Consider the following 57,671-nt stretch of genomic DNA (forward strand, 5'->3'; position numbering starts at 1 on the left):
AAAAAGCTAATAGACAAATTATGTAAATCATCATGTGGCTTAGAACGTGCCTTGGTATTGGTAAGAGATTTCCGAAATCTTATGGAAAACAAGTTGGGAAATCAACTCCAGGGCTGGATAGAGAATGTACTGCACTCAGGGATTAGCGAGATGGCAACTTTTGCGAATGGTCTGTTAAGGGATTATCAGTCCATCGAAAATGCGATCAGATTGCCTTGGAGCAATGGCCCGGTAGAAGGCAATGTAAATAAGCTAAAGACTATCAAACGGCAAATGTATGGCAGGGCCAGCTTTGATTTGCTCAGAAAAAGATTAGTGCTGAAACCCACATAACCACCAAAAGTGGGGAAGAACCACTTTTGGCGAAATATACAGCCATCACCGCTACAGCTAGAAAGATTGCTATAATCATCTGGAACATGATTATTAAGAACGAGCCATATTCATCTTATAAGCTTCTCATGGATAATGAAAATTATAAAAAAAAGAGATTACGAAATATTCAGCGAAATATATACAGCCTCAACCTGAGCCAAGCGGAGATTCGTAATCTATTTGAACGAAATTTGTCTTTGATATAGGGTGTGTTGTACAGAATTTACTTGTCGTTGAACAATGATAAATCTCAATTCTTACACTTTTTTATTTAAACATTCAATTATAAAACCTTGAGTTCTTCTATATTTACTGCATAGTTTTTATCCTTTAAATATGTAATCCATTTTGCCAGTGTTATAAACGCTGGCGATCCTGCTTTCAATGTCGCCCTTATCAATTTTTTAAAACGCGGGTCTTCTTTACTATTAACGGATTTTGATATCTTTTTTAATCTATCCATATCTATTGGCAGACCATAATCTTCCAAAGAGATATTGACCTCATCTGCTCCAGAAATTAAAAACCTTTCTAATGCCGGATTTATTTGAATAATGTAATGATGCCTATCTTTATGTTTGTGAAGAAATAAGTTTTCAAATTGATGAACCAGGTTAAACTCATTTAGATAATCAACTTGTTTTTTGTCCTTATCAATAATGCCTACCGCAAAGCTGTCGCTAAATTTACCTTTCATTACAGAGGTCACAGTACCACATCCTTTCTGATGATTGTACCCACCTTTGCTGGGCGGAACAAGTGTTTCTACTAAATTAGTATCCACATAGCATTCAGGTATAATAGAAAGATCCATAGTTCCTATAAGAAAGTTTCATTATTGGTAAATAAATCAACGCCATTCTGATAGATCTCATGAAGAGTTTTATCTGTAAGAAGTTTAATTTTTGTTTCATGCTTCTTATAATCAACGATGTAAACAGAAAGTTCTTCTCTGCAATTTTCTAGGAGATCATTTAATATAAATGGACTATGAGTTGCTATGAAAAATTGATTATCCTTTTTGTAGATCATTTCTTGGGTTAAATGCGTAATATAAGGAGGAAAAGAATGTGCTTCAGGTTCTTCAAATAATAACACAGAATCATTATTACTCGCGATAGCGGTTTTAAAGAATATTATCCTTTGAAGAGTATCTGCAATCGAATTATATGGCACAAGAAAAATCTCATTGCGCTCTGGTTGCATTATCTTTAAGGATTGACTTGCCTTATCAAATACTAATGTAAGGTTATACTCCCTAAACATTTGGGAAACCTCATCTTTTAATTGCGGATGGCGTTCAATCACGTTTAAAAGATTAAATCCATAGGGCGGTATCAAATATCTTGAATGAGCTCTTTTAAAAGTAGTTTGCGATGAAAAAGTATATTTTTTTATAAAAGGTATATACTCATCATTTCTTTTTGAACGAAGATTTAATTTTTCGTCGATTGCGTAATAACCGCCACCATTGCTGGTACTAATATTAACTAGAAGTCCCTCGTTTTTGTCGTAATGTATTCTGGAGCTGCCTAAATTTGTTTCAATGCTTATTCCATTCTCATGATTACCATTGTAGAACAATTCAGTTTCATTTTCAACACGTATCAGATTGGCTAAACTTTTAGATTTATTTTCTCTTAGAAACGGAACAGAAAAAATAGATAATGCCTCTAGAATATTGGATTTACCAACATTTGGCCGTCCAATAAATAAATTGATCCTTTTACAGCCATCTATCCTTGCAGACTTGATCGATTTGAAATTGCTTATATTAATGTTTTTTATGAAGTCTGGCATTTCCAATTAATTTTGGCTAGATAAAAAATGAGAAACATCTTTTGGCTTTACATTTTTAGTAGCTTGGTTTAAAACTACCTTTATGATTAGATTAATATCTACATCAAAAATTTGCGACATTTTTACTAAATCCTCAATTACAAATTTTTGAGGTGCAGCGCATTTATTTATGAACCCATCATACCCCATGCCCAAGACAGTGATCAATCCTGTGATATACATATCAGTTAGGTCATTCATGCTCATGATTGTGCCTGTTTCAAATCTGGCCTTGAGCGAAGCAATGGTGCTTTTAAGTCTTTCGGAATTTATTTTTGTTGCCATAGAATTGTATAAAAATCCGCAACAATTGGTCAATTTCAATGGTATAATACTGTTACAGTAATATTAAATACTGAATTAATATTAATTATTATTGATTTGATAATATTTTAAGTATATTTGGTATACTTTAATTTTAAAATGGTATAAAAAAATTTTGCTTTGATATTAATTTGTGACACTGCAGAATTAGTATTGAGCATAATAAAGCGTGTTATTTGATTAATTTTATAAATTTGCCGTATTCTTAAATTGAAAAGATATGGCTTACGAGCCTCACACTGTAAATCTGGTAAATTCTCATGTGAGCGTAAGTAGAGTGCCTGTACCCTATAAAGCTATAGGGCTGGTACTCGCTTATGTTTATGTATGAGAACCTCTCGGAAACGAGAGGCAGGCTTACCAGAGCCTACAGTGCATTAGACTTCGCGAGATACCAGCCCTATAGTTTTTAATAATGGTAGCTTCAAGTCTAAAAGGGTCGTTATTAGAAATAATAATGAGCAATGTCTGGTTATCATGCCCTTTCAGATTTTGAGCTAATCACTCTTTTAAAAGAGGGAGATCACGTAGCATATACTGAAATTTACAAACGTTATTACTATTTGATGTTTGTTTTTGCTTATAAGAAACTTAGGGATGAAGATCTTGCAAAAGACGTTGTACAAGAATTATTTTTTCAGGTTTGGCAAAAGAAAGAAACAATATCAACAGGAACTAAGTTTGCAGCTTTTATGTACGTTTCATTGCGGCATAAAATATTTAATTATTTCATCCACCAAAAAGTAGAGGCAAGATATATATATTTTCTAAAGGATTTTAGCAATACAATTAGCAGTGAAAAAGCTGACTATCTAGTAAGAAGTAAGGAACTCCGCGTGTATATTGAAAAACAAATAAAGGCCTTACCCTCTAAAATGAGAATTATTTTTGAGTTAAGCAGAAACGAAAACTTCTCTCATAAGGAGATTGCCGAAAAATTAGAAACCTCTGAATATAATGTGTCAAAACAAATCACAAATGCTCTTAAAATATTAAGAACAAAATTAGGCGTTATAATTTTCAATATCCTTTTTATCAATTTTCTCATTTAGAAACAGGCTAATTATTATTTGGTAAACAAATAAGAAAATGGGACTCCTTAAAACATTTCTTTTTAAAATCTTCCTGTTAGCCTAGGCTATTCTTGTATAAGCTTCAAATCAATTAACCCTAATAGGATAATGAATACTGAAGAAGCTAAAGACCTACTTAAAAGGTATAATACAGGTGAATGTACCGAAGCTGAAAAAACTTTGGTTGAAAGTTCATTTTTGCAGTATAATGAAGATGAGATTGATATTTCAGAAAAAAGGATAAAAAAAATTGGTGAGGAAATCTATGGGAACCTGCCTATTCCTAAAAACGTATCTCTCAAAATTAATCTATGGCGGGCAATTGGTGCAATAGCCGCAATTTCTCTGCTTACCGTAGGTGCTTGGAATTTTTTCGAAAGATTTACTATGCTACCCGTAACCACTATGGCCAATGATGTTTCTCCAGGAGGCAATAAAGCGACGGTCACGCTCTCTAATGGCAGGACTATCGGATTAAGTGACACCAAAAATGGTATAACAGTAAAGGGGAATAATTTAGCCTATTTTGATGGTACTACAATTGATAATGACAACGGTAACATCGGTGTTCAAATACTCACTGTTCCAAAAGGCGGACAATATCAAATCCAGCTATCTGACGGAACAAAGGTTTGGATGAACGCCTGCTCATCATTAAAATATCCAACTTCTTTTGCCAGTAATAAGGAACGTAACGTAGAGTTGCAGGGAGAGGCATATTTTGAGGTCACGCCCGACAAAGCAAAGCCGTTTATCATAAAAAGCCATTCTCAAACGGTTAGAGTACTCGGTACACATTTCAACATCAACGACTATCAAGACGAAGAAACCTCCATCACAACTCTAGTTGAAGGTTCTGTTAAGGTGGCAAACCAATCACTGCAACCGATAATCCTTAAGCCCCGCCAACAATCAGTTGTAGTTGGCAATAGCATAAAGGTACAGGATGCAGATCTTGAAACTACCTTAGCTTGGAAAAACGGCAGGTTGGAGTTTAAAGAAGCAGATATAAAAGCCATTTTAAAACAGGTTGCCAGATGGTATGATATTGACGTTGTATACAGAGGGAAAATATCGAATAGGACTTATAACGGAAGTATTTCGAGAAGCTCTAACCTATCTGTCCTCTTAAATATTCTGGCTTATAGCGACATCCACTTCACCATAGAAAAACGTGATAATTCAACCAGCAAACTAATAGTTACACCTTAAAACACTAAGCCAATGAATTAAAACAAGAAAATTTAGTATTAGTTAATGAACCCATAAAAATGCCGGGTGTGCTTCGAACACATCCGGCGAAATTTGGGGAATTAACCACACTGCATAAGCAGTAATCCGTGAAGATAATTTGATCAACTAACCCCAAACCTTACAAAAGTATGATTTTTTTTAAACATCGCTTCCCCTTGAGCGGAAGGAAGTGGCTTGCGTTAACCGTTTACAGGCCCACATTCAAATTCAAAATACCCAAAACCTTCAAAATATCATTAATGATGTTGTTTTTAACCTGCTTTAAGGTTACTGCATTGGTGAACGCACAACAGATAAACATCACTTTAAAGGAAGTGACCTTAGAAACCGTATTCAATGAAATAAAAAAACAGACTGGCTACGGCTTTTGGTATGACAAACAAGACCTTGAAACAGCAGGTAAAGTATCTGTATCCATCAAGAACGGCAACATCAGGAAGGCCCTTGACCAATGCTTAAAAGATTTGCCATTCACCTACGAGATATTTGATAAAACAATTGCCATAAAACGTAAAGCAAAAACAAATAGTGGCCAAGAAAAAAACAAAAGTGTAAGCTTCACTGTAATAGGCAGAGTAACTGATGAGCAAGGCTCACCAATAGCTGGCGTAACGGTAAGGTTGAAAAATACTGATAGGATTACCTTAACAAATGCTAATGGAGAGTTCTCAATTGAAGCTCCAGATGATGGCAATTCCGAATTGCAATTTAGTTACTTAGGCTACAGTCCAGTTGAAAAGGCCGTAATTAGGGACAGACTTTTGAATGTCACTTTAGTAGAGGAAACCAATACCCTAAGAGGAGTAGAAATAAATGCAGGTTATTATACTATTCGGGACAAAGAGAGAACTGGCTCTATTTCAAAAATAACGGCAGAAACTATTGAGAAACAACCAATAAATAATCCTCTGCAAGCCTTGCAGGGACGAATTGCTGGAGTTCAAATAACACAGACAACTGGGGTGCCAGGAGGAGCTTTCTCTGTTCAGATTAGAGGACGAAATAGCCTCAATCCACAGGTTGCTAATGATCCCTTATATATCATTGACGGGGTGATTTATCCTTCAATGAAAATTTCATCAAGTACTTCAAATTTGGTTACAGGTGGTGGAGTTAACCCCCTAAGCATAATAAATCCGAATGATATTTTAAGTATGGAGGTATTGAAAGATGCAGATGCTACAGCTATATATGGCTCGAGGGGAGCAAATGGGGTAATTCTGATTAGCACAAAGAAAGGTAACAGTGGTGATATTAAGGTCACTTCTACTTTTTATCAGGGTTTTAGCCAAGTTGCCCATAAAATGGATTTGATGAATACAGAACAGTATCTACAAATGCGTAACGAGGCTTTTAAGAATGATGGTCTTAGTCCAACTAATTTAGATTATGATGTAAATGGTGTTTGGGATCAATCCAGTTATACAGATTGGCAAGATGAATTGATCGGTGGCAAAGCAGGTTTAACCAATGCAAATGTCAACATTTCGGGAGGTACCAGTTTTAGCAATTTTTTTATTGGAGGTAACTACTACCATGAAGGAACAGTTTTTCCAGGAAATTTTGGACTAAAAAGAGGTGGCCTACATTCGAGTTTAACATTAGGCGCAGAAAAAAGTCGCCTTAAAACAACATTTACGCTGAATTACACAAATACTAAAAGTAATCTTTTGACATCTGACCTAACCAATTTTATAATACTAGCCCCCAATTATCCAAGCTTATACAATCAAGAAGGCAATTTGAATTGGACGTACAAAAACACTCCAATGACAATAAATCCTATGGCAACATTGCTCAACACTATTGATTCGAGCACTGACAATTTAATAGGGAATGTAGATGTTTCCTATAGGTTATGGGAGAATCTATTTTTTAAAACATCATTGGGTTATACTAATATCAAGAGGGAAGAATTAACAAAAAGACCGCTGAGGGCATTATCTCCAGCAAATAATCCAACGAATTTAAATCGACAAAGTTACTTTGGAAATAACACAAACACTTCATGGATTGCCGAGCCGCAAATTAATTACGCTACTGCTTTGGGAAATGGAAAACTCGAAGCTTTGATAGGGTTAACTTTTCAGGGAAATGAAGCCAAGTTTCAAAATATCCTGGCCAATGGTTTTAACAGTGACGATCTAATGGATAATATCGGCAATGCTTCAACTTTAACCAAATACGAAAATACCGATTTGCAGTATAGGTATAATGCCATTTTTGTTAGAGCGAATTACAATCTGGCAGATAAATATATTTTTAATCTTACAGGAAGAAGGGATGGCTCAAGCAGGTTTGGCCCAGGCAAGCAATTAGCCAATTTTGGCGCGATAGGTAGTGCATGGATTTTCTCTGAAGAAGTCTTTATTAAAAAAGCACTGCCATTTTTAAGCTTTGGTAAAATCAGGGCCAGCTATGGTGTAACAGGTAATGATCAGATACCTGATTACGGATATTTGCAACTCTGGACAAATAGCGGAGCAGGAACATATCAGGGAACCTCAGCCCTGACAATTAATAGACTATCCAACTCAAATTACGGCTGGGAGATTACAAAGAAATTTGAAGGTGCCCTTCAACTAGGTTTTTTAAAAGATAAAATAAATCTTGAAATATCATATTATCAGAACCGATCATCTAACCAACTGTTATTGAACCCAACACCACCAAGCGTTGGTTCGACAGGCATCTTGGTCAATCTACCAGCAACCGTCCAAAATAATGGTTTTGAATTGGAAGCCTCTGTAAACTTAATTCAAAAAGTAAATCTAAGCTGGTCAACAAACTTCAATTTAACAATTCCAAAGAATAAGCTTGTATCATATCCGAATTTGGCAATCTCGACTAATCGAACAACATATATAATTGGCAAGCCATTGTCGACAAAACAGATATATAACGTTTCGGTAGACCCAATAACAGGCTATTATGTCTTTGAAGATAAGGATAGAAGCGGAACGCAAAATGACAGTGACCGTTATCTATCTAAATTTCTAGGTCAAAAATTTTACGGTGGTATTCAAAATTCAATTCGGTACAAACGAATTAGTTTAGATTTCCTTATATCATTTTCGAAACAAACTGGCAACAATTATATGTCAAGCCTCACATATAATCCAGGTTATTTTGCTTCAACGGGAGGAGTAACCAATCAACCCACGGAAGTAATGAAGAGGTGGCAAAAAAACCAAGATCAAAGTTCCATACAAAAATTCACTACTACGACAACGGGGTTTATTAATTATCTAACCGCAAAAACAGATGGAGGGCTGTCAATTACAGATGCTTCATTCATCAGATTGAAAAATGTATCACTAATCTATCAACTACCTCATAATTGGCTTTCAAAAATCAAGATCAGCGATGCGAAGCTAAGTTTGCAAGGCCAAAATATTTATACATGGACGAATTACGTTGGCCTTGATCCAGAAAGCCAAAGTGTTGTTAACCTTCCACCTCTGCGTGCCCTGACAGTAGGACTAAATCTCACATTTTAATCTTGATAACATGAAAACTATAAAGCTTATATCATTATATATTGTACTATGTGCAACATTGCTCCAATCTTCCTGCAAAAAAATTCTTGAAATAGACCCGCCCAGTAATAGTCTCGTTCCTGCTACAGTGTTTAAAAGCAATGAAGTCGCAACATCTGCTATTTTGGGTATTTACAGTGTTATGGCGTTGTCGGGTTTTGCCTCGGGCGATAGCGGGAGTATTTCCTCATTATGCGGATTGACGGCCGATGAATTTATTGGTTACAATCCTAACTTATTGCCATTCTACAATAATCAGATACCAGCAGATAATAGTGCGCTTACCGCACTTTGGCTATCTATTTATCAAAGGATATATACAGCAAATTCTATCTTGGAAGGATTAAAAGATGCTGATAATATCTCTCTGGCGACTAAAAATGAACTTCAGGGAGAAGCGCTTTTTATTCGCGCCTTTTGCTATTTCTATCTCGTTAATTTATTTGGGGATGTACCGTTGCATCTTTCAACAAATTTACAGATCAACTCTCAGACCAGTCGTATGCAATCGGCAGAAGTTTACAAACAAATCGTAGCTGATTTAAAATCGGCAGAGGATTTACTTAGCGAAAACTACATTACCGTAGAACGTATCAGACCAAATAAAGCTACAGCAAACGCTCTATTGGCCAGAGTATATCTGTATTTACAAGATTGGACAAATGCCGAATTTTATTCGACAAAAGTAATTGACAGAACTTCATTGTATAGCTTGGTAGCTTTGAATGATATTTTTCTAAAGAATAGTTCAGAAGCAATTTGGCAATTAATGCCTACAGCAAATTCCAATACTAATGATGGAAATCTACTCATCTTGACGACTACACCCTCACTAGTTTCGCTAAATGGCAATCTTGCAACTAGTGTTTTTGAAGTAAGTGATAAAAGAAAAGATAGCTGGATAAGAAGCATTACAAATGCTACAGGTACATTCTATTACCCTTATAAGTATAAAGTCAAATCATCTGCTACAGTTACAGAATACTCGATGGTTATCAGATTGGCTGAGCTATATCTCATTCGTGCTGAAGCAAGGGCAAACCTTAATAAACTGGCAATTTCGATTGGCGACCTTGATAAAATAAGAAGCAGAGCAGGTTTACCATTAATCGCAGATACTGACCCAACTATAAATCAAACAGAGCTTTTAAAGGCTATTGTTAAGGAACGTCGAATTGAGCTTTTTTCTGAATGGGGACACCGTTGGTTAGATTTAAACAGAACGAGAAATGCAGACCTAATCCTAAGACCAATTAAATCAAATTGGCAATCAACTGACACCCTTTTCCCAATTTCAAAGGATGAAATCACCCGCAATTTGAACATTATCCAAAATGATGGATACTAAATATTATACTCATGAAATCTATTAGAACACTTTATACATGTCTATTATTGGCGTTTATATCAAACTCTCTTTATGGAATTGGGACCTTGAAAAAACAACCCATATTCAAAGGGAACATTAAAACCTTAAAAGAGGCTAGACCAATCGACAGCCTATTAATCCAGTTTTATCGACCAAATTCTATTTTAACCGATCCTGAAGTATTCTGGATTAAGCCAGGAAAAAACGGCCATTTTAGTTTTAAACTTCCTTATTATAGTAAGCCAGCTATAATGTCAATTCAAACTGTACAACAAAAAAAACTGTTTACAAGATTGGGAAAGTACTTTGTTGAGCAGGATGATGATGTTAATGTAACCATCACAAACAAGCCTCATCAGATTTCAGTTGAATTTAGCGGTAGAGGAGCATCCAAATATTCGATTGTCGATAAATTGAAACAAATTGATAAGGACTTAGAAAGCGTTTACTCAGATTTGAAGCTTTATGAACCAGATGATTTTAACTCCAAATTTGATAAAGTAAACATCATTATCAAACGTGCTCTTGAAAAAAAATCAAATATCCTAAATGCGTATAATTTGGGAAATGAGATGTATAAAATGGTCAATTATGAATATGCGAACATCTATTCCAAGTGGGACTATTGGTTATACAGTATTTCTATAAAACCAACTTTTCATGAACAGGCTAATCGCTTATTATTGAAACAGTATTTTAATAAATATAAGAATATCTTTAGCTATGAATCTGACGAGCTGATGAGTTTTTGCCCTGAACTCATTATAAGTCTATCCTGTAGAATAAGGTTTGATATTATATTCAACAGTAACTCAGATAATGCAGACATAAAAGATTATTATAAAATTGTTAAAGAAGAATATCCTCAATCAATAAGAAACCAATTAATTGCTTGGCTATTTTCATCTAAACTTGCTTTAAGCTATCTTAATTCCAATGATACTGTTTTAGATTCGCTAATGGAAGTAGGCCAAGATGACGTGTCCATTCCCTTTTTACGGCAAAGTATTTCTGATGTACAAAAACTTAGCAAAGGGAAAAACCTCTTTAATGCCACATTTACTGATTTTGCAGGAAACAAAGTAAGTACTGGTTCATTAAAAGGAAAAGTTATATTAATTGACATGTGGGGAGTAGGCTGTACTAATTGTGCAATTTTCCATAAAATGTTTGAACGTGAAATTCATCCCAAATTGGAAGGTAGAGATGATTTTGTGGTTCTAAGTATCAGTATGGACCGCACCAAGGAAAAATGGGACGAGGGAATGAAAAGCGGATTTTACACCTCACCACATAATCTAAATGTATATACGGATGGTCTAATGTTTAATCACCCATTTGCTAAATATTACAATATTGGCTACTCACCTTTTTTATTGTTGATTGATAAACAAGGTAAGATCTACTCCAGTTTAAAAAGTACTGTGACCGCAAATGACATTCTTAATAAGATAAACGAAGCATTAAAGAGTGATTAGACTTAAACTCAACAAAAGAGGAGAATAATTTCCCCTCTTTTGTTATACACAAAATGATAATGAAATTTATTCTGTTTAAACTCGTAATGTCAATCCAGCATCTATTTCTTAAGTGTATATATCACCAAAACTTTATCGTACAAACCTAGGATTTTAACACCTGTTATTCTAATATCCCTTAGCTTATAACCTTTATACTTAGGTAGATAAAAGCTGTAAATATATTTTCCTGTAGATAATTTATAAACGTCAATAATTTGGTTATTTCTAAAACCATAGTAGTCTTCATTATCTGATTTCAATCCAGACATAATGAAAATAAAGCCTTTAGAAATTGTATAGTTACGATTTACAATCTTGGGCGGGTTGGCTTGAGTTACCTTCGTATTGACCTTTTGACCTTCTTCTTTAATGGTTCGCGCCAACTTCATTTTTGCAGTCCGAATAGTATCAATAGTTTTGCCTCTATAGATAATTTGTAGATTGGTGTCCAAACACAAAAATTCACCTTTGTAAAAATGAGTATAAATAAGTTTTGAACTGCTTTTGTCATACTTCAATAAACCATCATTACTAAAATATTCATCCGCTTTCTCGTCAAGCTCAAAGATTGTCGATAGGTGCGGTTTAGATATTTCAATTTTTGTAATTCGTCTTTTTGGAGCGTTGTTTTGTATTACTACTTCTCTAGCTACTAAAGTTCTTGGGCTAAGCGGGTTTAGTTGATCTAACCATTTATTAGTTAGCCTTGTATGTTTATTTCTTGCGGTTCCTAGGTAATAAATGTCTAATACATTGTTTAGCCCATCAGTAACATAGATAGATGTGTCGATAAACGCAATATTACCTCCATTCTTGATATTAAGCAATGGCAGTTTCAGGTTGACGCTTCTAAGTTTTGAAAGATTGTTATCAATTGAGAACAAAAAAACAGGATTTGAATAATCCTGTAAATAATAGCTGTCACCAAAATTTTGGCTAAAGAGTAAGGATTTAGATGGTAAATCTATGGTCTTGATAACAGAAAAATCTAATGCCTTAATGTTTCGTTCAAATCCATTCTTTGCATTATTCTCGTCAGAAAACAGGAATACTAATATGATGACTATTGAAATCACCAATACCAAAGAAATGTAAATTATGGGCTTTCTCATTCAATGGAAGATATTGTCTATCCTGCATCAGCAGGATAGACAACAATTTTTAAGGAATGTATTGCTCTGATTGTAGAGTTTGGAGAGGAACCAATTGACGACTTGCATCGCTGGCAGGTTTATCCCAGGCCGAGCCGAAGAAAACTGCACATGATGTTGTTCCGCCACTACAATCAATATCAGGATTTTCAGCATTAACAGTATAATGGTTTGGTGCAAATCTTGCACTTGAAGCAAAAGCTCCGCCAACAGCAACTACTGCAACCAGAGCAGAAAAAAATAACTTTTTCATTTTATTATAGTTTTATTTAAGTACCTACTCTTTTACAGGTTTTCGGTTTGTCCTGATCCAAATTGGCCAATAGGAATATCATAGTGATGGCTTTAAACCATCTTTTTTTCATTTATTTTTGTTTGTAATAAAATTGCAGTTACTGCTAAGGCAATAAAAAATACGTTAAAAACTAGGTGCTGATCCCAACTCATTTTTTCCAAAACACCCCCACAACTGCACGGAATATTGTCGGTAAAGTATAAAATAGCGACAATGTAGGCTGTAAATAATGACATTATCCCTAAAGAAGCATAGAATGCAAGCAACAAGGTTCGATGTATTAATAGCATAACTGCAATAATAATTTCAATAGCAGGAACCAGCCAAACCAAAATAAATGCGAAGTCGGTAATAATTGGTGACTTGGACATTTGAAGCTCTGATTTCTCGTAATCAAACAGCTTACTTGACGCAGCATATAAGAACAGTATAAAAAAGGCATAACAGATAATTTCTACTATCAGCTTTTTATCGAATGCCCGTATTTTAAGAGCAAGTTGATTTTCCATTGCTACCATTTATAAAGTTCCTAGTCTGGTTAAATTTTACTTAGGCATTCGCCTTAACAGTATCAAATTTCAGACGAATAATATTGAAAAAAATATCCCGTCGGACTTTTTATTATCGAATATTTTTCGTAATTAAAATTTCAAAAGATTAGGTGTTTCTATTATTGCGGTTGTAAACGGCCTTTTCTGCACAATAGCGGGAAGGTGTCATTTGCAAAAAAGATGCACCTATATGATTAGGCAAAAGATTGATCGGATAACGTTGGGCAAAATGTTGTACTTTCTGTTCATCTTTCAGTGTCATAATCCACACTCTCCATGCTTCAATTTCCTGTTCCATAAGCATAACGAATTGCACCAGGTCGAACGTTTCTGGAAATGGTTTTAAGGAATTAAAGTCTTCTTTTTTAATATAAAGCAGGTCTTCTCCCTTAATGACTACTAACTTCAGCTTTGTTGGCTTATTCTGAAAAAAGCTGGTAAGATCAGTGAAGATGTCGTTTGGCATATAAATTCTTACCACGTTTAAATTACCACTTTCATTATAGGCATAACCCGCTATAAAGCAGTTGGCACTAAACCAGGCCCGGATTGCATAGTCAGGAGGATCTAAAAAAACTGCTTTCGGATTTTCCTGTTGAATGAATAAGAGCTCTTTTAGGGCAACCCTAAAGGATACGGAAAAAGGTACCCAATTATAAAGCACATCAAGCAACCTATTTATATATATCGTTCGTCTATCATCTTCCATAACTATCAAATCAGATGAATAAAACCCAATCTCTGCTGAAGTGCAGTTTTTCTGTTTACTTCTGTTTTCACAAAAATGTGCTGTACATGATTATTTACAGTACTTTCAGAAATGAACAGTGCATCGGCAATTTCTCTGTAGCTAAACCCCCTGCACAGTAAAAGGGCAATTTCCCTTTCTCTTCGGCTAAGGTTGAATAGCGCACAATAGTGCTCAAAAAGTTCAGCCCTGCCATTTTGCCTAGCCTGTTTCGTTGCCACTTCCAAACGGGTTGCCTTAATGTTTCGGGCAATAAACAACATGCTGATGATTACAAAGCCAAGATTGGTTACCAAAACTTCCAGCCATTGCGTAATATTAAAGTATGAAAAAGCCGTCATGCAGATCCAGGGACTTACCGCTGCATAAACCGACGCCATTTCCAGCCAGTTATATGGATATGGCGAGCATTGCCTTTCTTTTATTTTTAGCCTGATGGCATTTACCAGATCATAGAGAACCAATACAGAATATATCGCAGGAACCAAAAGACCATAACTTGTTGCGTAGCCCAAATCTCCTTTTACCGGATAAAGAATGACAAAATAGACGATATAGGGAACCAGCAGAAACAGGGCCACTCCATATATTGCGTGAAATTTTAGGGTGCTTAAATTGAAAGCTTTATAAAAGTAAAAAGGAAAATAAGAAGCCATCAAAAAACCACTTCCATAGGCAATAATGTTCTGTAATTGGATGGAGAGTTGAATTTTGGGGTCTGGAAAAAGCCCTCCGGTTATATTATAATTGAGAAGCAACAACAACAAAATCAAATACCAGAACCTGCGTCTATCCTGCGGGTGGGATAGCCAGTAAATAAGTTGGTAGAAGCACATCCCAAATTCGAGGATGCAGAAAATAAAAGTAAGAATGTGTAATTCTGAATTGAACAGTACCATATCTTCGTTTATTTAAACACTGTTTATTCATTCGCAGGCGTATTGTTCTTTAATAGGAAAAACCTATACCCAAAATCCATTTCTGCGTAGATAGTAAAGCCAAACCGTTTATACCATGGCAGGTTTTCCAGAGTAGATGTCTCAAGATAAACGGGCCTGCCCATTTGTTTTGCATCGGCAAGTACGGTTTGAAGCATAGAGCTTCCTTTGCCCATTCCTTGCCGATACGGATGCACACCTATAAACCACAAATAATAAAATGGCATAACCGGATGATATTTTTTTATCTCTTTTTCCCGCTTTAATATTTTGCTGATATTATCCAGCCCGATTACCTGAAAGGCAAGTTTAATATCCCAAAACAACGATTTGAAAGTCGAATTCCTTTTATCAGGGAAAAGAACCAAGGCGCAGGCATTTTCATCCTCTGAAAGAAAAATCTTGCCGTACCTATTACATACCTTATAGGCGTATTCCATTAACAGGCGGATACGGGTATAGCGGAGAGCGTCATCACAGCATATATAATTAACGCTTTTATTCTGCTCAAATGCCAATAAAAGAATTTCTACAACCTTTCTTTTATGTTCTGTTTTAGATGCCATAGGAATACCATGCTAGGGACTACAAGGAAGCCATTGACTTTTAGCACACTTGCTGATAAGTACAATTACCAATGGAAAATTGGTCATTTTATTGCAGAAGTAGATCTAAAACGTTCGTTATGAATGCTGATTGGTAGTTTTAAGATGGTGAACTGTACATTGATCTATAATCAGGAAAGTTTAAACATTTCAAAACGTTGTTTAAATCCATCAAACCTGTGTCTGCTTACCAATAATGAAACATCAATATCCAGATGGTCTTTTAGGATTATGTTGGCCTGTTTATTTTTAACCTTTTCATATCCCTCAATAGCCGCAAAGGAAATCATTACAGAGCGGTTGATCTGATAGAAAGATGAACTGTCCAATAACTTGGACAATTCATTTAACTTTAAATCCATATTGAATTTACGTCCATCCAAAAGATATAAATATCCAATATTCTCTTCCCGTTCGAAGCATACCACTTCATTAAGTTCAACCTGGATAATTTTCTTTCCCAACTTGGCCTCTATCTTTTGAGCAAAAAAACGTTCCTGCTCTTTCTGATCATTTAGAAAAGTGATATAGTTTTTCAATCCATCGTTCATTTTTGTGCTATTCCGATAGTTTACAGCAAAAAACCACGCTATATATAATGAGTTCATAAAAAGAACCATCCATCTAACAATAGGAAATTCTATTTCCATATAACCACTTTTACCAAAGTCGTTGTTAAACGCATCAAAATAGGATTTAACAACAGCTACATCAAGTGCAAGCACCATTACTACTCCAAAAACAAACTGCATCACTATCCGCATCCACCATTTGGTTGTCCACGGGACGTATATGTCTAATTTCTTTGTAGCATAATGTATCCATAACATTAGCAAAAACGTAAAAGGCCAGCTAAAAGCCATTGCCACCTGATAATTAAACTGATGGACTAGTATTAAAACGGGCTTTTTTTGGCTTTCGGTTACGATAAGATGGGCGATAATCAGCGATATGAGCAGGATAATCGACCAATGGAGATATTTTACTTTATAGTTGTTGTTAATAACGAGAAATTTAGAATACATATTTAGGTCAATAGGGAAATGAATCGCAAAATTAAGCACTTTTTTTATATCGCTTTTTTGAACACAAAATTGTGACATCTACCATTCGCTAATCAAAAACTACCATTCACCCTTTAGGCTGACAACCTACAGTTCTATTGTTGCTGTTTATAATAGTTTTGGGCCATCAATCATGCCCTGCAGATTACCCTAAGCGCATTATACAACTACTAAATATATAATAACATGAGTAAATTCCCTTTAACCACCGCTGGGGTGCAAGACCTAATGAATGAACTGTATGCTCTGCCCCAATCTGAATTGCAACTAGAAGCTGATGCCATTGGTGCTGATTTTCGATTATGGGTCAAGAACCATTTTGAGCTAAACGAAACCCAAATAGTATATCTAGATGGGATTGATGAAAGATGGGTTAATGACGCTGCCGAAGCAACTAAACATTTTCTTGAAAATCGATTACCCATCGAATTTTTCAAAGAACAGGGTAAAAAATCAGAAGATGGAGACAGGGGCAAGCTTTTAGACCTTGATAAAAGGAGTATAAGTAGCTTTTCCGAAGAAGAAGGTTATTTGTTGAGTGAAAAATTGACATATACAATCAGTTATCCAATTCTGTAGCCTAAATCACACAAAATATATTAGCTCCTAAGAGCATATAATTTAGCGGAGGTATTCGAAGGAATATGCTCCGCTTTTCTTTTTTATGGCGTCTTAATTCTTCAACCTGATGTGCATAATTAAAGCTTTTCCAATACAATGATATTTTCAAAACTTCCAATCGGCATCAACAATATCCTTAACTATTGAAGTAGGGCGAAACCACTATTTACAAATTTTGGTTGTTTTGCCCTATTTTTTTCAGGTTGGAGAGTTTACAATTTTGACTTGCAAGACAAGGCCATGTCATTTTGCCACTGAAATTATACATCTTAAAAATCCCTATCATGAACGTATCTTTTAAAATCTTTCATTGGGCTGATGAAATTATTCATCCCAAAGCATTAATAAACGAGCAGATCACTAATGATGAACTTTTAAAATTGGAGAATGGCTTTTTAAACCAGTTAAAAAAGGATTCAGAGCTTATCTTTACTGAAGCCAACTTTTCGAAAAAGCGTATTTTATTCCAGATTAGACAATTGATCAACCTTAGCAATACAATCTATGGCTATTTGTTTCGGTTGTCGCCCGCTTGGAAAAGAAAAATTCATTCCTCTCAATTAAGACAAATCTATTTACGTCTTTTGGATGCTCTGGAAAAAGTAATCGTAAATGTTCAACAAATCATGCCTGAAACATACTTTGAAATTCCTGTCACGTATTATGGAATGTCACTGTTAAAAATGCAAATTAAGAAGGCTGTAGGTAATTTTTCAATCGTTCTACAGCAGTTGCAAATTGACAAAAAATTGTATGATCTACTAATGCGGGACTTTTATATATTTCTAAACAAAAAAGAAATTACAAGGTACGAGATTGATTATATCATAAACCTTATAAAGGAAGTCGAGTACACAAATGTTTTCGATACTTTAGAACTGATAAAGATTTTGTTTTTGCATGGATTTAATCCCAGGGACTTTTTTTATTACTATACAAGCGACCTAAATAACAGGCTTAAGTCTGTTCCAGATCTTCACGACCAGCTACAAGTAATAATATCCGAGCAAGATCGATTTTATGGGCTGCCTGAAAGTAAATTAAAGATGTTCTCGTCCTTATCTTCGATCGAGGGCCAATTCAAAGCATTTCTTTCCCAAAAGAAACGTAGCTTAAAAGAAGTCATTAATTTACGCAGGGTTATTATTGAAGATGAACAAGGTGCAAAAACAAAAGGCAGACTAAAGGTATTTTTATCGGTACCGCAGCTTAGCTTGTTTATTCGTGTTCTTATTGAAAAAGGTCTATTGCCGAAAGAAAACATTGGCGAATTATTCAATTTCTTTGCAACACATTTTTCAACCCCGCAAACATCTTTTATATCGGCAGAAAGTTTACGTAAAAAATCTACAGACGTAGAATTTTCAACCGCACAAAAGCTAAAAGGCCACCTTATTGGAATGCTTAATTGGCTGAACGAAAATTACAACCTTTCAAATTACAAAAACTCGTAATTTTTTTACTTTTTAAATAGAACATTTAGGCAGGGGGTGACCATTATTTGGTCATCCCCTGTCACTGTTTTAGCCCCTCTCTAATTTTTTGCTTTGTTCCGGAAATGATAGTTAAACCAACATTTTAAGGAACTCTTATGAAGCTGAAAGACCTGTTTTATCTGTTGAAAAATGCTACCGAACAAGGAGTTAACAATGCCCTGTTAGAGTGTGGACAGCTACAGGAACATCTTAGCAAGGCAGAAGCCTATAGGCTTTTTGGTCGTGGCAATGTAGACCGTTGGATCAGTGAAGGTCTGATAAGTCCAATCCAAAGCAAAGAAAGAGGTTCCAGAAAATCCCTTGACCGGAATAAGTTAGAAGCAATTGCAGCTGCTAGCAACCGGATTACCTATTTGCCTGTGGCAGATAGGCAAGCTACTTCATTTCCAAATGGTCTTTGACGTATAGGGATGAAGCATTAACCCGCCTAAGAGCCGGGAAATTTTGCGAAAGTGAGGTTAGGTATCTATTCTACTTTTCAGGCTAATGCTGCCTGTTACTGGAATGGATCAAGCACCAATAGCTGAAAACGCATTGGCAGGCCGAGGAGACTATCGTGTATAGTTCCCAAGTGGCCCGTATCGTAGGATACGACGCTGGTAGTCCCGAATTAATAAACCGGCAAAGCGGATTATAGCGGGCTCGTTACCCGTTGTCGGTTCTCCAGGGGATATTCTATTCCCGATCCCATTTCTCTTAAGCTAAATCTTTATGAATATTTTATTAACCGATCACCAGCTTGGAATATTATTGCGCGATGCTGCCGAAGTGGGTGCCAAGTTAGTGCTTTCCAGGACCGGAAAGATCAAGCCCTATCTGAACAAGTCAGAAGCATTCCGTCGCTACGGCCGCAAGAACATTGAAAGATGGATCGATCAGGGTTTAATTACCCCACGTAAAGATGGCAACCAATCTGCTGCCTGGCGCATTGATCGTATCGAAGTAGAAGCAATCCGAAAATCGCTTGATGCAATGCTATATATCTGAACAATTTTCCATTAAACTTAAATAAGACCATGAAAACTACATTCTTAAATGCGGGTTCCATTAGGGAACAGGTACCCCTATGTGCATTGTTAAATCACTTGGGGCACAAACCAGCCAAAATCAACGGCGATGAACATCTTTATTTTAACGTATTAAAAAGCGCAGAAAGCAAATCAATCTTTCTGGTAAATGACCAGTTAAATATCTGGTATGATCGTTTGACAAAGAAAAGTGGCAATGTAATAGATTTCGGCATTGCCTATTGGCCTGACCTTAATCCGGACCAGGTGACAGAAAAAATCAGCAAAATTCTTCAAATATCAAAACAACCCGCTGAAATTCAGACAGCAAATAACGGTAAGAGAAAAAGGCTTCCCGTGAAAATTCCTTTCTATCATATTGAGGAAATAAAACCTGTAGGGTGTAATATCGAAATTACGACTTACCTGCAATCGCAAGGATTATGGGAAATTTCAATAGGCCATTTAAAGGAAGTCTACTATTATGTGGTAGATGAAAAACGCAGGCGTAAAGAATTTTTCGCAGCCGGGTGGCAGAATGAAAACGGCGGTTGGGAAGTTAGGGGCAAAAATTTTTCGGGATGTCTAGGGCATAAAGGGATGACTTTTATTCCTGGTAGCGAAAACATCCTGATCTTGTTTGAAGATTACCTTGGCTATCTAAGCTGGAAGTATGCCAATAAACTGCGTGGCCCCAGCATATTGATTTTAAATTACCCTGAATTTTTAGAAGCCGCAAAAAAGAGGATTGCCAAATTTCATGAAGTCGCTGTTTTCTTTGGAAAACAACATCTGAATGCAGAGCTCTTATCTGCAATTGAAGGGATAAATCCACGTAAAATTATTGTTTTGCAATGACAGGGTTTTTAGATATGTCAACATTGGAAAATATTTCCATTGTCGATTTTTTATCCCGTTTGGGCCATCAGCCTGTAAGGAAGATTGGCAGGGAACACTTTTATCATAGTATGCTCCGGGAAACCAAAAAAGATACCCCATCTTTTACTGTTTGGGATGCTGGCGGTAAGTGGATTGATCGCGGCGGTCCTGGGCAAACAAATATTAAAGGTGGTGGTATTGTGCAGTTAGGTTTGGCTTATTGGCCCCAATTAACCTTTGTTGAAGTCCTGCACAAGATTAAAGAAGTCAGTAACTTGGATACCTCATTGATCCCTGAATATATACCACCTATAAAGTACGCCCATGAAAAGGAAGAAGAAGGCTATAAATTTGAATTGGTAAATACCAGGCCAATAGGCTCAAACTATGTACTGACACAATATCTTAAATCAAGGGGTATCCTCGACGTAGCAAAAGGTTATCTAAGCGAGGTTTATTACCGACATAAAAGCGGAGCGGGAGATCGGCGGACATTTTACGCCATTGGCTGGCAAAATGAACATGGCAATTGGGAATTTTCCAATGCAAAGGGTTTCAAAAGCAGTGTTGGTGCCAAAGGGATTTCTGTAATTAATGGAAACCCGGATCACATGGTACTGTTTGAGGGAAGGTTTGATTTTTTGAGTTGGCTAAAAGAAAAACAGCCTCATATTATGCCTACAGTCATCATTTTAAACACGATAGTTTTTTTGGATAAAATCATTGATCGTATTAGTAATATTCCAGTGGTTGACGTTTATTTTGACCATGATGGACCGGGAAGAAGGTGTACTGCTCAATTATTGAAGGAGATACCCCATGCGGTTGACCGCTCTTATGAATATCAAGGCTATAAAGATTATAACGAAAAAATAAAAAAGGAAATGGAGCCGCCCGATTATGCCCAGAAGTCCGCAGATCAGGAAACAAGGAATTTTGGAACAAGCCCAAAACGTTAGCATTACTCTATCTATCAGACTATTTGCATAGGCAGATATTTAAATATTCAGCCTAATGTATCGTCATCTAACTATTTATTTAATAATCTAAATATATAACTATATGGATATTTACACATCCTTTAAAGCATTGCTTTGCATGCCCATCTATCCATATATATGGATAGATGGGAATACAGCCAAACAACTATACTCATATCTGCCAATATGGATTTATTGCTATCCCTTTATTCCCATACCTGTTTATCCGTTAATATGGATAACTGTTTATATTATTAATAGCTATCTAATAATATAAACAGTTATCTAAACAGATGTTGGGTCTTAGTTTAAAACCTATTCTCATATATGGCTAACGAAATATTAGTCTCAGATACACCAAAAAGTGCCTTTCGGGTATAAACGGTATAATGGCATCTTTTTGTTTTGTTTTGGGCAAGTTGTGTTTTTGTCCGTACAGCCCGCCTTCGGCTGGTCTGTGGACAAAAATGAACTTGCCTTAAGCTGCCTAACCCGTTGGGGAAAGGCAGTTAAGGAAGAAAAAAGGTCGCAACTCCCTTTTTTCCGGCAAAGCGTTCATACCACCGCACTAAGACAATCGCCCAAATCCAATTTCTAACCCTAAATATTTAGCCTATGCTGTTAAGCAATTCTATCATGACGAAGGTCGTCAGGGCTTCACCGTGCCCACTTCTCCCAACGCTTAGCCACAAATTTAAAGAAGCCGCTTATGTTTAGACATGGCAGCCTTTTTAGTGGAATCGGCGGTTTTGATATCGCCGCTACATGGCTTGGATGGCAGAATGTTTTTTCCTGCGAAAGGAATCCTTTTTGCCAGACCATTTTAAAACATTACTGGCCAAACACCCATCATTATGACGACATCTTTCAATTCAGCGCAGCTCAGTATAGAGGACACATTGACATCATCTCCGGGGGATTTCCCTGCCAGCCATTCAGTCAGGCCGGAAAGCGAAAGGGCAAAGCGGATGACCGCTATCTCTTCCCAGAGGCTTGCAGAATTATTAAAGAATCACGACCCAAGTGGATTGTTCTTGAAAACGTTGCTGGCCTCTTCAGCATTCTCGAACCAGACAGTCTTTCTGAAATGGAAATTAAAGCGGTTGAGCTTTTTTGTCAGGACAGTAACCAGCAAGCGGACAGTACCATTGTCAGACTCCAGCGAAGAGTTATCGGAAGCATTATTTCAGAAATCAGCGCAGCAGGATATGTATTACCGCAGCTTAAAGATGGCACACCAATCGTTTGTTGTATTCCGGCTGCTGCCCTTAACGCCCCGCACCAGAGAGACCGGGTCTGGTTTGTTGCCCACGCCAACAGCGACAGAGATCAGCAATATGGGAGTTACACTGGGGCAGGTAAAAGAAGGCAGACAATTGGCGAACCGCAAAAACGAAAAGGGAAACGGAGGTCAGGTGTCTTTGACAGATTTTCTAGTCTACTACACACTTCAAACCCAATCGAAACGGTACAAACGGATACCGGGAGATTTGCCACCCTCGATATTGGATCGCCTGATCCGAATTTTACCCACCGCAGCACAGATTGGCAACACCAAATTCCCAGCTGGGAGGCATGGCCAGTTGAACCCCCGTTTTGTGGCGGCGATGATGGGCTTCCCAGCGAATTGGACGGAATTACCTTTTCAGCATGGCGAGCCGAAAGTGTAAAAGCTTACGGTAATGCAATTGTACCACAAGTCGCACTAGAAATATTCCGTGCTATCCAGTCCATTGAGCAAAAGCCTTAATTTTTAATTATGGGGAACAGCAAGAAACCTACTGACAAGGGGTTTATACTTAAAACCCGCCGTTTTGAATTAAGATTAAGCGAGCAGGAATTGCAGCAACTCATAGAGTTAGAAAAATCACTAGGTATCAGTCGTGCCGATATAGTTCGCATTCGGGTACTACAAAATGCAACCAAAATGCTTGTGAACAGTAAAGAACTGATGAAACAACTGGATGACATCGGAACAGAACTTGGCCGATCAGGTAATAATATAAATCAATTAGCGAGGCACGCTAATATACTTCACAAACAGGGCATGCTAAGTCAAAGTATTTCTACTGAATTTAATAGTCTTTTAGGCAAATACATCCACGTACAGCAGGAGCTCGAAAAAAGTATTCGCCAAGTTATCCGCTTAATGAAAGGTTAACCATGATTGTAAAAATCCTTCTGCCCTCTGCTACGTTTAGAGGCGTAAGTTACAACACAACCAAAATAGAAAACGATAAAGGAGAATTGATGAAGGTGGAAAATTTCGGTGCCTTGCAAGCCTTGGAACATCTCAAACCAAAAGATTATATTAATTACCTCGAAGCTCGATCGAAAACAAGCGCAAGGATTAAATTTCCGCAGTTCCACGCGGTCATTTCCTGTAAAGGAAAATCACATAGCAAGGAACAACTCACTGAAATCGCTACTACTTGGTTAAAAGGGATGGGTTATGAAAACCAGCCTTACTTATTGGTCTTTCATAAAGACACGGACAATAATCATATTCATATTGTCTCTACCCGCGTAGATGAAAATGGAAAAAAGATAAATGACAGCTACGAAAAAATCCGCGCTTACCAGGTTTTAAATCAAGTAATGGGACTCGATGAAAAAGAGACAGTAAACAAAGACCTGGAAAAGGCAATGAGTTACAATTTTTCAACCCGTCCCCAGTTTATGATGCTATTGGAATGCCAAGGTTACTCCCTGAAATTGACGGGAGGGCAATATCAGCTTTTTAAGTATGGTAAGTTGCAGGGAAACATTGATGTTTCTGAAGTTGATGCTAAGATTAGTCTTTACAATCAAAACATCGATCGCTTAGCACAGCTAAGAGCAATAACTGAAAAATACCGAATAAGTCATAGTCCAGTTGCTGTTCCATTAACAACACCACTCCTCGGAGGCAATACAGCCAAACCTACAGGATATACTTCAGAGCTCGCAGAAGTACTTTCTTCAAAGTTTGGTTTACAGATCCTTTATCATGGAAAGCCGGGATTGCCTCCTTACGGTTACACTGTAATAGACCATTCAAGAACGACCGTTTACAAAGGTGGCGAACTGATGCCAATTGCCGAATTTATTAAGCCATCAAGCGATCTTCAACAAGACAATGAGTCACCTGTCGAAAATGAAACTGTCAAACAGGATAATTCTGATTCCAATGTCATCCCAGATCAGTCAGCAGAGGATTCAAATTATACTGATATAACTTTAACTTTTGAAAGTGAAACGGTCAAACTGGGAGATTCCGATTTTTATGTTGCACCAGATCGGTCAGCCAGGGATTTTATTAATAATGATATAATCCCAACCCTACAAAGCGAAACGGTCAAACAAGATGATACCGATTCTTCTATTCCCCCAGACAAGTCTTCAGAGGGTTCAGGATTTACAGAAGAACCAACTCCTACAACCTCGTTCCCAGAAATCAATTTGGATATTGCCGATGACATCGACGATGAAGCTATACTTGGTCGTAACAGGCAGCGTAAGCGCAAAGCCAGAACCAATACCCGATAACTTAAAGCAACCTGGTTCTTTAACCTTTCTCAAATAACACCTCCTAAAAGAACTTAAAAAACTATTATTATGCTAATACTATTAGGCAATCAAAAAGGTGGTGCGGGCAAAAGTACGCTTACGCTACTTTTGGCCAATTACCTTACTCAAATCAAAAAGCGTAACGTCACTGTCTTGGATATGGATTATCAACAGTCGTTGGCCACAAAAGCTCAAAAGGCAAAAATTTTGGAAAATGAGCCACTTTATGAAATTGTTCCAGCTGATCTTAAACATTTTCCATCCCTACACAATGCACTGAGCAACCGATCTGGCGAAATCATATTGATCGACCTCCCCGGAAAAATGGATGATGACGGACTGCTGCCTTTGTTTGCTGCATGTGACCTTATCCTTTGTCCTTTCGCGTATGATGAATTTTCTGTGGATTCGACCTTACTGTTTGCAATGGTGCTACGGAAGATCAATGATAAGGCCCCATTCATATTTATTCCTAACCGTGTTAAAAATACAGTGAAATATGAAACAAAGACTGAAATTGAAAATGTACTGCGGCGTTTTGGGGTGGTTGCTCCAAGCCTTGCTGACCGCGTGGATTTTCAGCGGATCAGCACTTTCCAAACACCACTGATTTTATACCCGGTCGTATTGCCATTGCTTGATCTTATCTATAACCAGTATCTAGATTGGGAGGACCATACATGAGCCAGATAAAATCATTAGCCGACGAGCTAAGAGAAACGATTAAAAAAGATGGACATCCCGACAAGGAAATAGAGGACGGCGAGATATCTTTTAAACTGAAACCTATAAATAAATTAACTAAAAAGCCTCCTGACATAAAGCTCGACACCCTGTTTGAAAGTATCCTGACTTTTGAACTGATAGGGACGGAAAAACTGCTGATCCGCCTGGATGACCGCACAGTATTTCTATTGAAGCAACTGAAAATTGCCAAGGCAATTGATATGAACAAACTAATCGCATTCAGCTTGCAACATTTTCTTCTTACCCACCCTGAACTTATAGAATACGTCAAAGAAAACATTAAAACCATCAAATTATGAATTGGACACAATTTCTACTCAGCATTGCCGCTGTCTATTCCCTTTATTACCTGTTTAACATCCTCTTTGACATGATAAAGTCACGAGGCCAACCGATCACAGGCACGAGCCAGGACGAACTCGTATTCTCTGAAGAAACACAACCCAAACAGGTCGGCTCTGATGAAGTAGCACCCGAACCCAAAAGCCGGCAGGTTATATCTTCTGGCCCACTTATTAGCACTGGAGGAGTAAGACTTCAACAACTTTTCGCTCTGGCCCAGTCCGAGGTCATCGAGTACACCAAAGCCATACCTTATTAAGGCAACGATGAAATTCAAGTATCCACTTTTAAAGACAACTCCGGTTGTCTTTTTTTTTGCCCTGCCTTTTTTGGCAACGGCCCAGTCACCGCCAGGTATCAGTGAATTTTATGAGGTCAGTGGAGAAATGCATCGTTGGTATTTCAGCCTTTCTGACTTAGTACTTGTCCTCGGTGCCATCAGTGGCATACTGGGCGGTCTTCGGGTATATGCCAATTGGCAATCCGGCAAACATCATATAGACGCCCAAGTGATGGGTTGGTTCTTTTCCTGCCTCTTCCTTTCTATCATCGGGGCAGCCCTCAAAGCCCTGTTCGGGGTGCATTAAACAGCCTTTTCAATTTTTCATTCACCATTTAATTTCTCAATTCATGACAGTAAACAACAAAAAACTGTTTGCAATCGCTGCATTTTCAATGCTTGCAGCTCAATCTTCGTTTGCCCAAGGCGGAGGTTCCATCGGTATAAACGCCGCCACTTCTTCGCTGACGAGTTACGTAGATCCAGTATCTACGCTGATTTTGGCTATCGGTGCGGTAGTTGGATTGATCGGTGGGGTTCGCGTGTACATCAAATGGAACGCGGGGGACCAGGACATCAACAAGGAACTTATGTCTTGGGGCGGTTCCTGTTTATTCCTGGTACTCGTATCGGTGGTAATCAAAGCATTTTTCGGCGTATAATGATCGCCAAGTATGCAATCTATAAGGGGCTTCAAAAGCCCCTTATTTACCGGGGGTTCAAAGGAAAATTCATTTATTGGGGATTAGGTTCCTTAGTTGGAGGTCTGATAATCGGAGGCCTTATTGGAGCCCTCACCAGTATGTACTTAGGTGGTTTTTTGACCATTGCCCTGATCTCAGCTGGGCTCACCTATACCTTTTTTCGACAGAAAGACGGCCTCCACTCCAAAACCCGAAACACAGGGATTTTTATCCATCCAGTCCACTTAAAACTAAACTATGCAGCGAGAAAGAAAAACAGGATTTAAAATTCCTTTTGCTGGGATCGATACCTATAATGGCTTACAGCTATTGTACGGCGAGAATGGTGATTTCTCCATGATCCTGCACATTAGTAACCCGGTGCCGCAATACGGCGCCGACCCTGATGCTTACAATGCTTATCAAAGTGTATTGCTAAACATCATTAAGATTCTAGGCGAAGGACACATAATACAAAAGCAGGATGTTTTCATCCGCAGGAAATATAAGGGTGTAAATCAGAGCGAATTTTTACAACAGAAGTATCACGCACATTTTGAAGGACGAGAATATACAGACATTAAATCCTACCTGATTATTACCAAGCAGGTTAAACGCGGTGCTTTCTATACTTATGATAAAAAAGTATTGTCAGATTTCTTTCAGAACGTGATTAAAATTTCAGATTTGCTAGCCAATGCCGGATTCAACCCAAGCTTTTTGAATGAGGTTGAAATCAACCGATACATAAGTAAGGTGCTTAGCATGGAGTTTGCCTCGCCCCATACCACTCTTAATAATATGCGTTGTGGGGATGAACAATTGAATTTGGGTAATCTGGCCATCCGTTGTATCAGCATGGTCAATACCGATTCGGTGGATCTACCGGAAAAGTTAGGCCCCTACACCGAAAAGCAGGATAACAAAGGAATGCGGGATTTTCCGGTAGATAACCTTTCTTTTTTACATCAGGTTCCTGGATATCGTGTTATCATTTATAACCAATTGTTAGAGATACCACCACAACAGCTAACACTCAATAAACTAGAGCTGAAACGTAAACGCCATTCAGGCGTTCCCGATCCGGCCAACCTCATCTGCGTTGAGGATATAGATATGTTGCTGGTTGATGTAGCAAGAGAAAATCAAATGCTCGTCAATGCCCATTATTCCATGATCGTATGTGCAGAGGAAGAACAAATCAGGAAGGCTGTTAATTATATTGATGCAGCACTTTTTCAGCAGGGAATTATCCCATCACGAAACGCCTATAATCAGTTAGAACTTTTCCGCTGCGCATTGCCTGGCAATGGTGTAGAACTAAAAAAATACGACTGGTTTTTGACAACCGCCGATGCTGCCCTCTGCTTCTTTTTTAAGGAATCTCTGTTAAAAGATGAACCCTCGGACTTCCTGGTTCGCTTTACCGACCGCCAAGGTATTCCCGTGGGGATAGACCCCGCAGACCTGCCCATGCGCACCAACCGGATCAATAACCGAAATAAATTTGTGCTCGGCCCATCAGGCAGCGGGAAGAGTTTTTTTATGAACGCCTTGATTGAGCAGTATATGCTCTATAACATGGATGTGGTGATCGTGGATACCGGGCATTCCTATTCCGGGATGTGCGATTATTTCCGGGGCAAGTACATTACCTGGTCGGACAGCAAGCCGATTACGATGAACCCCTTTGCCATTGCTGAAAGTGAATACAATATAGAAAAAAAGGATTTTCTGATTACCCTGGTCAGCCTGTTGTGGAAGGGTGCCGAAGGGACCATAAGCTCGGTTGAGCGTGATGTCATTTCCAATGTAATCTCCGCCTACTATAGCCGATATTTCAATCCGGGGTATCCCGGCCTATCCCATAAACAGCTTTTCAGCATACGCAAACGTGTCTTTGAAAGCATGAAGGAGAACCCTCTTTTTGATATGGACTTCGATGTGATCGATGATAATCTGCTTAACCTGGAAATCAGTGATTTAGATGAAGTCCTGCTGGCAGAAGATCCTGATACGACTCCGTTTAAGGCTGCTTTCAATCAAAAATATTTTTCCGCAGTAAACGAGGAAAAGAAACTGGGCAGTATCAGGCATGAACGGACGGGAATTACCGCTCTTGATTTTAATAGTTTTTATGAGTTCGCACTCGGGAAAATACCGGAGATCAAAATCGAGGAAAGGATTGCGTTCGACCTGGACGAGTTCAGGTACGTGTTAAAGAAATTTTACCGTGGCGGAGAGTTTGAAAGTATCCTCAACGAGCCTGCCGACGCATCCCTTTTTTCCGAGCGGTTCATTGTCTTTGAAATTGATGCCATTAAGGAGAACCGTATTCTGTTTCCCATAGTGACACTGATCATTATGGATGTGTTCATCCAGAAGATGAGACATCGTAAGGATCAGCGAAAGGCCCTCATAATTGAAGAGGCGTGGAAGGCAATCGCCTCACCTTTAATGGCAGGGTACATTTTGTACCTCTATAAGACTGTCCGTAAATTTTGGGGCGAGGCCATCGTGGTCACCCAGGAATTGGGGGATATTATCGGCAATGCAGTGGTCAAGGATAGTATACTGAACAATTCGGATACCATTTGCCTGCTAGACCAGAGCAAGTTCAAAGAGAATTACAAGGAGATCGGCAAACTCCTGGCCATTACTGAAATCGAGCAAAAGAAGATATTTACCATTAATAAACTGGGCAACACCGATAACAGGGGGCGCTTTAAAGAGGTATATATCCGAAGGGGTGCTTCGGGGGAAGTGTACGGCGTGGAGGTCTCTATTTTTCAGTATTTGGCCTATACTACCGAAAAACCGGAAAAAAGTGCGGTGGAAATCTATACCCGCACCTACGGGACCTATCAAAGCGGATTGGAAGCTTTTGTCTCCGATATGGAAAAAAGCGGATTGCCTTTGGATGCCTTTATCCGCCAGATTAATAAGGATGGTATACCCATCCCAAGTTCAACTGAATATTTTAAACCCGATTTTGTATGAAACGATCACTTCTAATTGCAGGACTTTTTATTACAGCCTGTCCTGTTTTTGCCCAGATTTATGTGGACCCAACCACGGCGGGTGCTATGGCTGCACACTCAGGAATTATCAACGGGCAGCTCAATAGAACGAATGATAACCTTACATTGATCCAACGTGGTCAATTGGCAGTAACTGGCCAGCTGGTCATCGTAAATGATTTGCAGCAACAAATCTACCGAGGGTTAAGTGAGGTATCTGCCGCCGTACGATCCTTGTTGGCCATTCAGGATATTGCCGACATCAGCATGGATATTGTTTCCGATGTAAACAAGGCTATTTCAATTGCTCAAAGTAACCCGGTTCTGCTGCTCTTTGCTGAAGGTGGTGCTCGCGAGTTCAAACGAAGGGGAACGGCATTGGCTGCGGAAGTCAGCTCCTTTGTATTGCAGGGTGGCATAAACAACCTGATGGATTCTGGCGAAAGAGCAAAATTATTAAACCGCATCAGGACCGAACTGATGATCTTACGGGGTGTTGCTTATGGAATGCATCGAACGATGTTTTGGGCGAAACAGCGCGGTATTCTTAATTCTCTTAATCCTTATTCCGGTTATATAAATATTGATGTAAGGATTGCTAATGAGATCATCAGAAACGCTAAATACCTAAAAAAATGAAAGGAATGATTATCCTAATCTTCCTGCTTTTCGGGATACTACAACATGCTTTTTGCCAGCTCAATGTAGAACTAATTCACCAGTTGGTAGCCGAAAGTAAAAGCGAAAATAGCAGACAGGAAGAAGCTAAAAATAAACAGGCAGTTACTTCTGCAAACGAAGAGGTAAATAAAACACAAATGAGCAAACTTAAGACGAAGTACAGGGAATTACAAAGCCGTTTTCATACTGTGGGACTGGCTATTGATGCCGCACAGATCGGACTGGAAGCCAGCCCAGTTGTTTCAGAGATCATCCGACAGCAAAATATAATCTACCAGCTGGCTAGTGATAATCCTATTCTGATTTCACTAGCGTTCCAGACTGAACAAGACCTTGCAGACAGAGCGAGAATGTTGGTGAATTATATTATTGGTCTGGCCCTAAGTATCGGCGACATCAACCAGATGAAAGCAAGCGACCGCAAAATTCTTTTTTCACATGCATTAACTGAACTCCGCTTGATAGAAGGGGCTAGTAAAGGTTTGGCCACGGCCATGTTCCATGCTAACCGAAAACGCTCGTTGAACCCCTTTGCCAATTTTATTGAGCAAGATAAACAGCTTGTTGATAATATATTACGTAATGCCTCTATTCTTAAAGCAACAACGCCATGAGGTGCCAACTATTTATCGCAGGTTTTTTGCTGCTCGTTTGTACAGAAAGTTCAAATGCGCAAAAATTAGTTTTCGACCGCGGTCATTTTGCGATTGTTAATGAGAACGGCAGCGTGCGTTTGGCAGCAGAAAATACCCATAACAATTATCTAAGCACCATTAACAATCGTTTGGATGACATAAATCTGAATATCTCTTCAGTGGTGATGGTGCAGAACTTGATTTATAATTCACTTACCCAGGTCAATCAAGCATTGAGAAGCGGTATAGCCGCCACACAGATTGCTCGAATCAGTACAGAGATTATTAAGGAAAGCAATACCATGATCTCTATTGCAGGCAGCGAGCCCTATTTATTGCTGTTTGCCGAGGATGTTGCAAGGCAACTGAAATCCCGTGGAATTACCCTGGTTAGCGAAGTATCTGATTTTATTTTAAAAGAAGGCGGCAATGTGTTGATGGACTACGACAAACGAGATGCTTTACTACGTAAGGTCATCCTGGAATTAAAAGTCATGAGGGCACTATGTTATAGTATGGGTAGATCTATGTATTGGGCAAAAATGAACGGGGTGTTAAAAACGGCTAATCCTTATAGAGATTTTATAAATCAAGATACTCGGATGGCCAATGATATCATCCGTAATTATCAAATTTTAAAACAATAAACGATGAAACATTATATTCTAGCCATACTTATTTTGGGGATGGCCGCTTCTGCAGGAGCCCAGCGTATCATTCGAGACCAGTCTATTGTTAACCAGCAAGAACGTATGGTTTTCAAACAATGGGACAGGAAGAAATTTACCCCAACTAGCGGCTTTTTAGGACTTAATCCAAACTACTGGCTTACCTGGGCGTGGCACCCGAACTACCCTAAAAAAGACCTCCGTCCATTGGGACCTGTCGGACCACAAACTCAGCGTCTGGCTTTTGCCGCGGCCATGCAAAATACCGAAAACGCCTATAAACTGCATGCTGATACTTTAAGAAATACTGCAATAACCGAAGCGGTAAACTATTCAGCTGTTTTTTCTACTGCCGATCCATTGTGGATGCTATACTACCGTCATGAATTTGAACCTCTTTTAAACGAACAAGATGCAAATTTGATGTCTGGAATTCCCGCAAAAGAAATTGACTACCTGGTTCGCAACGGCGTTTACGAGTGGTATCGCGAAGAGTCCTCAGGAATTAAGGAACGCCTGGACGGTGCAATGACTACAACACTTGACCGTGGTTCAAGGCTACTGACCTACCACAGGCTGCTTTTGGAATATCGTCGGTTAAATACTTCCTGGGAGGCAAAAAAACAGTACGCCAGAAAATTCCTAGCTCTTAGTGAATCTACAAACAAAATGAAGTCCAGGGACCAGCCCATTGTAGAAAGGCAAGGTTTCAGAACCGATCAGCAAATCGCTGACGAAATTTTAAGGAAATCCAAACTCTAACATGATGAACATAACCAATTTACTGACCGGCACTGCCGGTTTTTTTATGCAATCAGGTTCCGGAAATGTGCCAGACTCATTTAAAAAAACTTTCAATTTTTTGCAAGGCAACGGGGTCTACGAAGAAGGTATGATGCATTTTTTAAAGGAAATGAAAAATACACTGTGGACGCACTATGATGCATTTATTGCAGATGCACAGGCACTATCGGCCATTTTCATGCTCATTTTTTTTGCCGTTAAGTCATATGAAATGATGTCGGGTGATAAAAAAATGGAAATTATGCCACTGCTTCGTCCATTCGGCCTGGTCATGGTAATTCTTTGGTGGTCTCCTTTTACCAGAGTGGTCTCCTTTCCCACAGATATAATTGCAAATAAGACTGAGATTATGTTTAATAGCAGCCAAACAGAAGTCAATAACTTACGACTGGAAAGAGCCCAGCTGATGGTACAGGTAGCAGATAATCTGCTCACTGTGCAGGCCCAAACAGAAACAGCCAAACAGGAGGCAGACACCTGGTACCAGAATGCCTGGGAATCGGTGAAGTCTACGGTTAAGGAAGGTTTTGCTGAGGTATGGAACCCAATAGTAGAGTTACGTAACCGTATGCAAGTCGGTCTGCAACTCCTTGCCACTTCCATTCTGGAAACATTGGCTTTATGGGTACTTCGGATCTGTGTATATCTCATCTTCATTATCCAGATTATCTTTTCTACGATACTGATTATACTGGGGCCATTCTCAGTCGCAATCAGCATCCTTCCTGCATTCAGGGACAGTTTTACTACATGGGTTGCAAGGTTCATTTCGGTTAATCTTTATACAGGTATCGGTTTTCTGGTTCTGTACGTCGCTTCTTTATTCCAGCATTATGCTATGGAAGCGGAGATAAGCCGCTACAAAGAGCTTGTCGGCACCTCTGCCGACCGCTTGGAAAAACTTGGGTGGCTTGCCGGAAATGGCCTGCTCTCTTTCGGGATGGTAATCGTAACCTTTTTGATTGGAGGTCTTACCATGTTAGCAGTTCCCAGCATTAGTACATGGATCGTGTCTACATCCGGTATAAGCTCTGCTGCTTCCACGATGGGTCGAGGTGCTTCAAATATGTCCAGAATCTTAAGCAAAATGATGAAATAATGATTGTAAAAAATATCGAAGCCAAAGTACGCCTTGCCACATTTTTGTCCGCAGGAAGTTTTATCCTGGCCGTTGTCATCGTCCTGATCGTTTCCCTGTTTGCTTACAAACAGGTTGCAGACGCTCGAAAAAGCGTCTACGTGCTAGATGCAAACAGCGTACCGCTGCTAGCCAGGCAAACTGATCTTCAAATGAACCGCGCTGCGGAATATCGTTCGCACGTCAACCTTTTCCACAGTCTTTTCTTTTCGCTTACGCCTGATGATAAGTATATCGAATATCAGATGAAAAGAGCGATGTACCTGGTCGATGAAAGTGGTGCACTTCAGTATAACAACCTTAAAGAAAAAGGATTTTTCAATTCAATTCTCTCCTCCAGTGCTGTGTTGACACTTCAGACCGATTCAATTTTTATTGATGAGGGTCTTAAGTATTTCCGTTACTACGGTCGCCAGAAAATAGACCGTCGCAGCTCCACGATTATTCGTTCGCTCGTCACTGAAGGTTATCTAAAAGACCTGAAAATCCGCTCTGATAACAATCCCCATGCGGTACTTATTACCCGTTGGAAAACATTGGAAAATAAAGACATTGAAAATGTACAGAAAAACTCATTTTAAACCCCGCCCAAATCTTTTATACGAGCTCAGAAAAGAGTTCGGAGGGTACTTTCTCCGCTTGTCGGCTCTTTGGAAACTCGTCAGCTCCAGATACCCAACGCAAATATTTGCCCTCATGCTGGCGTCTATACTGTTTTCAGGCGTATTCGCCTTTACGGTTATGAGGGTAAAAGAACCCAAGTCATTGCCATCGCTTTCCAGCTCAGGCACCAATGTAGCCCAGGGGTTCGGACAGATCATAGGTGCCGGGCAGGCATTTCAGAAAGTGCTTGATCTGCAAAATCAGATCAACACAGTACTGCACAAAGAAAAGCTGACTGCTGCCGATAGCCTTTTTGTCAAAGATGCAATTCAGCAGTTGGAAATCATCCATAATGAGCTAAATATTAAACCAACACCCTAATTATGAAGATCAATTTCAAGCAACCGCGATATGTGCTACCACTGATCCTACTTCCTTTCCTATGCTTATTTTTTTACGCATGGAAAAGCAGCTTTGGAAAAGATGCACCCGTACAACAAAATGGAAATACGCTACAGGAAACATTGGTGGATGTTTCCGAAGAGGTTAAAAACAAAGGTATTGAAGATAAGTTGGACGCTTACCGTAAGCAATACAAGGATGCCGATGGTTACACAGCAGTCGGTGGGATCGCAGACGAACAAACCAACAGGCAAAAAGTTCCAGACCTGTACAATCAAATGGAAAAAAGGATGTTGGATTCCATCGACCGGGAAATGAAAAGGAAATATGGTAACACAGCCGCCGAACCACGCACATCACATTCAACCTTTCCCAACGCAGTCCCTAAAACACAGCCACCAAAAACTTACGATACAGACCGAGACTTGGCAACTGCACTTTCCAAATTAAAGCAGCAACAATCGGCACCTACCACATCAGAGGTGCCTGGTAATAAGGGACAAACGGACCCCATGAAAATTTTTCGGGAACAAATGTCACTGATCGACAGCATGGGCAAAGCAAACGACCCCGATTACAAATCAGAACAAGCCAGAGAAAAAGAGATGGCCCTTGCTGAACGGGAGCTTAAAAATCAAAAAAAACTCAGCGTTTCTAAAACTTCGGCGTCCACGGCACTTTTCAATACCATTTCAGCTAATGGAGAAGATAGTTTTATCCGTGCCATAGTAGATCAGGACATCACTGGCTATGCAGGTTCTCGTCTACGTATCCGTCTGTTAGATGACATGACCGCAGGTCGGTTTTTAGTTAAAAAAGGTACATACCTATATGCCCAGATAACAGGCTTTAGCGGTCAACGGGTAAACCTATCAATTAGCTCCATTTTTCAAAATAACAATATACTACCTGTCCGACTTGACATCTACGATAATGACGGCCTGCCTGGGCTTTATGTCCCCGCATCTGCATTCCGTGAATTTTCAAAAGTACTTGGTAGCGATGCCAGCCAGGGTATGACGATTCAACAGCAAGCTGAAAACAATAACCAGCTAGTCATGAGCATGCTGCAAAAAATGTTTCAATCTACTACAACGGCGGTTAGCAAACTGATCCGTAGCAATAAAGCCAAACTGAAATATAACACCCAGGTCTATCTTATTGACCCGCAAGAACTCAAAAACACTCAGAACAAGTATTAACCCATATTTTTTATGAAAAAATTAATCTTTTTTTTAGTGGCCATCTTATGGGTGGCCCAGGGGCTTTATGCACAAATCCCAGCAGGAGTATACCGCAAAGATCTACCAGATATTCTGATCAGTCGGGATATTTCATTGCACTTTATTTCTCCCGAACCCATTCAATATGTTGACATATCCACCCACGCAGTTGCGGGCGATCTGCCTTTAAAGAATGTATTGCGCTTAAAGATAATTCCAGATGTCAAGATGCCCTTAGATGAGCCTGGTGTAGTAACCATTGTTGGCGAAAGTTTTATTGCTCAATATAACCTGCGCTATGTGGATGACCAATCACTTATCGTCCCCACACAAGTGAATATATTACCGGAACATACCCAGCCGCTGGACGTCCCTGGAATTTCACTAACAACCAGGCAGATGCAGGATTTTGCCATTCAGATTCTACAGAAACCATCTGGTAAGTCTGTGCGAAAGGCAAAGGCTTTCGGTTTAAAGGCCAAACTGAACCATGTGTATGCCGCAGGTGATCACATATTTCTTGATATCACATATTTTAACAATAGCAACTTGCCTTACGATGTGGACGAACAGCGCTTCAAAATCGAAGATAAAAAGATTACAAAAGCAACAAACGTACAATCTGTAGAAATTAAGCCCGTATGGCAACTGTATCCAAACAGCATATTTAAGAAGCAATACCGAAATATCTATGTCCTGAAAAAGGTAACCTTTCCGGGTAATAAGTTGCTAAATATTGAACTGACTGAAAAACAGATTTCCGGGAGGGTGCTTACCCTAGAAATGAAATACAGTGATATTCTGAAAGCAGACAGTTTATAAAATGTCCAAATAATGGGAGTCTCCATTGAGCTCCCTTTATCCATTAAAAGCAAAACTTGATATATGGAAGAAACCAAGGAACAGCAGAGCCTTTACAAGTTCCTGCAATTTGGTATCTATTTGTCCGTCTTGATCGAAGTTTTCCTGTTTTTTTACGCCAGTAAATTTTTAACACAGGATTATACGGACAAATTTAACCTACGCTTTTTTGTAATCAGGCTTGCCAGATTACCATTTTACCACCAGCTCATTTACAGCAAACTATTTACTCTACTGTTGATTTGCCTGGTTTCAGTAGGTACGCTCAGCAGAAAAAACAAAGACCTCAATCCCAAAAATCATATTGTTTATCCACTTGTAGCTGGTCTTATCGTTTTCTTTTCGGGAATCTTGTTTCAGGGAAAACATACACCGGCCATTTGGATGGGTGCTGGCTGGTCTGATCTGCTGTACATCGTCACCGCAATTTTCGGAACCTTACTGATCCATATCGCTATGGATAATGTATCGAAGATCATCAGTTCAAAACTTGGTAAAGATAAATGGAACATTGAGGGGGAATCCTTTATGCAACCCGTCAAACCGATTGAGACACCGTATTCGGTGAATATACCTATGTTATTCTATTATAAAAAGAAGGTACATAAAGGATTCATTCCGCTGGCAAATTTATTCAGAAGCCTGCTTTTAATATCAGTTCCCGGTGGGGGTAAAACTTTTTCAGTTATTATTCCAATAATAAAGCAATTCATCGCCAAATCTTTCACTTTATGCATTTATGATATAAAATATCCTGACTTGGCCAAGGTTGCCTATCACCATTATTTATTGGCAAAACAAAAAGGGAAATGCCTTGATTATAAATTCCACGTTATCAATCTAAATGAAGTTGAAAAAAGCGAACGAGTAAACCCCTGGAAAAGGCAATACCTCAATACTCTTGCCGATGCCTCTGAAACAGCAGAAGCCTTAGTTGAGGCCATGAAAAAAGGTGACCGTTCGGGGGGCAGTGACCAGTTCTTTACACAATCCGCTATCAATTTTCTGGCCGCATGCATTTATTTTTTCAGCAGCTACGAAGATGGTCGGTATTCAAGCCCTCCGCATGTGCTTTCTTTTTTAAACCTTTCCTATGATGACATTTTCAGCGCACTTTTTTCTGAACCGGAACTGGTACCACTACTTTCCCCATTTAAAAGTGCTTATCAGGCCAAAGCTTTCGATCAGTTAGAAGGACAAGTAGGTACCCTTAAAATCTTTATCAGCAGATTGGCTACAAAAGAAACTTTTTGGGTATTCAGCGGGGATGATTTCGAGCTAAAAATAAGTGATCCTAAAAACCCGTCAATTTTGGTGCTCGCCAACGATCCTTTGACACAAAGTACTAATTCAGCCTGCTATTCCCTTGTGCTAAATAGGGTAACTAAACTGGTAAACACTAAAGGCAATTTACCCGTTGGACTTGTCATAGATGAGGCCCCAAGTCTCTATATTTTTCGAATTGAGCAGGTTTTAAGTCAAGCAAGAAGCAATTTGGTTGCGTCTGTACTCGGAATCCAAAGCCTTCAACAATTTCAGCAGCAATATGGTAAAGAAACTGCTGCTACTATCACTTCTGTGGTCGGTAATGTGCTATCTGGATCTGTACAGAACAAGGATACGTTAGATTGGTTGGAACGACTATTTGGCAAGGTAAAACAGGAAGGTGAAAGTCTGAGTATCGACCGGACGAAAGTCTCTGTTTCCCTGAGTGAAAAACTTGAACCGCTGATTCCTGCTGGCAAGATTGCGAACCTCCGAGCTGGCGAAATGGTGGGTTTGATCGCGTCAGATGCCGTTGAAACCTATACAGGGAAATACCAGCCCTCGGCAGTAAACTGTCGGGTAAATCTGGATGTAGAGTCTATCAAAAAAGAAGAACAAAGCTATCGGTCCTTGCCAATCTATTACGATTTCAAAGGCAGAAAAGAGGAAATACTCCGGCAGAACTTTCAAAAGATTAATGAGGAAGTGCAGCAGGTTGTAAAACAGTTCAGAATTGCTCAGACATCAGTTGGTGTACCTCAGCCTAAAGGAATAATGAAGCAAACCTTTAACAAATAACAAATTAATCACCTAACAACTATATTTTATGGAACAACTTCTTGGCACTTATGCGCAGGTGCATCCATTACTAAACGACCCGGCAGGCAAGCAGGGTCAGATTGGTATGATAACAGATATAGATATTGAGGGAGACAATGTTTACATAAGCTTTGAAAAAGGACAACAGGCACTATATAGCAGTAATGCCTTATTTGTCTTGAAAAAATCTGATGAAATAAGCACAAATGCAATTTCAAATTTTCAAAAACTGTCAAAGGAAGATTTTAAAACGCTTTTAGAAATCAGTTTGAAGGCACAGTCAATCTTTCCAATAAACCACAAAACTGCTCTTGAAATGTCAACTACAAATAATGCAGTTAGAGCCCATAGCCAGAATTTACTTCAAGATAAATTGGGCTTAGTCAACAATAATCAGGTTGAAGTTGAACAACGTCCAATTCACAGGCGCTAAATAATTTAGAAATGGAAGAACTTTTGAACAAATCAGTAATGGTACATCCATTAACTGATGATCCAATGCGTATGCAAGGTCAGGTCGGGTTAATTGCTCAAATCAACCTCAAAAATGATGAAGTGCATGTACAATTTCCTTACAATAATATTGGGGTTTATAGTACTAACGCCCTACTTTCCTTACAACCAAAAGAAATGGTTTTGGCAACTATACAGACAAAATTGCTCGAACTAGACCCCAAAGATGTAAGGATACTACTGGATATTTACAGACTGCAAAATATTGGACAAACAGGAGCAATTGAAGAAGCACTTCGGTGGGCCATCGGCTTTGAGGAAGTTGGCAAAAATTCCCTTGTTACCTTGGAGGATTTCATCAAATGTGGGCTAGCAGATGAAATCGAAATTCAATCTTCTCGTAGCCGATGAACCCTCGAATATTCGTGTTGCATGTCGTTGTCCATTTTTTACTGACTCATTCAGCTGTAGCTATAGCACAAATTAATGACCAATATCGTAGTAGCTTACCGTTAATAAATTTACGTGTGACCTCTGGTTTTGGATACCGCGTACATCCGGTGACTAATAAGTATGACCTGCATAGAGGCGTTGACTTTGCTGCCCGTTGTGATCCGGTACTAAATATTTTGGACGGAACTGTAACGGATACAGGTTTTAATCCAATCCTGGGCAAATATGTGAGAATTTCTCATGGAGACTTTCAAAGTATTTACGGACACCTTTCCCAGATCTTGGTCATACCAGGTGAGCCTGCAACAGCAGGTCAGGTCATAGGTGTCACCGGAACAACAGGCCGGGTGACCGGAGAACACCTGCATTTCAGCATCAGGTTTAAGGATAAATACATCAACCCATTACATTTTTTAAGGTCACTGTTACTGCCCGAACAGCTAGGCCAAACCATCAATTAATTACTTATGGAACAACATTTAAGAACCCTGCAAGATAAATTAAATACACTTGCAGCTGGCCAGGCTATTGGCCTTACAGCCGCAGAAGCGGCCATTTATGGCGTAGACTATGCAGACGAACTGCCAGAAGAAGATGCCCCTCAGGAGGTAGGAGAAGATGGCGAATGATAAGATTAAGGCCATGCACATACAGGTGGCCGAAAAACTCATTGAACAGCTGAAAGCCGGAACTGCTCCCTGGCAAAAACCTTGGAACAGCGATGATCTTCCATCTTTTGAGCTCCCTTACAATGCCGTCACTGGAAACCGCTATAAAGGTATTAATACCTTTTCCTTGTTGCTTAACGGTTACGAAGATCCTCGATGGATAACCTTTAACCAGGCATCCGCCAACCAGTGGAGTGTCAAGAAAGGTGAAAAGGCTTCTCTAATCCAGTTTGTTAAAACAACTGATTTAGTGGCCAAAAGGGATGAAAGTGGTAAACCTATGTTGAACGATGATGGTAAACCCATCAAGATTTCTATAAAACTGGATCGCCCAATCATTACCACCGCCTGGGTATTCAATGCTGCGCAGGTAAATGGGATTCCCATCCTACAAAAACCAGACATCCAAGAGTTAGGTTGGAAGCCATTAGAACGAGCAGAAAAACTGATTGCGAGTTCTGGCGCCGATATTATCCATCGGGCCGGAGACGATGCATTTTACAGCCCGTTCAAGGATCAGATTACTATGCCGCTGAAAGAGCAGTTTGATGCTCCAGACAAGTATTATGCAACGGCTCTTCATGAACTGGGCCATTGGACTGGACATAAGGACAGATTGGACCGTAGTATAATGAATCAGTTTGGCTCCGAAGCATATGCCCGTGAGGAATTACGTGCAGAAATCGCTTCTCTGCTGATCGGTCAGGAATTGCGGATCGGACATGACCCCAGACAGCACACCGCTTATGTGGATAGTTGGATTAAGGTCTTGCAGGACACACCCTTTGAAATACATGCCGCTGCTACTGACGCTGAGAAAATTCTCAATTACCTCACAGGTTTAGAACAAAAAAGGGAAGTTAAAACTGAGTTGCAAAATATACCGGAGTCGAAGGGATCAAGAAATCAGACAAACTCTAAATATCTGTCATCAGGTGACGAAATTGCTTATAACAATACAATTTACAAAGTAAATGGTCATCTGAAACAGGGTCGTCTACGCATGGAGGACTTGAACTCAGGACACAACTTTGTGCTTTCTAAAAATGATATGCTGTATGGTTCTTTGCTTCAGGTAAAACAGCAATCTCAGGACAAAACCCGCACAATTGATGGGACTGATACTTCCATTTCTCAGGAAGCTGACACAGCAATTGCTATTGTGGCAAGACGCTAAATCATCACAAAATTTCAATCTGTTAATTATGGAAACATTTATCAAGGAAAATGAGTTGCCTATTAAAGAACTCGAAAAGCTAGGACTTTACCAGGAAGGTAAGTTGAATCTAAGCAATGAAGATGTCGACGCATTGCTAGCGGGACGAAGAACAGACATGCGCAGCATGTTTCATTTGAAGATGGATGGTTTTGAAATCCGACAACTGGATGCCAAACTATCCCTTAATCGCAACCCTGATGGCACCGTCACGCTGAACCTGCACCCCATCTATAAGGAGGTCAAACCACATCCATTGCTCAGCGAGGAAGAAGCCAGGGTACTTCTGGACGGTAAACTACAATCGATACAGAAAGTTTATGAGCAGGCCGATAAAAAACTGGCGATGCTGATTATCGAATACGACAAGCAAACCAGAGAATTTGTCTCCTACCATCCTGAGCAGGTTGAAGCTCCTATAAAAATCAACGGGCAAGTGATGTCAGAGGAACAGCAGAAAGCATTTCAACGCGGAGATGTAATAGAATTGGACGAAGGCACTCGCATCCAGCACAGCGCGACCGACAGCAAGGGGATCAGGTCAGACAGAAAGGCATTGATACTTTCGGTATTAATGGACGGCGGTATTTCTTATTTACTGCTCCGTGGTATTCGCAACCTTGCCGGGAATAAGGACGGCCAAAAAGAAGAATACACCAAAGGTTATAATCAGGCCCTAGCTGATAGTATGGTAGGAAAACCTAAAAGAGAAAAGGAAATGACCGTGGGCGAGCATAAAGACTATGAAACAGGTTCACAATATAGTCGAGGATACGGGCGCACCTCATCTCGCTAATGGGTTTGTTAGCCGATCCGTGCCCACTTTCTATTAACCCGGAGACATTGGCTTTTTTTGTGAGCCGCATAACTGTTCAGGATGGCACTATCCTTTTTACCTATCAGGATAATCAACGGGATACAGCGATAGAATTTTGGTCGGACGAGAGGCACCTTGTACCTGTTTCTACTGGAATGTGGTTGGTGTATGAGGGATTACCCGCACAGGTCAGGCATTTGTTTTTAAGCCATTCAGCAACTGATATTCTTTGTTTCTGCCAAAAACGACCAGATTGGCTAAAGATTCCAGGCAGTGTTGCATTTGCTTCTTTAGGGTTGTTGGCCAGTGCGGATCAAATATCTTTTCTGAAACAACACTTTGTCAACGCAAAGGTGCATACGCTATTTGATGCCGAACTTACAGGCAGGGTCACAGATTGTAAAGTCGCATTGTGGAAGTCGGGGAAAGACGCTTTTTTCAAGGTCACCGACGATCTAATACAGATTACTTATCGCAAACGCAAATTCAATATCCCTGCCACTTCTTTTTCACTAAACCGTTTTGAAAAAGTTGTTGGCATACGCTCAGGTATACGCACCCACAAACCTAAAAACGGCTACTGTTCTTTTCGCGAACAGTTTAATCTGATTTAACCACTAAGTACTACGTGTAAGAATCTTAAAAGCAGATAACTAACAGCAATAGAGCCTGGTTCCTACGGACCAGGCTCTATTGCCGTGCTTAAAATTTAACCTAATAAAATCGATACCAAATAAAGAGAATCTTAAAACAACAGCACTATGAACATTGAACTAAAAAATATCAAGTACTACGAATCCTTTAGCGAAGAAACACTTGCTTTCCAGGCGAGTCTATACATCGAAGGCAAACGTGTAGGAACCGCAAAAAACGATGGTCGTGGAGGCCCGACCTATTACGATGGAGATAATAAAGAGGGACGAGAACTTATACATCAGGCAGAGCAATATGCGAAAGCACTTCCTGATAAACATTATCCTAAAGATGATTATATGGAGGCATTTTCTATACCTATGACACTTGAACACCACATTGATGACCTACTTAATGATTACTTAGGTAAAAAAGAGTTGGAAAAAATCCAGAAGAAGGTGGCAAAGGATATGGAAAAAGGTATTGTATTTGGCAAACCCAATGATAATTCATGGAGCGTCCAAACCTACAGTGTGCCACTTAAACAAGTGTTGTCTCATCCCAAAGGCCCCGAGAGCGTAACCAACACCATCGCAAAAAACATATTCAAAGAGCTAAAGGATGGGGTTAAGATCTTAAATACGAACATCCCTGAAAGCATTTTAAAAAACGCTGGACTTTTCGCAGACCAATATGTAAAACCATTGGTTCAGGATATTGGGCAACATGGTATAAATTCAGCGGAAAATACAAACGAACACAACAAGTCACAAGGCAGGTCGCTTTAGGACAAACTGGAATTCAATTATACCGACGTTCACCATCGCATAAAGATAAAGTTTTAAGGAGGCTATCTAGCCTTCTTTTTTGTGTAAAAAGATTATTATAACCAAAAGTAGCTAATAAAGAGTAGTTTACAAGAGTGGGAAACTTTATCGGTAGCGATTTAGTAATGGTGCTTACTGCACTTGATTACCTTGTAAATCAATACTGCAAATATAAAAAAGAAAGAGGGGTCATACCATTGAAAGTGATAAACGGCCTTATTTTATTTTTAATGCATTTTCTGCTTTTTCTACTTTTAGTGATCCTGAAAGTTTTAAATACCTTCTTTAGAGATAAAAAGTGATAAAAGCAGCCTTTTTAAGCTGCTTTCTTTCTTATGTTTTGTGCTATCGCTTAGGGGTTGGATATAGATCAGGTACATATTCATACAGATCTAGGAGATTGCAAAGTTATCTCGATGGCTTTTTCTTCTAACTTCATACATGGACAAAATAAAAAATTAGGAAATTATATAGAAGCCGTTTTTTTTCAAGCACACATTGAGCTTTCTAAGCTACTCTTCAACATGGAATTGATGTAACAGGATTAAATAATTACGGAAAAAAAGTTTGCTTTGAAGCAAGGGAGGGACGAGTTCCAAAGTTGGCTCAAGACGATACGGATTTCCTTTCAACGATAACCTGTGAGTTCGGAATGGCTTTTCCTTTAAACCACGAAATATTAATTTGCAGACTGCTAATTTTATATATCACTGATCATCTATTTCAAGTAATAAATTGAAATATGCGCATAGGCACCAAAGACAACGACCGACATGATCAGTATAAAGAAAAAATAAAATATAATATCCATTAAAGTGATCGCATATTTTTTTCTTTTCTTTTGTTCACGTTTTTTAGGTGCTTTACCTCCTTTCAATTTTGGAGGAACTTGTCTAATGACACCGAGTTTAGATTGACATGGCATATCACCTAATTGATTAAAATGTTTTCACCATCCCGAGTCCGAAAGTACCTGATCTGTAAGTCGGCATAATTAGTGCATTATTTTTAGGTTTGTTGGAGAATATTCTTTTGATTTTGGGGTATAACCAGTACGAGGCCTGGGTTGACAGTACACCAAGTCCAGCTCCCGCCACCACATCACTAAACCAGTGCCTATTGTTGTACATTCTCAAAATCCCTACTGTTGCAGCTGCGGTATAGCCTGAGATCGTGTACCAGACCGATTGGTCACCATATTCTCTGCGAAGAAATTCAGCCGAGGCAAATGCCTCCGCTGCGTGGCCGGAGGGAAATGCTCTCGGAGTTCCATCTGGCCTAGTGACAGCGGTGATCCCCTTAAGGCTTTGGGTAGTTGCATTTAAGATGATATTGGACAATAAATAAACCCCGCTTTGATCTAAGAGGCTATTTTTACCTTTAAGGCCTAATCCATTAAGTGCAAACACTGCTGCCCCAGGTGCAAATTGAAGGTAGTTGTCGACTATAAATTGCTTGTGGGGATGTTCGCTGTAAAATTCATGTTTTGCCTCAACGTCCAAATTTGTCAGCGCATTGTTTCCCAGCTTTACAAATCCATAAGCTAGCGCAACTGAAGGAATGATGATTGACGATACACGAACAGGGTTTTTAAAATTTTGTTGTTGATCTGCTTTCTTTTTACCTGATGTATCAGATATCGATTTGAAAACTACCGGAGGAGATTGACTGAATAAACTTGTAGTCCAAAACATCAAAAGGATTGAAATAGTATATGTAATGTGGTTTTTCATTTTTTAAATTATTTGATCTGATTTTACGACTACCAATGGGTGTTAAAAAAATGGATCATTTTCATGATAATAGCAGCTCCGAGTAAAACTGCCAGTATCCAGAAAAAAATCATCGAATAAAGCCCTGGCCTAATAGTCTTTTTTTTCTTTTTTGTTTTAGGTTTAAGTGAAGGTCTAGGCATATTTATTGTGTTTTTCACCGATTTATCCAGTTTATTTTTATGTGCATTCGACTTCATCCCTCAATCGTCTAAGTCTTCATTCTTATGATATTCCTGCATTTTCTTCTTCCACTTTAAATACCATTGCTGATGGTGAAGGATTAATAAAAAGAAAATCGCCGCCGATGAGGCAAATGCGATAATGAGCATATTCAACCCAACTGCAACACCGATCGCGGCTGTACACCAAATTGTAGCAGCGGTGGTCAACCCCTGAGACTGGTTCCTTTTATCATTTTTATAAATAATTCCTGCACCCAAAAAGCCAATGCCAACAATTACATTAGCTATTATCCTGGAGACAGCAGCCGTATCATTTAAATGCTGTCCAATGGCTGTAAATAAGGTTGCACCCAAACAAACAGCAGCATAGGTCCTTATGCCGGCACTACCTCCGTGTTTTTCCCGGTCGAATCCAATCCATGCACCAAGAAGAAGGGCGATCAAAAGTCGTAAAGCAATGCTTAATTCATTTTCCAAGTCCATTTTTCCAATTAAATCCATAGGTTATCCCTCAAGATTTAAAAACCATTCCTCAGCTTGTTTTATAGCTTCCTCAACAATGGCCAGTTCATTAACCGTTCTTTCCTGTTTTAGCTTGTTAGCGATCTCAATCGCTTTTTCCCTTATAATTGGTTTCAGATCCTGCATTTCGAGCGGAAAGTTTTCTAATGTCCACGTCATAAATATTTCTTTTTAGTATTAAAATTTTGATTTATTTCTGTGTAATGCCTGCGATAATATTAATTGTTAATGCGACAATAAACGTGTTAAAGGCAAAAGCTAAAATGCCGTGCATCCAGGCCAGCCGTCTTATTTTTCTAGAAGTAATCTGCACATCTGAAACCTGAAAGGTCATTCCAATAACAAAAGAGAAGTAAGTGAAATCCATATAGTCGGGTTCTTCTTCATCTGGAAATATTAAGCCTTCCGGTTTTATGTTTTTTCCTCCCTTATGATGGTCCAAATCGCAATAATAAAGATGGGCGTAGCGCAATGTAAATACGGTGTGTAGGAGCCACCAAGAGCCTGCAACGCAAGCAAGAGGGATTATAGCGGTTCCGGAAAATTCCTTTTCGGTTTGGGATGAGGCATTTTCCAAGAGTAAAAGCACAGCCAATAGACTGGCGAATGCCGCTGCGATTACAAAGAAAAAAATCACTGTCCGGCTGGAATCCTGAGCATGAGCCTCATGCTTTACATCGGCAGGATGGGAGCTTAGAATGGTGATCCATGCCAATATTAATGTACTCATAACATACGCTAGCCAAGTCAGCATGTAATGAATCGGATCTTTAAATTTACCTGTAGTAGCTACAAAAAACAGAACTGAAACTCCTATTGAAGTATACAACTTGTGATGTGCATCCACTTGGTTGATGTAATTGGCTATTTTTCTTAGACGGTCTACCATGTTAATTTTCCCCTTCTTAAATAATAGAGGTATAATTTAAAAGTAAAATGGGCAATAACGAGACTGATTACTACCCCAATGAGGATTTCGTGTGGGTAGTTCCAACCACTATGTAAATTAGTATACAAGTTGATAATTGCCCAGGCGACAACCATTGCTTTGAGCGGCCAGTAATGTTTCTTGAAATAAAGACAGCTGAAATAGGCAATTCCCGCTAAGCTTGAAGACATAGGAAGACAACCAAACTGTTTGCCAATCCCGACGGCTTTTACTTGCATGGAACCAGCCATAGTTTCCATATATAATGGACGCAGGTGTGCAAACAATAAGTTGACCGTGAAGATCATTCCATTGCAAACCACAACATACAACCCGATAAAAACTAGTACCTGCATAAATTTCATCTTATCATAAAAAAGTGTCATTAATACCAGGAAACCATAAAAGAGAATTAATAAATAGAAGTTTCCTGATTGTAGCATGAGCTTAGCAATAAATTGGTTATGGTTGTCGTTTGCCCAAAAAAGAATGGTTTCGTCAACTTCTACGATGTCGCTTAAAATGTGATGGTCTGCAAGGATAAATCCAATAAGCAGGGCAGAAAAAACCGTAACCGTCACCATAACGGGAAAATAGGTATCTAGTATTCTCATTGGATAATCAGGTTAAACTTTTGGATTCTTCATCTTTGTAGCGTTTGCTAGAATAGATCCGTTATTCCCAATTGGCCACCGTCGTATGCACGGAAAACGATGGCCAGCCATAAGGCTTTAGGGAATGATATTGTCTTTAAGCTTTCTTCTTTCTTCCAGACTTAATGGTTTGTTTTTGGTTGTTTTTATAGGCAAGGAGGCGAAGTGCATTCCCAACGACGACTAAGGTGGAACCTTCATGTGCCATCACTGCGGGCCCGATAGAGGTCACCCCCAGAATCGTAAGCGGTATCAAAACTGCCACTACACCCAGACTAATCCAAAGGTTTTGCTTAATGATACCCTTTGCCTTGCGGCTTAAGCCTATTGCAAAAGGCAGACTTTCCAGCTTGTCTCCCATTAGGGCAATATCTGCGGTTTCTAAAGCGACATCAGATCCGGCAGCTCCCATAGCAATACCTACCGTACTCTTGGCCATTGCCGGAGCATCATTAACACCATCACCAACCATAGCCACCATTTTTTCCGATTTATCCAGTTTTTGGACAGCTTTAACTTTATCCTCTGGCATGAGGTTACCCATCGCATCAGTGATGCCGATCTGTTTAGCAACAGCTTCAGCCACCTGCTGGTTATCCCCTGTCAGCATGATCATTTTTTTAATACCTAACGCAGAAAGTTCTTTCAGCACATTTTTAGCCTCTTTACGGGGTACATCCATCAGAGATAGAATACCTATGAAATCCTTATCCTGTTTGACCAGCATAGAGGTGTGACCACCCTTTTCCAGGTCTTCCACTTGTTTGATGATCTCCGCTGGTACATTGTCTTTTTCAAACAATGCCTTATTTCCAATGAGTATCTTTTTACCGCCAACTTCCGCTTGTACGCCCCGTCCTGTGATGCCTTTCACTTTACTGGCCTCTGGAATAGATTGCTTTTTAAGTTTTTCAAGACCTCCTTTGACGATAGCCTCTGCAAGGGGATGGTCACTTAGTTTCTCTACTGCAATGGCTACGACCAGTAAATCCTCCTCAGAAATCCCGTTTAACGGGATCACGTTGGTTAACTGAGGTTTTCCTTCAGTCAGCGTGCCGGTTTTATCAAAAGCAATAGCATTCAGAGATCCCAGGTCTTCTAGTGGTCTTCCGCCTTTAATCAAAACCCCACCTCTGGCAGCACGGGCGACACCGCTTAATACCGCACTTGGAGTGGAAATGGCAAGCGCACAAGGACTAGCGGCCACCAATACAGCCATCGCCCGGTAAAAGCTTTTGCTAAATGGTTCGTCGATCACCAGGAAAGCAAAACATAGCGCTGCCACCAGTACCAGTACAACTGGCACGAAGTACTTTTCGAATTTATCTGTAAACAACTGAGTTGGAGATTTTTGTTTCTCCGCCTCATTGACCATTTTTACCAGACGGGAAATGGTTGAATCTTTGGCTTCTTTGATCACCTTAACTTCCAGAACAGCTGCCCCGTTTATGGTACCTGCAAACACACGGTATTGGGGTTTAATGCTTTTTTCATTGGTGTAATCTTTATTTGGATCAGGAACAGGCGATTTGTCGACCGGTACACTTTCCCCGGTTATCGGTGCCTGATTTACGCTTCCTTCGCCTTTGATAACCACACCATCCGCCGGTATTTTACTGTTGGGTTTGATGACAATGAGATCCCCTAAAACCAATTCTTCAATACGAATTTCCTGTTGGCTGCCATCCCTAACCACCAATGCAGTTGGGGGAGCTAGGCTGGTCAGCGCCTCAATGGATTTACGTGCTTTACTCATTGCGTAATGTTCCAGTGCATGTCCCAAACTGAAAAGGAATAGCAACAGGGCACCTTCCATCCATGAACCCAATATGGCAGCCCCGATTGCAGCAACCAGCATCAGGAAATCAATCTCAAACCCGCCTTTCATTATGGTTTGAATTGCTTCCTTGGCCGTAAAGAAGCCCCCAAAGAAATAGGCAATTATATAAAGGATAAGACTGACCAGTTCAGGCATACCTGCCACATAAGATAATCCGAAGCCCGCTCCCAGAGCAGTTCCGCAAATCAATGAAAATATCAGCTCTGTATTTTTTCCGAAAACTCCGCTGTGTTCATGCCCTTTTTCTTCGACATGACTATCCGATTTACCAACGGCCCCGACTTTGGTGCTCGCTGATTTAGCCCCGTTTTTCACAGGTAGGGTTTTTGGTTGATTTCCATTTTTTTTGTCTGTTTTCATAACTATGGGATTGATGTTAGTGTTGAAACTTTGAGCGGCCGAGAGGTTACTCTTTTAGCCCTCCTTTACTATATAAATAATAGGCTGTCTGGTAATAGGCAATCGCCTCATTGATCAGTTGCTGAGAAACTTTTTCCTTCCTTTGTTCGTTTGTTGATCTGTTGTAAAAAGCGGATTCAACTTTCCTGCGAGGACTTAAAATGACCAAACTGTCATTCTTCATAAAACCCAACTTCTGATAAGTGGCAATCATTGTCCTGGGAACATAAGTACTGTCCAGTACATTTTTGCCATAATTATTATTGATGTATGACCAGTTCAGTAAGGAAAATAAAGTGGGATAAAGGTCTATCTGCGAACAGATCTTATCTATACGAGTTGGCCTACTATTCGGTATATTATAGACTAATGCGGGGATATGATATTTCGCTACATCGATCTCGTTCTTACCGGCACTACTTGCACAATGGTCCGCTATAAAAATAAATATGGTATTGGAGAACCATGGCTTTGATTTGGCCTGTTTTAGAAATTGACCAATTGCAAAATCAGTGTATTTTACCGCGCCGTCTCTGCCAGAACCAGAGGGAATGTCAATTTTTCTTTCAGGATAAGTGAACGGCCTATGGTTGGAGGTGGTCATTACAAAATTGTAAAATGACTGCTTAGCCGTAAATTTTGCATCGGCATCCTTAAGTACTGCACCAAATAAATCTTGATCGCAGATTCCCCAGGCATTTTCAAAATTGACCTCGTTGTCGGGTATCATCGTTCTTCTTGTTTTGTAATCATCACCAATGGCGAGTTTCCTGCCCCTGTCCACAATGTCAAACCCATTACTGCCAAAATATTGGTTCATGTTATCGAAATAACCGTCGCCTCCATAAAAGAACGTTGTTTGATAGCCTTTGGTTCTGAAAATGCTGCCAATAGTGCTCAATTGTTTATTCTTTTCCCTCCGGACTATACTGTTTCCGGGGGTTGGGGGTACAGCCAGTGTTAATGCCTCCATTCCCCGTACTGTCCTTGTGCCGGTGGCATACATATTCGTAAAGAATAAGCTATGATCTGCCAGAGAATCCAATACTGGGGTAATTTTCCGTTCATTCCCAAATTTCCCCATAAAATCTGCGCTAAAGCTTTCCAGTACAACCATGATTACATTAGGTAATTGTTGTTCACCGCCTAACGGTTTGATGTTTTTTCTAATCGACTGTAAGTTACCTGTATATCTGGAGCCTGACTCCTTAAGTAAACTCCGGGTAATGGCAAAAGCCTGCTCATTACTCAATAGTGAATAAAACTGTTCATAATTGAGTTCATTGTTTTTGAAAGCCGAAAAGAAGGAATAAATTCCCGCCTTAGATAGTTCATTCTGATATCGGTTTTCACTTTTTTCCGCCCAGCTATTGTTTATGTACAATGCGTAAACAGCAATCAATAAACCCATGATCAGCGAATGGATAAGTCGCCATTTGAACCTTGTGTTGGATTTGAAACTGTCACTAAAATTGTTGGTCCTGATCAGTAGAACCATAACTGCAATAGTAATGGCAACTACACCAGAAATTAGGTAGGGCAAAGGGTAAGATTCATTGATATTATTAACAACCTCATGCGTATAGATCAGATAGTCAACAGCAATAAAATTAAACCTACTTTCAAACTCTCCCCAAAAGGTGAACTCCGCAAAAAAGGAGAACACAGAGATTAAGATCATTAAAAAGACAATTATATAACTGACAACCTTATTAAAAGATGAGCGGTTTAACTTCTGAGGCAGTAATAATAGATAAATTGCATACAAGAGGCCAAAATATAAAACTACTCCAAAGTCAAAAATCAAACCTTTCGTAAATATACTTAAGGCGCTTTTTAAAGTCAATTCGGTATCTTTAAGCGAGACATAAATAAAAGCAATACGTAGCGATATCGATGCGGTTATGAAAAACACCGCAAACGCATAAAGTACCGCATACCGGCTTTTCAACGGGTTAAAAATCATAAGCCATTTTTTAAATTAGGGTACATAGAAATTATGTGCGCAGATTTGCTGCACATAATTTCATTCTATTTACTTAGTTCTTTTTGAGTATTTTCTAATGCCCCTCATGTTCTTCGCTATTTTTCAATTTCGATAGCAGATCGTAAGCTCCCGTTAAAACAACCTTTCCTTTAAGATCCATACCTTTTGGCAATTCCAACTGTATATATCCGCCATCACTGGTTCCAGTAGTAACTTCCAGAATCTCAAAGTGAAAGGATTCTCCTTCAGCTTCTTTTTCATGCTCTGATTCCTTTGGATCATGCTTATGTCCCGTTTCATTTTTTTCTTTTGCATGGCCGGCCTCTTTTCCTGCCGCTTTTGCAATGAAAATGTATTTTTTATTCTGGAAATCAACTACAGCACTGAGTGGTAAGGCCATAGCTTGGGTGGTACCGGCCTCGATATAAGCTTTTAAATAAGTACCCGGAATAAAATTTTTGCTTCCTTTGGCAATTGCGTGTACAGTAACGGTTTTGTCTGTTGCAATTTCCTTTCCTACCAGCTGAACTACGGCCCGCTGTTGAATGGTATCGGGATCATTCGCTAAGATAAATCTTACGCCTTGTCCCGGTTTCACTTTGTCCACATCTTTTTCAAAGACCTTTAACTCAACGTGCAGGTTTGAATTGTCTACAATTTCAAACATGACATCATTAGGGTTTATGAATTTCCCGCTATTCACATTTACCTTGGTCACATAACCGCTGATTGGTGCGTAGATATTTATCTCACTTCTGATATTCGTAGGAGACAAGCTGCCGGGATTGATGTTGATCAGGCGTAGGCGTTGCTTTAATGCATTTTCTCTGGCCTGGATGATCTGATACTGGGATTTTGCCTGTTGCAGGGTTTTTTGTGAATTTACATTCTGACTTGCAAGCGTCTGCTGACGTTTGTACTCCGAATCGGCTAATTCCAGCTGGCTTTTGCTTTCCAGATAATCTTGCTGAAGCTGTACATATTCCTGGTTTTGAAGCACAGCTATCACTTGTCCTTTGCTAACGCTACTGCCTTGCAAAAGTGGTGTTGACCTTACTATGCCGCCCATTTGGGTGGTGATACTTACTAAATTCTGCGGTGGAACATCGATGTAACCATTAACTTTTAAAAGTCCGCTTAATGACTTCAATTCAGGTGAGCCTAAGGTCACACCAATTGCTTTATATTGTGATTGGGTAATCTCCACTGAATTCTCATTTTCCTCATGGGCTTCTTCTGCCGGGGCTGCTGTTGCCTCAGTTTCCTTCTTATTTCCACCACAAGAGGCGATTAAAATAGCCAAGAGCAGTACTGAAGTGATACGTGTGATATTATGAATTGTCTTTTTCATTTCTTATTGATTATATACCCATAAGGTATTGAAGTGTGTAAACTGATTGATTGTATTGATTGATGGCCTGCAGGTAATTAAACCGGATCTCTGAATAAGTACGTAAGGCCTGCAAGTATTCTACATAACCAATTTCACCATTTTGAAAAGCGATTTGTGATTGCTTTAGAATTAGATTCACATTGGGTAAAGCACTCTTTTTGTAATAGTCAATACTTCTTGCGTTTTTCTGTAAATCCTGATATGCCTGTTTATACTGCCCTTGAAGATTAGTTTCAAATAAGTTAAATTGGCTTTCCGCAACTTGCTTTTCTATTCTTGCTGCTTTGATACGTGATGAAAAAGGTTTAAAGAAAATTGGAAGGGAAATGCCGGCCTGAACGCCTTGAAACCTTTTACTGCCACTAAAATACTGGTCATTTCCGTTGACATTCTGCGTTCCGATAATTGACTGGTTAAAATAACCGACGGTAAAATCAGGGCCTGAACGTGCTTTTTCTAATGCAAGAGCCTTATCTGCGACAACAATCTGCTGTTTTTGCAACGCAAGCAGAGGATTAGCTGAAATTGCACTGTCTAATGCCAAGTTATTGTATTCGTCTTGCTTAAACTGGTCTTTCGCAATTTCAATAATATCCTGTGAATTGAGCAGTCTTTGCAGCTCAGCTGTGTAGGCGAGAATATCAGATCGGTTCTTACTCATCTGGTTTAACACTTCATTATATTGGGTTTCGGCAGTGGTACTTTCCAATAAATTGGTTTCACCTGCTTTGTAGCGCAATGATGCTGCCTTTGCAAAATTACTGTATACAGAATCCTGGCTTTTATATAAGTCCTGTAATGCAACAAAGTATGCCAGTTGCGTATATGCACTTTTCACTTGATAACTCAGTTCTTTTTGGGTAACAGCCAGATTAATTTCGGCACTTTTGATTCGGGCATCGTATAGACCTCTCTGGTTTTTGAATACCCCAGGGTTTGGGATACTTTGGGATACACTGAAATTATTGTCTTTTCGTATGCTGTTAAACTGGCCATATTGGATATCGAAACTTGTTTTGCCCAGGTCAGTTGAACTTCCTCTTAAGGCCTGTTGCTGGTTAATCTGCAATCCTGAAGATTTTACTGCCTGGTTGTTTTTAATGGCCGTTTCAATCGCCTGGGTCATGGTTAAAGTTTGTCCAGGTATCTGCGCTTTTGCAGTTGGGCTAAAGAACAACAGGCAACTGATGATGATTGCAATTGCAGTCGCAGGAATAGACTTTGTTTTGCCCTTCCAGCTTTCAAAATAAGTATATAACACGGGTAATACAATAAGGGTTAAAATTGTTGAGGTAAGCAGACCGCCAATCACAACTGTGGCAAGAGGCTTTTGTACTTCCGCACCTGCGGCTGTTGAAATGGCCATTGGCAGGAATCCAAGGGAAGCCACAGTGGCAGTCATTAGTACTGGCCTTAACCTCAGCTCTGTTCCTTTCAGTACAATTTCGTTCAAGGTATATTTTCCTATTTTTTTGAGCCTGTTAAATTCAGTGATCAGCACGATCCCGTTAAGTACAGCAACCCCAAAAAGTGCAATAAAACCAACACCCGCCGAAATACTGAACGGCATGCCTCTTAGCAGTAGAGCGAAGATGCCACCGATAGCGGCCATTGGGATGGCAGAAAAGATCAGCAAGGACTGTTTAATAGAACCAAAAGAAAAATACAATAACAACAGGATGAGTAACAAAGCTACGGGTACTGCTACTGATAATCTTTTGGTTGCTTCTCTAAGATTTTCAAACTGACCGCCATAGGTAATATAATAACCGGCCGGCAACTTAACCTGCTGCTCTATTTTAGTCTGTATTTCCTCAACCACACTGGCAATATCGCGACCGCGTACATTTAAACCGACAATAATACGTCGCTTGGTGTCCTCACGCTGGATCTGGTTCGGGCCAATTTTAAACTCTACATCAGCAAGTTGCTCCAATGGTACCTGATTGCCATTTGGTGCAGTAACAAATACATTCTTAACGTCATCAATACCCTGACGGTTTTCCTGAGACAGGCGAACTACCATGTCGTAACGCTGTTCTCCCTCGTAAACCAGCCCCGCTGATTGTCCGGCAAATGCTGCATTTAAAGCCTGGTTCACAGTCTCTACACTTAATCCGTATTGTGCAATTCGATCTCTGTTTATTTTAACTACTATCTGGGGAAGACCTTCGGCTTGCTCCAGGTATAAGTCTTTGGCACCTTCGACCGAAGAAACAATGCTCCCGATTTTTTTAGAAAAATCCGTTAATGCAGTCAAGTCATCACCAAATATTTTAATACCAATGTCCTGTCTGACACCAGATATAAGTTCATTGGAGCGTAACTGAATGGGCTGGGAGAAGCCAAAACTCACACCCGCCACCTCTTTGAGGGCGTCACTCATCATTTCAGTTAGTTCTTCGCGGGTCTTAGCACTTGTCCATTCCTTTTTGTCTTTTAGGATGATGGTCAAGTCACAAGCCTCCATCGGCATCGGATCCGTAGGAATCTCAGCAGCGCCAATCTTGCCAACCACTTCTTTTACTTCCGGAAACTTTTTCACTAGAATGGCTGATGCCTGGTTCACTTTATCAATCGTCTGGGATAGGGAACTTCCTGTTAGTAATCTGGTCTCAACTGCAAAATCACCTTCCTCCAGATTTGGGATAAATTCTCCACCCATTCGGCTAAAGACGAATAGACTGACAACCAATAATGCGATAGAGGTAATCGTCACAGCCATTCTGCGTTTTAATGCACCTTTGATCATTGGGTGATAGTATTTGTGGAAGAAATCCATCATACGATCAGAAAAGTTTCTTTTGTGGGTTGGGTTTTTGCTCAAAAATAATGCAGATACCATAGGGACATACGTCATAGAGAGTAAAAATGCACCCAGGATTGCAAAGGAAACCGTTTGGGCCATCGGGCCAAACATTTTACCTTCAATACCTACCAATGCAAGGATAGGGAGGTAAACGATCAAAATGATGATCTCCCCAAAAGCAGCAGCAGACCTGATTTTTACAGCAGATTCATATACTTCTTTGTCCATTTCCTCCTGAGTCATTCTGCCTGCTTTACGCATGCCTAGGTGGTGCATCGTGGCCTCTACAATAATTACGGCTCCATCAACGATCAGACCAAAGTCAATTGCACCCAGGCTCATTAGGTTTCCTGATACCCCGAACAGGTTCATCATGGAAATGGCAAACAGCATCGCCAGCGGAATCACTGAGGCAACGACCAGTCCGGCCCGGAAGTTTCCAAGGAACAGTACCAATACAAAGATTACAATTAACGCGCCTTCAATCAGGTTCTTAGCGACTGTGCCCATTGCTCTATCTACCAAAGCGCTCCGGTCAAGGAATGGTTCTACGACCACCCCTTCAGGAAGTGTTTTGCTGATCCTCTCTATTTTGAGCTTAACTTGTTTTACTACGTTATTTGCATTGGCGCCTTTAAGCATCATTACGATACCACCAACCGCTTCTCCTTGTGCCTCAGGTGTAGCACGGGTAAGTGCCCCATAACGAATAGAATTGCCAATCTGGACGTTTGCAATATCCCTGATTAGTACTGGTATACCACTTG

General features: G+C 39.6%; 58 protein-coding genes (1 of these 58 running past the window's edge). 39 read left to right on the forward strand and 19 right to left on the reverse strand.

The features are described 5' to 3' along the window. The coding region (locus B0O44_RS25070) for a transposase (protein WP_211321340.1) at positions 1-333 on the forward strand (333 nt) is incomplete at its 5' end. 325 nt (positions 334-658) lie between these two features. On the opposite strand, the gene B0O44_RS08155 is transcribed toward B0O44_RS25070, so the two are convergent. The 3 genes from B0O44_RS08155 to B0O44_RS08165 are packed head-to-tail and all read right to left on the reverse strand — an operon-like array spanning position 659 to position 2,499. Beyond that, entirely contained in the window at positions 659-1,159 is a 501-nt protein-coding gene (locus B0O44_RS08155) for a hypothetical protein (protein ID WP_211321341.1), read from the reverse strand. A 35-nt stretch (positions 1,160-1,194) separates the two neighbouring features. After that, positions 1,195-2,175, reverse strand: coding sequence for an AAA family ATPase (locus B0O44_RS08160; protein WP_110829232.1), 981 nt, complete (start codon positions 2,173-2,175; stop codon positions 1,195-1,197). A 6-nt stretch (positions 2,176-2,181) separates the two neighbouring features. Then, entirely contained in the window at positions 2,182-2,499 is a 318-nt protein-coding gene (locus B0O44_RS08165) for a hypothetical protein (protein ID WP_110829234.1), read from the reverse strand. Between the two features lie 503 nt (positions 2,500-3,002). On the opposite strand from B0O44_RS08165, the gene B0O44_RS08170 reads away from it, so the two are divergent. The 5 genes from B0O44_RS08170 to B0O44_RS08190 all read left to right on the forward strand — a co-directional run bounded on the left by B0O44_RS08170 (position 3,003) and on the right by B0O44_RS08190 (position 11,251). Beyond that, positions 3,003-3,590, forward strand: a complete 588-nt coding sequence (locus tag B0O44_RS08170) for an RNA polymerase sigma factor (RefSeq protein WP_110829236.1) — start codon at positions 3,003-3,005, stop codon at positions 3,588-3,590. Positions 3,591-3,719: 129 nt separating this feature from the next. Next, entirely contained in the window at positions 3,720-4,823 is a 1,104-nt protein-coding gene (locus B0O44_RS08175; protein WP_110829237.1) for a FecR family protein, read from the forward strand. A gap of 281 nt (positions 4,824-5,104) precedes the next feature. Continuing rightward, positions 5,105-8,365 (forward strand): SusC/RagA family TonB-linked outer membrane protein, encoded by a 3,261-nt coding sequence (locus tag B0O44_RS08180; RefSeq protein WP_170123286.1) that lies wholly within the window; start codon positions 5,105-5,107, stop codon positions 8,363-8,365. Positions 8,366-8,375: 10 nt separating this feature from the next. Beyond that, positions 8,376-9,752: a RagB/SusD family nutrient uptake outer membrane protein gene (locus B0O44_RS08185; RefSeq protein ID WP_110829241.1), complete on the forward strand. Its 1,377-nt coding sequence runs from the start codon at positions 8,376-8,378 to the stop codon at positions 9,750-9,752. Positions 9,753-9,763: 11 nt separating this feature from the next. Continuing rightward, a complete protein-coding gene (locus B0O44_RS08190; protein ID WP_110829242.1) occupies positions 9,764-11,251 on the forward strand; it encodes a TlpA family protein disulfide reductase in 1,488 nt (495 codons plus the stop codon). Positions 11,252-11,352: 101 nt separating this feature from the next. Here the strand turns inward: B0O44_RS08190 and B0O44_RS08195 are convergent, their stop codons facing one another. From B0O44_RS08195 to B0O44_RS08225, 7 genes are all read right to left on the reverse strand, one after another. After that, positions 11,353-12,405: a hypothetical protein gene (locus B0O44_RS08195; protein ID WP_110829244.1), complete on the reverse strand. Its 1,053-nt coding sequence runs from the start codon at positions 12,403-12,405 to the stop codon at positions 11,353-11,355. Positions 12,406-12,454: 49 nt separating this feature from the next. Beyond that, positions 12,455-12,697 (reverse strand): DUF6520 family protein, encoded by a 243-nt coding sequence (locus B0O44_RS08200; RefSeq protein WP_110829247.1) that lies wholly within the window; start codon positions 12,695-12,697, stop codon positions 12,455-12,457. 92 nt (positions 12,698-12,789) lie between these two features. Beyond that, positions 12,790-13,248 (reverse strand): MauE/DoxX family redox-associated membrane protein, encoded by a 459-nt coding sequence (locus B0O44_RS08205; protein ID WP_110830367.1) that lies wholly within the window; start codon positions 13,246-13,248, stop codon positions 12,790-12,792. Positions 13,249-13,396: 148 nt separating this feature from the next. After that, positions 13,397-13,954, reverse strand: coding sequence for a cyclic nucleotide-binding domain-containing protein (locus B0O44_RS08210; protein ID WP_146229784.1), 558 nt, complete (start codon positions 13,952-13,954; stop codon positions 13,397-13,399). A 50-nt stretch (positions 13,955-14,004) separates the two neighbouring features. Then, positions 14,005-14,937 (reverse strand): response regulator transcription factor, encoded by a 933-nt coding sequence (locus B0O44_RS08215; RefSeq protein WP_110829251.1) that lies wholly within the window; start codon positions 14,935-14,937, stop codon positions 14,005-14,007. Between the two features lie 23 nt (positions 14,938-14,960). Beyond that, positions 14,961-15,542: a GNAT family N-acetyltransferase gene (locus B0O44_RS08220; protein WP_110829253.1), complete on the reverse strand. Its 582-nt coding sequence runs from the start codon at positions 15,540-15,542 to the stop codon at positions 14,961-14,963. 170 nt (positions 15,543-15,712) lie between these two features. Continuing rightward, the gene (locus B0O44_RS08225) at positions 15,713-16,684 is read right to left on the reverse strand and encodes a LytR/AlgR family response regulator transcription factor (protein WP_110829256.1); all 972 of its coding nucleotides are present in this window, start codon (positions 16,682-16,684) and stop codon (positions 15,713-15,715) included. 147 nt (positions 16,685-16,831) lie between these two features. Between B0O44_RS08225 and B0O44_RS08230 the strand changes: the two genes are divergently transcribed. From B0O44_RS08230 to B0O44_RS08395, 33 genes are all read left to right on the forward strand, one after another. Beyond that, positions 16,832-17,224 carry a hypothetical protein gene (locus tag B0O44_RS08230; RefSeq protein WP_110829258.1) on the forward strand — a complete coding sequence of 131 codons (393 nt, stop codon included), beginning with the start codon at positions 16,832-16,834 and terminating at the stop codon, positions 17,222-17,224. 326 nt (positions 17,225-17,550) lie between these two features. Further along, positions 17,551-18,720 (forward strand): hypothetical protein, encoded by a 1,170-nt coding sequence (locus tag B0O44_RS08235; RefSeq protein ID WP_110829260.1) that lies wholly within the window; start codon positions 17,551-17,553, stop codon positions 18,718-18,720. 137 nt (positions 18,721-18,857) lie between these two features. Further along, positions 18,858-19,163, forward strand: a complete 306-nt coding sequence (locus tag B0O44_RS08240) for a hypothetical protein (protein ID WP_110829263.1) — start codon at positions 18,858-18,860, stop codon at positions 19,161-19,163. Between the two features lie 310 nt (positions 19,164-19,473). Further along, positions 19,474-19,749 (forward strand): hypothetical protein, encoded by a 276-nt coding sequence (locus B0O44_RS08245; RefSeq protein ID WP_110829265.1) that lies wholly within the window; start codon positions 19,474-19,476, stop codon positions 19,747-19,749. A 287-nt stretch (positions 19,750-20,036) separates the two neighbouring features. Then, the gene (locus tag B0O44_RS08250) at positions 20,037-20,627 is read left to right on the forward strand and encodes a hypothetical protein (RefSeq protein WP_146229785.1); all 591 of its coding nucleotides are present in this window, start codon (positions 20,037-20,039) and stop codon (positions 20,625-20,627) included. Positions 20,628-20,641: 14 nt separating this feature from the next. Beyond that, positions 20,642-21,607 (forward strand): toprim domain-containing protein, encoded by a 966-nt coding sequence (locus tag B0O44_RS08255; protein ID WP_170123287.1) that lies wholly within the window; start codon positions 20,642-20,644, stop codon positions 21,605-21,607. A gap of 730 nt (positions 21,608-22,337) precedes the next feature. Next, positions 22,338-23,378, forward strand: a complete 1,041-nt coding sequence (locus tag B0O44_RS08260; RefSeq protein WP_110829271.1) for a DNA cytosine methyltransferase — start codon at positions 22,338-22,340, stop codon at positions 23,376-23,378. Positions 23,379-23,387: 9 nt separating this feature from the next. Continuing rightward, the gene (gene mobC, locus B0O44_RS08265; RefSeq protein WP_110829273.1) at positions 23,388-23,789 is read left to right on the forward strand and encodes a plasmid mobilization relaxosome protein MobC; all 402 of its coding nucleotides are present in this window, start codon (positions 23,388-23,390) and stop codon (positions 23,787-23,789) included. A 2-nt stretch (positions 23,790-23,791) separates the two neighbouring features. Continuing rightward, complete coding sequence (locus tag B0O44_RS08270) at positions 23,792-25,156, forward strand: relaxase/mobilization nuclease domain-containing protein (RefSeq protein ID WP_110829275.1); 1,365 nt, start codon at positions 23,792-23,794, stop codon at positions 25,154-25,156. A 69-nt stretch (positions 25,157-25,225) separates the two neighbouring features. Then, the gene (locus B0O44_RS08275; protein ID WP_068402279.1) at positions 25,226-25,861 is read left to right on the forward strand and encodes a ParA family protein; all 636 of its coding nucleotides are present in this window, start codon (positions 25,226-25,228) and stop codon (positions 25,859-25,861) included. Beyond that, on the forward strand, positions 25,858-26,223 hold the full coding sequence (locus B0O44_RS08280; protein ID WP_110829276.1) for a hypothetical protein: 366 nt from the start codon (positions 25,858-25,860) through the stop codon (positions 26,221-26,223). The genes B0O44_RS08275 and B0O44_RS08280 overlap by 4 nt, the downstream gene beginning before the upstream one ends. Then, complete coding sequence (locus B0O44_RS08285) at positions 26,220-26,525, forward strand: hypothetical protein (protein ID WP_110829278.1); 306 nt, start codon at positions 26,220-26,222, stop codon at positions 26,523-26,525. Before B0O44_RS08280 ends, B0O44_RS08285 begins: the two co-directional genes overlap by 4 nt. A gap of 7 nt (positions 26,526-26,532) precedes the next feature. Next, complete coding sequence (locus tag B0O44_RS08290; RefSeq protein WP_068402273.1) at positions 26,533-26,853, forward strand: DUF4134 domain-containing protein; 321 nt, start codon at positions 26,533-26,535, stop codon at positions 26,851-26,853. 43 nt (positions 26,854-26,896) lie between these two features. Then, positions 26,897-27,208, forward strand: coding sequence for a DUF4134 domain-containing protein (locus B0O44_RS08295; protein ID WP_068402271.1), 312 nt, complete (start codon positions 26,897-26,899; stop codon positions 27,206-27,208). 279 nt (positions 27,209-27,487) lie between these two features. Continuing rightward, on the forward strand, positions 27,488-30,229 hold the full coding sequence (locus B0O44_RS25185; protein WP_073233020.1) for a TraG family conjugative transposon ATPase: 2,742 nt from the start codon (positions 27,488-27,490) through the stop codon (positions 30,227-30,229). Next, positions 30,226-30,888, forward strand: coding sequence for a hypothetical protein (locus B0O44_RS08315; RefSeq protein ID WP_110829281.1), 663 nt, complete (start codon positions 30,226-30,228; stop codon positions 30,886-30,888). Before B0O44_RS25185 ends, B0O44_RS08315 begins: the two co-directional genes overlap by 4 nt. Positions 30,889-30,893: 5 nt before the next feature. After that, positions 30,894-31,544, forward strand: coding sequence for a hypothetical protein (locus tag B0O44_RS08320; protein WP_146229786.1), 651 nt, complete (start codon positions 30,894-30,896; stop codon positions 31,542-31,544). Then, positions 31,541-32,212, forward strand: coding sequence for a hypothetical protein (locus B0O44_RS08325; RefSeq protein ID WP_073233019.1), 672 nt, complete (start codon positions 31,541-31,543; stop codon positions 32,210-32,212). Before B0O44_RS08320 ends, B0O44_RS08325 begins: the two co-directional genes overlap by 4 nt. A 3-nt stretch (positions 32,213-32,215) precedes the next feature. Next, positions 32,216-32,995 (forward strand): hypothetical protein, encoded by a 780-nt coding sequence (locus tag B0O44_RS08330; protein ID WP_073233018.1) that lies wholly within the window; start codon positions 32,216-32,218, stop codon positions 32,993-32,995. A gap of 1 nt (position 32,996) precedes the next feature. Continuing rightward, positions 32,997-34,136, forward strand: coding sequence for a plasmid transfer protein (locus B0O44_RS08335; protein WP_233603806.1), 1,140 nt, complete (start codon positions 32,997-32,999; stop codon positions 34,134-34,136). Then, positions 34,136-34,756 (forward strand): conjugative transposon protein TraK, encoded by a 621-nt coding sequence (traK, locus tag B0O44_RS08340; protein WP_199748275.1) that lies wholly within the window; start codon positions 34,136-34,138, stop codon positions 34,754-34,756. The genes B0O44_RS08335 and traK overlap by 1 nt, the downstream gene beginning before the upstream one ends. Further along, positions 34,734-35,159 (forward strand): hypothetical protein, encoded by a 426-nt coding sequence (locus B0O44_RS24860; protein WP_124558628.1) that lies wholly within the window; start codon positions 34,734-34,736, stop codon positions 35,157-35,159. Before traK ends, B0O44_RS24860 begins: the two co-directional genes overlap by 23 nt. 2 nt (positions 35,160-35,161) lie before the next feature. Continuing rightward, positions 35,162-36,382 (forward strand): conjugative transposon protein TraM, encoded by a 1,221-nt coding sequence (gene traM, locus B0O44_RS08350; RefSeq protein ID WP_073233017.1) that lies wholly within the window; start codon positions 35,162-35,164, stop codon positions 36,380-36,382. A gap of 12 nt (positions 36,383-36,394) precedes the next feature. Continuing rightward, entirely contained in the window at positions 36,395-37,225 is an 831-nt protein-coding gene (traN, locus tag B0O44_RS08355) for a conjugative transposon protein TraN (protein ID WP_073233016.1), read from the forward strand. A gap of 63 nt (positions 37,226-37,288) precedes the next feature. Beyond that, complete coding sequence (locus tag B0O44_RS08360; RefSeq protein ID WP_073233015.1) at positions 37,289-39,328, forward strand: TraM recognition domain-containing protein; 2,040 nt, start codon at positions 37,289-37,291, stop codon at positions 39,326-39,328. 28 nt (positions 39,329-39,356) lie between these two features. Next, the gene (locus B0O44_RS08365) at positions 39,357-39,782 is read left to right on the forward strand and encodes a hypothetical protein (protein ID WP_073233014.1); all 426 of its coding nucleotides are present in this window, start codon (positions 39,357-39,359) and stop codon (positions 39,780-39,782) included. Positions 39,783-39,793: 11 nt separating this feature from the next. Continuing rightward, positions 39,794-40,213, forward strand: a complete 420-nt coding sequence (locus tag B0O44_RS08370) for a hypothetical protein (RefSeq protein WP_073233013.1) — start codon at positions 39,794-39,796, stop codon at positions 40,211-40,213. A 116-nt stretch (positions 40,214-40,329) separates the two neighbouring features. Continuing rightward, on the forward strand, positions 40,330-40,716 hold the full coding sequence (locus tag B0O44_RS08375) for a M23 family metallopeptidase (protein ID WP_159441139.1): 387 nt from the start codon (positions 40,330-40,332) through the stop codon (positions 40,714-40,716). Positions 40,717-40,722: 6 nt separating this feature from the next. Next, positions 40,723-40,884, forward strand: a complete 162-nt coding sequence (locus tag B0O44_RS24940; protein ID WP_158673985.1) for a hypothetical protein — start codon at positions 40,723-40,725, stop codon at positions 40,882-40,884. 13 nt (positions 40,885-40,897) lie between these two features. Beyond that, positions 40,898-42,100 (forward strand): ArdC family protein, encoded by a 1,203-nt coding sequence (locus B0O44_RS08380; protein ID WP_245943623.1) that lies wholly within the window; start codon positions 40,898-40,900, stop codon positions 42,098-42,100. 28 nt (positions 42,101-42,128) lie between these two features. Beyond that, the gene (locus B0O44_RS08385) at positions 42,129-42,935 is read left to right on the forward strand and encodes a DUF4099 domain-containing protein (protein WP_073233010.1); all 807 of its coding nucleotides are present in this window, start codon (positions 42,129-42,131) and stop codon (positions 42,933-42,935) included. 47 nt (positions 42,936-42,982) lie between these two features. Beyond that, positions 42,983-43,570, forward strand: coding sequence for a hypothetical protein (locus B0O44_RS08390; protein WP_124558627.1), 588 nt, complete (start codon positions 42,983-42,985; stop codon positions 43,568-43,570). A 147-nt stretch (positions 43,571-43,717) separates the two neighbouring features. After that, complete coding sequence (locus B0O44_RS08395) at positions 43,718-44,377, forward strand: hypothetical protein (protein WP_068402237.1); 660 nt, start codon at positions 43,718-43,720, stop codon at positions 44,375-44,377. A gap of 977 nt (positions 44,378-45,354) precedes the next feature. Here B0O44_RS08395 and B0O44_RS08410 read toward each other — a convergent pair. The 9 genes from B0O44_RS08410 to B0O44_RS08450 form a co-directional block, all read right to left on the reverse strand. Continuing rightward, the gene (locus tag B0O44_RS08410; protein WP_068402233.1) at positions 45,355-46,149 is read right to left on the reverse strand and encodes a phosphatase PAP2 family protein; all 795 of its coding nucleotides are present in this window, start codon (positions 46,147-46,149) and stop codon (positions 45,355-45,357) included. 242 nt (positions 46,150-46,391) lie between these two features. Then, positions 46,392-46,874, reverse strand: a complete 483-nt coding sequence (locus B0O44_RS08420; protein ID WP_198163530.1) for an MgtC/SapB family protein — start codon at positions 46,872-46,874, stop codon at positions 46,392-46,394. Between the two features lie 3 nt (positions 46,875-46,877). After that, a complete protein-coding gene (locus B0O44_RS24945) occupies positions 46,878-47,054 on the reverse strand; it encodes a DUF2188 domain-containing protein (RefSeq protein ID WP_170123288.1) in 177 nt (58 codons plus the stop codon). A gap of 31 nt (positions 47,055-47,085) precedes the next feature. After that, the gene (locus tag B0O44_RS08425; protein WP_073233008.1) at positions 47,086-47,784 is read right to left on the reverse strand and encodes a DUF1345 domain-containing protein; all 699 of its coding nucleotides are present in this window, start codon (positions 47,782-47,784) and stop codon (positions 47,086-47,088) included. After that, complete coding sequence (locus B0O44_RS08430) at positions 47,778-48,437, reverse strand: hypothetical protein (RefSeq protein ID WP_124558626.1); 660 nt, start codon at positions 48,435-48,437, stop codon at positions 47,778-47,780. The genes B0O44_RS08425 and B0O44_RS08430 overlap by 7 nt, the downstream gene beginning before the upstream one ends. 136 nt (positions 48,438-48,573) lie before the next feature. Further along, entirely contained in the window at positions 48,574-50,676 is a 2,103-nt protein-coding gene (locus B0O44_RS08435) for a heavy metal translocating P-type ATPase (RefSeq protein ID WP_084359278.1), read from the reverse strand. 46 nt (positions 50,677-50,722) lie between these two features. Next, positions 50,723-52,396, reverse strand: a complete 1,674-nt coding sequence (locus tag B0O44_RS08440) for an LTA synthase family protein (RefSeq protein WP_233603805.1) — start codon at positions 52,394-52,396, stop codon at positions 50,723-50,725. Between the two features lie 379 nt (positions 52,397-52,775). Further along, positions 52,776-54,053 carry an efflux RND transporter periplasmic adaptor subunit gene (locus tag B0O44_RS08445; protein ID WP_073233007.1) on the reverse strand — a complete coding sequence of 426 codons (1,278 nt, stop codon included), beginning with the start codon at positions 54,051-54,053 and terminating at the stop codon, positions 52,776-52,778. Positions 54,054-54,063: 10 nt separating this feature from the next. Then, on the reverse strand, positions 54,064-57,671 hold the 3' portion of the coding sequence (locus B0O44_RS08450; RefSeq protein ID WP_068402223.1) for a CusA/CzcA family heavy metal efflux RND transporter. The gene runs 766 nt beyond the window's last position; 3,608 of the gene's 4,374 nt are visible here — the last part of the coding sequence; its start codon lies beyond the right edge, outside the window — the gene reads right to left on this strand; its stop codon occupies positions 54,064-54,066.

Source organism: Pedobacter nutrimenti, from assembly GCF_003208655.1.
Taxonomy (GTDB): domain Bacteria; phylum Bacteroidota; class Bacteroidia; order Sphingobacteriales; family Sphingobacteriaceae; genus Pedobacter; species Pedobacter nutrimenti.

Excerpts from the sequence above, each read along its gene's own strand:
- B0O44_RS08230 (WP_110829258.1), top strand. The coding sequence starts at position 16,832 with ATGAGTAAATTCCCTTTAACCACCGCTGGGGTGCAAGACCTAATGAAT.
- B0O44_RS08320 (WP_146229786.1), top strand. The coding sequence starts at position 30,894 with ATGATTATCCTAATCTTCCTGCTTTTCGGGATACTACAACATGCTTTT.
- B0O44_RS08255 (WP_170123287.1), top strand. The coding sequence starts at position 20,642 with ATGTCAACATTGGAAAATATTTCCATTGTCGATTTTTTATCCCGTTTG.
- traN (WP_073233016.1), top strand. The coding sequence starts at position 36,395 with ATGAAAAAATTAATCTTTTTTTTAGTGGCCATCTTATGGGTGGCCCAG.
- B0O44_RS08245 (WP_110829265.1), top strand. The coding sequence starts at position 19,474 with ATGAATATTTTATTAACCGATCACCAGCTTGGAATATTATTGCGCGAT.
- B0O44_RS08165 (WP_110829234.1), bottom strand. The coding sequence starts at position 2,499 with ATGGCAACAAAAATAAATTCCGAAAGACTTAAAAGCACCATTGCTTCG.
- traK (WP_199748275.1), top strand. The coding sequence starts at position 34,136 with ATGATTGTAAAAAATATCGAAGCCAAAGTACGCCTTGCCACATTTTTG.
- B0O44_RS08325 (WP_073233019.1), top strand. The coding sequence starts at position 31,541 with ATGAGGTGCCAACTATTTATCGCAGGTTTTTTGCTGCTCGTTTGTACA.
- B0O44_RS08290 (WP_068402273.1), top strand. The coding sequence starts at position 26,533 with ATGAAATTCAAGTATCCACTTTTAAAGACAACTCCGGTTGTCTTTTTT.
- B0O44_RS08270 (WP_110829275.1), top strand. The coding sequence starts at position 23,792 with ATGATTGTAAAAATCCTTCTGCCCTCTGCTACGTTTAGAGGCGTAAGT.
- B0O44_RS08275 (WP_068402279.1), top strand. The coding sequence starts at position 25,226 with ATGCTAATACTATTAGGCAATCAAAAAGGTGGTGCGGGCAAAAGTACG.
- B0O44_RS24860 (WP_124558628.1), top strand. The coding sequence starts at position 34,734 with ATGTACAGAAAAACTCATTTTAAACCCCGCCCAAATCTTTTATACGAG.
- B0O44_RS08395 (WP_068402237.1), top strand. The coding sequence starts at position 43,718 with ATGAACATTGAACTAAAAAATATCAAGTACTACGAATCCTTTAGCGAA.
- B0O44_RS08385 (WP_073233010.1), top strand. The coding sequence starts at position 42,129 with ATGGAAACATTTATCAAGGAAAATGAGTTGCCTATTAAAGAACTCGAA.
- B0O44_RS24945 (WP_170123288.1), bottom strand. The coding sequence starts at position 47,054 with ATGACGTGGACATTAGAAAACTTTCCGCTCGAAATGCAGGATCTGAAA.
- B0O44_RS08240 (WP_110829263.1), top strand. The coding sequence starts at position 18,858 with ATGAAGCTGAAAGACCTGTTTTATCTGTTGAAAAATGCTACCGAACAA.
- B0O44_RS08435 (WP_084359278.1), bottom strand. The coding sequence starts at position 50,676 with ATGAAAACAGACAAAAAAAATGGAAATCAACCAAAAACCCTACCTGTG.
- B0O44_RS08430 (WP_124558626.1), bottom strand. The coding sequence starts at position 48,437 with ATGAGAATACTAGATACCTATTTTCCCGTTATGGTGACGGTTACGGTT.
- B0O44_RS08220 (WP_110829253.1), bottom strand. The coding sequence starts at position 15,542 with ATGGCATCTAAAACAGAACATAAAAGAAAGGTTGTAGAAATTCTTTTA.
- B0O44_RS08235 (WP_110829260.1), top strand. The coding sequence starts at position 17,551 with ATGAACGTATCTTTTAAAATCTTTCATTGGGCTGATGAAATTATTCAT.
- B0O44_RS08180 (WP_170123286.1), top strand. The coding sequence starts at position 5,105 with ATGATGTTGTTTTTAACCTGCTTTAAGGTTACTGCATTGGTGAACGCA.
- B0O44_RS08225 (WP_110829256.1), bottom strand. The coding sequence starts at position 16,684 with ATGTCACAATTTTGTGTTCAAAAAAGCGATATAAAAAAAGTGCTTAAT.
- B0O44_RS08425 (WP_073233008.1), bottom strand. The coding sequence starts at position 47,784 with ATGGTAGACCGTCTAAGAAAAATAGCCAATTACATCAACCAAGTGGAT.
- B0O44_RS08280 (WP_110829276.1), top strand. The coding sequence starts at position 25,858 with ATGAGCCAGATAAAATCATTAGCCGACGAGCTAAGAGAAACGATTAAA.
- B0O44_RS25185 (WP_073233020.1), top strand. The coding sequence starts at position 27,488 with ATGCAGCGAGAAAGAAAAACAGGATTTAAAATTCCTTTTGCTGGGATC.
- B0O44_RS08285 (WP_110829278.1), top strand. The coding sequence starts at position 26,220 with ATGAATTGGACACAATTTCTACTCAGCATTGCCGCTGTCTATTCCCTT.
- B0O44_RS08420 (WP_198163530.1), bottom strand. The coding sequence starts at position 46,874 with ATGGATTTAATTGGAAAAATGGACTTGGAAAATGAATTAAGCATTGCT.
- B0O44_RS08295 (WP_068402271.1), top strand. The coding sequence starts at position 26,897 with ATGACAGTAAACAACAAAAAACTGTTTGCAATCGCTGCATTTTCAATG.
- B0O44_RS08360 (WP_073233015.1), top strand. The coding sequence starts at position 37,289 with ATGGAAGAAACCAAGGAACAGCAGAGCCTTTACAAGTTCCTGCAATTT.
- B0O44_RS08410 (WP_068402233.1), bottom strand. The coding sequence starts at position 46,149 with ATGAAAAACCACATTACATATACTATTTCAATCCTTTTGATGTTTTGG.
- B0O44_RS08205 (WP_110830367.1), bottom strand. The coding sequence starts at position 13,248 with ATGGAAAATCAACTTGCTCTTAAAATACGGGCATTCGATAAAAAGCTG.
- B0O44_RS08175 (WP_110829237.1), top strand. The coding sequence starts at position 3,720 with ATGAATACTGAAGAAGCTAAAGACCTACTTAAAAGGTATAATACAGGT.
- B0O44_RS08170 (WP_110829236.1), top strand. The coding sequence starts at position 3,003 with ATGTCTGGTTATCATGCCCTTTCAGATTTTGAGCTAATCACTCTTTTA.
- B0O44_RS08200 (WP_110829247.1), bottom strand. The coding sequence starts at position 12,697 with ATGAAAAAGTTATTTTTTTCTGCTCTGGTTGCAGTAGTTGCTGTTGGC.
- B0O44_RS08215 (WP_110829251.1), bottom strand. The coding sequence starts at position 14,937 with ATGGTACTGTTCAATTCAGAATTACACATTCTTACTTTTATTTTCTGC.
- B0O44_RS08185 (WP_110829241.1), top strand. The coding sequence starts at position 8,376 with ATGAAAACTATAAAGCTTATATCATTATATATTGTACTATGTGCAACA.
- traM (WP_073233017.1), top strand. The coding sequence starts at position 35,162 with ATGAAGATCAATTTCAAGCAACCGCGATATGTGCTACCACTGATCCTA.
- B0O44_RS08190 (WP_110829242.1), top strand. The coding sequence starts at position 9,764 with ATGAAATCTATTAGAACACTTTATACATGTCTATTATTGGCGTTTATA.
- B0O44_RS08330 (WP_073233018.1), top strand. The coding sequence starts at position 32,216 with ATGAAACATTATATTCTAGCCATACTTATTTTGGGGATGGCCGCTTCT.
- B0O44_RS08195 (WP_110829244.1), bottom strand. The coding sequence starts at position 12,405 with ATGAGAAAGCCCATAATTTACATTTCTTTGGTATTGGTGATTTCAATA.
- B0O44_RS08370 (WP_073233013.1), top strand. The coding sequence starts at position 39,794 with ATGGAAGAACTTTTGAACAAATCAGTAATGGTACATCCATTAACTGAT.
- B0O44_RS08335 (WP_233603806.1), top strand. The coding sequence starts at position 32,997 with ATGATGAACATAACCAATTTACTGACCGGCACTGCCGGTTTTTTTATG.
- mobC (WP_110829273.1), top strand. The coding sequence starts at position 23,388 with ATGGGGAACAGCAAGAAACCTACTGACAAGGGGTTTATACTTAAAACC.
- B0O44_RS08380 (WP_245943623.1), top strand. The coding sequence starts at position 40,898 with ATGCACATACAGGTGGCCGAAAAACTCATTGAACAGCTGAAAGCCGGA.
- B0O44_RS08365 (WP_073233014.1), top strand. The coding sequence starts at position 39,357 with ATGGAACAACTTCTTGGCACTTATGCGCAGGTGCATCCATTACTAAAC.
- B0O44_RS08260 (WP_110829271.1), top strand. The coding sequence starts at position 22,338 with ATGTTTAGACATGGCAGCCTTTTTAGTGGAATCGGCGGTTTTGATATC.
- B0O44_RS08160 (WP_110829232.1), bottom strand. The coding sequence starts at position 2,175 with ATGCCAGACTTCATAAAAAACATTAATATAAGCAATTTCAAATCGATC.
- B0O44_RS08440 (WP_233603805.1), bottom strand. The coding sequence starts at position 52,396 with ATGATCTTAATCTCTGTGTTCTCCTTTTTTGCGGAGTTCACCTTTTGG.
- B0O44_RS08445 (WP_073233007.1), bottom strand. The coding sequence starts at position 54,053 with ATGAAAAAGACAATTCATAATATCACACGTATCACTTCAGTACTGCTC.
- B0O44_RS08315 (WP_110829281.1), top strand. The coding sequence starts at position 30,226 with ATGAAACGATCACTTCTAATTGCAGGACTTTTTATTACAGCCTGTCCT.
- B0O44_RS24940 (WP_158673985.1), top strand. The coding sequence starts at position 40,723 with ATGGAACAACATTTAAGAACCCTGCAAGATAAATTAAATACACTTGCA.